We start from the raw sequence: 55,738 nt of genomic DNA, 5'->3' as shown, positions 1-55,738 counted from the left end.
TGGAATCAGTATGTTCTACAGATTCCTGATAACCGATTCCCGATTCCTAAGGTGTCGTAATATCTCTCTATTGTTTCATTCTAGAGTTGTTTGTCTATATAACACGAAAATAATTTAAATTAATTTAGCAACGCCCTGAGGTAATTTATCCGAAGAAGTACTCTTGGGGTGCGAATTAACACGAATCATACGAATTAAAGATTTAAAAGACCTTGACTTAAATTCGTGTTTATTCGGGAGATTCGTTGCAAAAAATTATTTTGACTTTTTTAAAATTAATCGTAATTGCTAGTATGAAATCTTTATCGGTTTCTATATATATTGTTAGATGAATTTCAATAGAGGTGAATAATAATTAATTGGTATATGGGAATACTTTTGTAAAATAGTTATCGCCAGTTAGTAATCTGTTAAATATACAGGTTACTGATTTCTGATTTCTGACAACTGGAATTTTGTAACATCTATCTCTAGTTATACCTAAGTTTAAGTTTATATTATTTACATCAGTAAAAATTACCTCTCATAAAGTAAGCTAGATTGTAAAAGCTATAAATAGTTAGTTAGAATAAGGGAGGGAAATAAATGCAAGCAACAATGACTTATTCAGAGGTAACTGTAACTCCTACACCAATTACTGCTGGGGAGAAAGTTACTGTTAGGTATGATGGATTACTAAATGAGAATGGTGCTAGTAAGGTATATTTACATGCTGGGGTTGGTTTTAAGGATAATTGGAGAGATGTAACAGACATTGAGATGCAGTCGCAAAGTGATGGCAGTTGGAGTGCCCAATTAAGAATTAATACGACTGATAGATTTAATTTCTGTTTCAAAGACTGCGCTAATAATTGGGACAATAATGGTGGTAGTAACTGGAGTTTTGAGGTTCATAATGGACAGATGTACAGTTAATAAAGTTATAAAGAAGAAGCCTTCGATTTTAATCGAAGGCTTTTTTTAATCTTTAAATAAGGTAGCAGAGGATTTATGGTCAATTTGGGGTTTATAATCTAATGGGTTTTTAGGATGATAATCTACATAGAACTTTTGACCATTAATTACTTTCATCCATAATCCATTGTCAGAATACTTATGAGGTTTTTGAGTAGGAATAAAGACAGAATTCGATTCTGCTAAAGGAATAAATAGCTTACCTTCTGTTAACAAACCAATTTCTCCATAATAGTGATGATTGTTATGAGGAGCTTTAATGTACCAGTTACCAGCTGTAGGTGAAATTTTCACATCAAAGAAGTCATCTTGATTGCTGGTTATATCATAGACCCTAATAATAGGCTCTGTTTTTTCAGTCTCTAGTCCAGTTACATTCCAATAAGTATAAATCCAATAAGGGTCTTTAGCTAATAGGATAAGCTTATTTCTGTTAAATAGTTCCCAAAGTTTTTTATCTGCATCTTCATAATTGCTAATATTGTTTATATTAATTCTATTATTATCACCAGGGATTCTAGCAAACTCTACATCATCTTTGGCAAGGTTTCTTCGCCAATAGTTACTAATTAAGAGGTTGCTATTAGGCTTATAGTTACTATTTTTTAATTTATTTTCATCTTTATTGTTCTTATCTATACTTGTGAGTTCTGAACTGCTTTCCATATTATAATTCATTTGTTTCAAATGAATATCTGTTAAATTTCTCTTGCTGTGATTATCTTTTATATTATCGTCTTTGGTAAGTCGAAAAAAGTAGACTACAATTGCTAATACTAAGAATGTTAGTAATAGAGCCATATTAGATATTCACCTCTTTATAATTTAGGTTATTTAAGCCTTGATAGATTCTATAATCTAGGTTAGGGAATAGATTGTTCTTACTTTCTAATTTTTGCAAGTAATTGATATCAAAAGAGTTATTTTGGAGTTGATTGATCAAATTATTAAAATTTTCTAGGTGCTCATTAGTGCGCCTAATAGCATAATCCTTCATGGTATTATTTTTGATGATAAAAGCCCAGTCACTACTTTGGGCAAGTAGTATCTCTCGTGCCAATTGATTTAAGAATCTTTTTTGTAGTTTATCGGGATTTGTGAAGTGCTTAGCCATGATAATCATCTGTTCAGTTACTGCATGTAACTTTGGATAAATCCAATCATTGCTTTGATCTAACCAAACTTGGCTATAACCTGAATCTCCCCAACTGGAAAGTGAAGGAGTAGCTACTTGGTTGATAGGGAAATAATCTAAATATTCACTTGGAGTAATTAATCTAATATTAGCTTCATCAGCATGATAGATTTTTGATATTAAAGCTTCTAGCCAAATTGGTCCTTCATACCACCAGTGACCAAATAGTTCAGTATCATAAGGGGAGGTGATAATTGGGGGTCTATCCATACAAGTTTTAAGGTTACGGATTTGTTCTTGCCGTTTTTCTAAGAAATTATTTGCATGGATGACTGCTTTTTGTTTGGCCCAAATTGGTTTATAAACCTCCTTGTTATTGTTAACTTTATTAGTGATTCTATAATATTTTATGCCAGTATTCTTTCTAAATCCTTTAGGATGAATATAGTCTTTGATATATTCATAATCTAAATCAAAGCCAATATCACGATAAAATTCTCTATAATCATAATCACCAGGGTATCCTTGAACAGAACTCCAAACTTGACGAGAAGTTTCGGTATCTCTACCAAATGCAGCTACTCCTGATGGACAATAGATTGGTGCAAAGTGAGCATAATGAGGTTTAGGCTGAGCATTTAGAATACCATGGGTGTCTACAAAAAAGTACCTAATTTCCTTCTTCCATAGGAATTCATCAAGACCAGGGTAATAACCACACTCAGGTAGCCAAATCCCTTTAGGGTTAGTATCAAAATGTTCTTGATAAACTTGTATACCTGCTTCAAGCTGTGCATTAACTGCTTCAGGATATATATTCATTAAAGGTAAATAGCCATGGGTAGCAGTACAAGTGATCACTTCAAGTATCCCAATGTCTTGAAATTGCTTAAAAGCCTTTATGAGATTGCCTTTATATTTATTGAATATCTCTTTACATTTAATAAAATTTTTATTATACATTTCAGCCACTTGATAAAAATCGGGTTGCTCTGCTGTTCTTGTTAATTCCTTTTCACTTAATTCAATTAATTTATCAAGATAATTTAAATATCTTTCTTGTAATAATTGATCTGTTAGCATAGAAATTAGAGTTGGTGATAAAGAGATGGTTAGTTTAAAGTTTACATTATTATTAACTAGCCTTGAGAAGACATCAATTAATGGAATATAAGTCTCAGTAATTGCTTCATAAAGCCAATCTTCTTCTAGAGCTGAACTATCTTCTGGATGCCGAACAAAGGGTAAATGAGAATGTAGAACCAAAGATAAAAATCCTTCTGTTTCCATAGAAGCCTCCTTTAAAAACCTCATTTTTTATTAATATGTTAAAATCAAAGGTAAGCTATTCATAATAAATTATTAATTAAAGCCACTATTTTCTCTCTTAAACTTAGTTTAAGCAGAATCTTATCTTTAATTCATCATTTCGTATAAAAAGAATTTAACAGGGATAATTTATAATATAGATATAGAATAACGTCCTGTACTAATGGAAAAATAATACAATATAGAGATAATGCGACACTTTTAAATATCAGTGTGAGTGGGTGTGTGAGTAAACCCCAATAGAGAAGGCACTTCACACACACACTCATAACTTACACTAACACGAAAGTGTCCCAATATATCCATAAAGATAAATTATTTATAGTATACTCTCCTTTGATAAATAAACTATGCTTTGCAGGATTTTAATTCTTATTAAAGAAATATAATTGGTATATAATGTAAAATAATTTTTTAAAGATTTATTTTAATAGAAGTAATTTTATAATCTATAAAGAGTAAAATTTAAAGGGGAGAGAGCTATGACAAAGATATTTTTAGCTTTAATTATTACTATTGTATTTTATATTAGAGATAGAGTTAATGTGAAGTTTAAGTCTTTATTTCACCCAATATTATTAACACCCTTATTGGGGTTATTTTTTGGACAAGAAGGTTTTATAACTGGTATTACTATAGGTGTAGTGGTTGAGTTGATTTGGGGTAGCAATCTAGTAGATTATGAATTAGGTTTAAAGTATAGTCTATTGGTGAGTTTATTAACAGTAGCTGTGGTTATTTTAACGGGAAATATTAGTCTGTTTTTTAACTTGGCTTTGATAGTAATTTTGGTCTTTAGTTTACAAGAGAGTTGTAGTTGGCTGGAAGAGAAGAATTATTTTATCCTGATAATATTTACTTTTAATCTACTTATGTTACTAAGTACTCCGTTAATAAAGGAGCTGCTGGGCTTAATACCTGCTCAATTTTTGAACGATTTAGCTATTAGTGGAGGTGCTTTAATTCCAATTGTAGGTCTATCTTTTTTATTAATTCAAGCTATACAGCCTTCTCTAAATAGAGATAATCTATGGTATTACACTTATGCTATTTCTACTATAGTTGTATCTTCATTATTATTTAATTTATTTTATTGGGCAATTATATTATTTCCAATACTTTGGAATTTTCTGTATTATCTCTGTGAATCAACTAGAATATCAAACAAATACTTAAGAGTGTTTCTCTTTTTATCAGTGATTATAGCAGCACCATTGATTGTGGAATGGAATATTCCGTTATTAACAGATCAGGTTCCTTATTTTCTCTGGATAGAAGTAGCTTTAGTACTTTTTTCAATTTTAAGATTATTTAAGTTGACAGCGATTGAAGGTTATTTTATTATGAGTTTAATAGGTATTATTAGTGCCAAATTAGGATTTTTCATTTAAAGGAGTTGATAACCATCAAGCTGATAGCGGATTTACATACTCACACTATAGCTAGTGGACATGCATATTCTACCATTAATGAGATGGTAGCAGGGGCGAAGGAGAATGGAATTAAAATTTTAGGCATGACAGATCATGGACCTTGCATGCCAAGAGGTCCTCATATCTACCATTTTGCTAACCTAAAGGTAATACCAGAGGAGATAGATGGAGTTAAAGTTCTTAGAGGTGTTGAGGCCAATATAACTGATGTTAATGGTACTTTAGATTTGCCAGTGGAGATTCTTAGTAGATTAGACATAGTATTGGTTGGTTTCCATACAGGAACTGGATATGAGCCTAGTACTAAGGAAGACAATACCAAAGCTATGATAAATGCAATTAAAAACCCTCTGGTAGATATTGTTGTTCATCCAGGTAATCCTGAGTATCAAGTTGATAGTCAGAGAGTGATTATGGCTGCTAAAGAAGAGGACGTAGTATTAGAGATAAATAATAGTTCACATTTAAGCCGTCCAGGAAGTAAAGAGAGTTGTATAGAGATTGGGCGATTGGCTAAGCAATTAGGAGTGAAGGTGGTTTTAGGTACTGATGCTCATTACTCTGCTAGCGTAGGAGTCTTTGATAAGGCGTTAGAAATAGCTAAAGAAGCTCAATTAGAAGAAGATGATATTCTAAATGCTAGTTTTGATAGAATTGAAGAATTTCTTGAAAGGAAGACTAGGATTAAAAAGTTAATTAAAGATAAATATAAAGTTTAAAGAATTGGTAATAGATTGGATTGATGTTTAGTACGTTGGATGTTGTTTGGCAAAGGCACTAATTATACCTATTAATTTCAAGGAGAGGATTTAATGCATCTATATGCAGATTATCATACCCATACTACCTATAGTCATGGAACCGGAAGTATTAAAGAGAATATAGAAGTAGCAATCAAAAAAGGTTTAAAGGAGATTGCTATCTCTGATCATGGTCCTGCTAGTCGGAGTATAGTTAAGTTAGGGGTAGAGGATTCAGCTACTTTATTAGAGATAAAGAGAGAAGTAGATAAATATAATCGGTTATATCCCGAGATTAAAGTATTAGCAGGAGTTGAAGCTAATATCATTGGTGTAGATGGGCGGTTAGACGTACCAGAGTTTATCTTAAAGGAGTTAGATAAAGTATTAGTAGGATTTCATCTATTTATTAAGCCAGTTAGCTTTAGAGATGGGATAGAGATAATACTAAATAATGTTATAGTTGATAAGCTCAGAATAAATCATGGGGAGATAAGGTTTAAAAATACTGAAATTTTAATCAATACATTAAATAATTATGATAATATAGATATAATTACTCATCCAGGCTATAAAGTAGATATTGATACTAAAACTTTAGCTAAAGTAGCAGTAGAAAAAGAAGTAGCCTTAGAGATTAACTCTAGCCATGGATATATGAGAGAAGAATATATTAAGGTAGCATTAGAGGAGGGCGCTAAATTTACTTTGGGAAGTGATGCCCATAGTCCAGATAAAGTTGGGGATGTAGAAACAGCTATGTTAGTAGCCCAACACTCAGGGTTAACAACTAAAGATATTATAAATGTGTACTAGCTTAATTTGATTTTAAATCAACCTATATAACTACAAGTTCTGTTTAATTGCTCTATTTGAATAATTTATGAGCATTATCTGATTTTAATAACATATACAAGTTATTAAATGAATGATAGATAAACTATAAAAGAATTATTCTTGTTTGCTCTTTTACTTTTAAAATTTCTAATATTAAATCTTTGGCGGTTTCTATATAGATAGATTATATTTGTGCTTCTAGAGATAAAGTGATAATATTAATAATAAGATAAATATATTTATAATTTAATAAAATATAGATATTGTTATTAAACTTTAGGATGAAATAATAGGATGATAATGTGATGGTTTAGTTATTTGTAATCAGGAGTCAGGAATCAGTTTAAAATACTGGTTCCTGATTCCCGATAACTGATTCCAAAAGTATCACAATATCTCCATTAAATTTTACTTTAGAATTGGAAATCTATAAGGGGAAATTTATAGTTTATTTATATAATTATTAGATAAATTAAAGAGGTGAGGAAATGAGTCAAGATAAAGAATTTATTATAATAACTGGAATGTCAGGAGCAGGTAAGTCTGAAACAATTAAAAGTTTAGAGGATTTAGGTTTTTTCTGTGTAGATAATTTACCACCTGCTTTAATTTCTAAATTTGCTGAAATGTATCTACACTCTAAGGGAAATATTGATCAGGTAGCCTTAGTGGTTGATGTAAGAGGAAGAGATTTCTTTGATAGTATCTTTGAAGAGTTAGAAATTTTAGAGGAATTAGGAGTAGATTATAAGATCCTATTTTTAGAAACTGATACTCAAGTTCTGATTAATCGTTTTAAAAATACAAGAAGAAGGCACCCATTAGCACCTAAAGGAAGAATCTCAGAAGCGATTGCTTTAGAAAGAGGTAAACTAGAAGAAATACGTGGTAAGGCTGATAAGATTATCGATACTAGTAATTTATCCTCTAAAGACTTAAAAAAGGAGTTAGAGAATATATTTATTAAAGAATCTAAAGAGAGTAAGTTGACCATATCTATTCTCTCCTTTGGTTTTAAATATGGAGTACCCCTTGATGCTGATTTAATGTTTGATGTTAGGTTCTTACCAAACCCTCATTATGTAGATTCATTACGACCATTGACTGGGGAGACTAAAGATGTACAGGAATATGTACTAAAATGGCCTATCACCAAGAAATTCAAAAAGAAATTATTTGATTTAATTGAATTTCTACTTCCAAATTATATTAAGGAAGGTAAGAGTCATTTAACGATAGCCTTTGGTTGTACCGGAGGGAAGCACCGTTCAGTTACTTTTGCAGAGAAATTATATGAAGAGTTAAAAGGGAGGTATAATATATTAATTGAGCATCGTGATTCTAAAAAATAAGGGGTTTTTATAATGAATAGACTAAAGTGGCTTTATCCTGGGCTTAAGTTTAAGCGCTGGATATTTTTAATGATTCTAGGAATAATTTTAATTAGTATTGGGGTTTCTATGGCCATTAGTATCAGGTCACTAGATCTGATAAAGTATAGAATACCTGGAATTGTAATTATCTTATTTGGAGTTTATCTTAATGTTTTAGGAATTAGAAGAATGTTATTATCTATATATGATGCTGTATCACCTGATAAAAATGAAAAGTTAATAGAAGTCTTATACCAAGAAAGATATAGAAGAAAAGGGCCCAAAATTGTTGTTGTTGGTGGAGGTACTGGGCTGTCTACTATGTTGAGAGGGATTAAGAAGTTCACCAATAATATTACTGCAATTGTTACAGTAGCTGATGATGGTGGGAGTTCTGGGGTCTTACGTGATGAACTTGGTATACTTCCTCCAGGTGATATTAGAAACTGTTTAGTTGCTTTAGCAGATACTGAACCATTGATGGAGAAACTATTTCAATATAGATTTAGTGAAGGTAGAGATTTAAAAGGTCATAGTTTTGGTAATATATTCATAGCAACATTAACTGAGATATTAGGTAATTTTGAAGAGGCTGTCAAAGAATCTAGTAAAATATTAGCAATTAAGGGTAGGGTTTTACCATCTACTTTAGAAGATGTAAGATTATCTGCAAGATTGGAAAATGGAGAGTTAATCAGAGGTGAATCCCAGATACCTAAAATAAAAGGTAAGATTGATAAGGTCTTTATTGATCCTAAGGATAGTAAGCCTTTACCTGAATCCCTAGAAGCTATCAAAGAAGCTGATGCAATTATTTTAGGTCCTGGAAGCTTGTATACAAGTGTATTACCAAATCTTCTTGTCAAGGATTTGGCAGAAGAGATAAAGAATTCTGATGCATTGAAACTATATATTTGTAATGTAATGACTCAGCCTGGTGAAACTGATCATTATAAAGCAAGTGATCACTTACAAGCACTTTATAATCATGTGGGAGATGATATTACAGATTATATTTTAGTCAACAATGAAAGAATATCTAATGACTTGATAGAAAAATATAGAAAAGAAGGTGCTCAACCTGTGGAAGTGGATTTATCCAAATTAAGAGAACTTGGTATACAGGTTGTACAAGAATCTGTGATTAGTCAATCAAATGTGGTTAGACATGATCCCGAAAAGTTATCTAAAGTTATTATTGATTTGATAATTCAAGAGATTTCATAGTTAGAGATTACTTAAATTTAAAGAGGAGATAGTTATGTCATTTTCAGATGAAGTCAAGAATGAAGTAGCGAGAAGAGAGGATTTAGGGAAGTGCTGTCAGTTAGCTGAATTGGCTGCATTAATTAAATTAAATGGTAGCTTAGGAATTATAAATCATAAATTAGGACTAAGTTTAACAAATCAGAATGCTTCAGTGGCTAGGAGAGTCTATAAGCTATTAAAGGAACAGTTTAATTTTTTTACTGAAATTATTGTTCGAAAGAAGATGTATTTAGATAAGAGAAATTATTATATAATTAAAGTACCACCTCAAAAAGGCGTTAAAGAGTTGTTAACTAAATGTGGCTTAATGGGTGAAGGATATCAGATAAACTATTCAATAAAAAATCAGTTTATAGCTAACCACTGTTGTTCTAAGGCCTATTTAAGAGGACTTTTTTTGGCAGCTGGCTCTGTAAGCCATCCAGAAAGTGATTATCATTTAGAGATTACTGTTAATTATAAAGATTATGCAGAAGAGATAATCGAATTATTTTCTAAATTTGATATAAAAATAAAATTTAGAAATAGACAAGATAATTATCTATTGTATTTGAAGAAGGCTGATGATATTGTTAAACTTCTAAATATAATAGGAGCTCATTCGGCTTTATTGCAGTTTGAGAACACAAGAGTATATAAAGAGGTCAGAAATAATGTTAACAGAATTGTGAACTGTGAGACAGCGAATTTGAATAAAACGATTAATGCTGCTCAACAACAGTTAAGTGATATAGAGCTATTAGAAGAGGTTAAAGGTCTAGATAACCTATCACCTAGTTTGAAGGAGGTAGCAGAATTGAGGAAGCAGAATCCTTATGCTAGTTTAAAGGAATTAGGTGAGCTGTTAAATCCACCTTTAAGTAAATCCGGTATAAATAATCGTTTTAGAAGAATAAAGAAGATGGTAGATAAAATCAGAAAGTAGCATAGAGAATCTATCTTAAGATTAATCCTAAGATAGATTCTTTAATTTTTTATTTCTATTGAAGGAATATAATTTATTATCTAGAACTAAATTATATACAAGAACTATTCTTATTATTTTTGACTATACGGGACATTTTGTACCATAGGGTTAGATTTGTTCTGTTAAGGATTTGGTACTATTTGATACTTATTTTTTATTGTCTAATATTTTTAGTATGAACTAATTCAGATTTTAAATTGATTGGAATATATTATAAAATCTGATCATTATCATATGAATAAATAAGGAGATTATTATAAATAATATTAATTATTAAATTGTTTATTTTTTTAATTAAGAGATAATTATATTATTAGAATAAGTATGTACCGCTAGAGAGTTGAGGGATATCTAATGACAGATTATTTAAAGTTACAGCAGAAGGTAGCTCCAGAATTAATTAAAGTTGTAGAGCAAAGGTATGCTATTTTAAGGTTGGTTCATCGTTCGCAGCCGATTGGAAGACGTTCTTTGGCCCAGGGATTGGATTTAAGTGAGAGAACTATTAGAAAACATTTAGATTTCTTGTCTGACCATAGTTTTATTATATTAACTAGTAGTGGTGCTAAAATCACCAAATCTGGTGAGAGGATATTAAGAGAATTAGATGTTTATATTAAAGAACTGCGAGGAACTAATCTACTTGAAGAGAGGTTAAGGGATTATCTTGGAGTGGAAGTACATGTAGTTCCCAGTGGATTGAATCAAAATTTAGGTGAAGAAGAGTTGGGGAGATTTGCAGCTGACTTTCTAAAAAGTTTAATTAGTGATGGAGACATTATTGCAGTTACAGGAGGAACAACTTTGTCTGAAGTAGCAGAGATGATGACACCAGCAAGTGAAGGATGTCAGGTTACTACTGTTCCTGCTCGAGGAGGCTTGGGAGAAGGTGTAGAGATACAGGCAAATACAATTGCTGCTAAGATTGCTAATAAGCTTGGTGGAGATTATCATCTATTACACACCCCAGATAATTTAAAACAAGAGACAATCTCTACTTTAATTAAAGAGCCTTCTATTAAGCAAGTATTGGACTTGGCTAAGAAGGCTGATATTTTAATTCATGGTATAGGAACTGCAGAAGTGATGGCGAGAAGAAGGGGAATGCCACTTGATAAGATTGAAGAGCTAAAAAGCCAAGGTGCAGTAGGTGAGACCTTTGGTTACTACTTCACCCAAGATGGTGAGATTGTATATTCTACAACTAGTGTTGGATTAAAACTTACTGATTTGACTAAAATATATCAGGTAGTTGCCATTGCTGGAGGGAGAAGTAAGGCAAAAGCTATTGTAGCTGCTGTCTCAGAGAAGTATCAAGATATTTTGATTATTGATGAAGAAGCAGCTAAGGGTATTTTAGAGCTTATATAATAGTTAGATTTTTAATTTTAATAATCAAGATTGAAAATTAATAAGAAGTAAGTTTAATTTTTAAAGATAATAGTCTTGAATAAATATGGTTTATGTGGTATAATAACCAATGTGAGTTAAGAAAATCAATCATTAAATTTAGATAACATATTTTTTTGTAATCAGTGGGACATATTTATACTAACGGGTCATTTTTGTCCCAATGGTATCTGGGATATTTCTAATAACTTATATTAAAAATAAGATTTATTATTAGAATATCCAGAATATACCGAGGATAAATTGTCAGTTTTAGCCCATATTAATAAATGAATTAATTTATTCGACATCACTTATCTATATACTTCTATCTTTATAGTAAGGGATATTCTTTTGAAATTCCTTAAGTTAATAATGAAGAAATGATTTTTACTAGATAAATACGAAAAGATTTGACAATAGGTAAAATGTGGGTTATATTAATGGTGTATTATGTTAAATACATATAAATAAGTAGATTAAACAAAAATAGGGGGAATGTTAAAATGGCAGTTAAGATTGCGATTAATGGATTTGGAAGAATTGGGAGATTGGCATTTAGACAAATTTTTGATTCAGCTGAGTTTGATGTTGTAGCATTAAATGACTTAACAGATGCTGAAACATTAGCTTACTTATTAAAATACGATACAGCACAAGGTAATTACAAAATTGATTCTATAGAAGCTACAGAAAATGGAATCAAAGTAGATGGAAAAGAAGTTAAAATCTATGCTGAAAAAGATGCTAACAACTTACCTTGGGGAGACCTTGATGTAGATGTTGTTCTTGAGTGTACTGGATTCTATACTTCTAAAGAAAAAGCAGAAGCTCATATTAATGCAGGAGCTAAAAAAGTAGTTATCTCTGCTCCAGCAAAAGGTGATTTAAAGACAGTTGTATATAATGTAAATGATGAAATCTTAGATGGAAGCGAGAAGATTATCTCAGGAGCTTCTTGTACGACTAACTGTTTAGCACCAGTTGCTAAAGTTTTAGATGATAACTTTGGTCTTGTAAAAGGATTCATGACTACAATCCATGCTTATACAAATGCTCAAAATACTTTAGATGCACCACATCCTAAAGGTATCAACTCTAGAAGAGGAAGAGCAGCGGCTGCAAATATCTTACCTACTACTACAGGAGCAGCAGTAGCAGTTGGAAAAGTGTTACCTGAATTAAATGGTAAACTTGACGGAATTGCTGTAAGAGTTCCTACACCTACTGGATCACTTGTTGATTTAGTTGTAGAGCTTGAAAAAGAGGTTACTGTAGAAGATATTAACAATGCTATGAAAGAAGCAGCTAATGAAACTTTAGGATATACTGAAGATCCAATCGTTTCTTCTGACATCATTGGAACTGAATATGGTTCATTATTTGATGGATTATCTACTAAAGTAATGACTGATGAGAATGGAAAACAAATCGTGAAATTATTAACTTGGTATGACAATGAAATGTCTTATACTGCACAGTTAATCAGAACTTGTAAAGCATTTGCAACAATGGGTTAATTAGCAACACATTGTTCTATAATTAAATATAAAAGAATAGCGGAACTTGACGGTTCCGCTTTTTTCAAGATTTGAAAACTTATATTTCTAAAACAGGGGGGATTTTTGATGGCGAAAAAAACTTTAAAAGATGTAAATGTTAAAGGTAAAAGAGTTTTAGTTCGTGTTGATTTCAATGTGCCAATGAATGATGGTCAAGTTGCTGACGACACAAGAATTGAGGCTGCTTTACCTACAATTAACTATTTAATTGATGAAGGTGCTAAAGTTATCTTAATGGCACACTTTGGTCGTCCAAAGGGTGAAGTTAAGGAAGAATATAGATTAGATCCTGTTGCTAAAGTATTAGCTGATAAATTAGGTAAAACAGTTATTAAGACAGATACTACTGTTGGTGAAGAGCCTAAAGAAGCAGTTGCTAAGATGGAAGCTGGAGATGTAGTATTATTAGAAAATACTCGTTTCAATCCAGGTGAAAAGAAAAATGATCCTGAATTTGCTAAGCAATTAGCTGAACTAGCTGATGTTTATGTAAATGATGCTTTTGGAGCTACTCATAGAGCTCATGCTTCTACAGCTGGTGTTACTGAATATGTAGAAGAATCAGTTATGGGATTCTTAATTCAAAACGAATTAGAAACTATGGGTAAAGCTGTTAAAAATCCAGATAGACCTTTTGTAGCTATTATTGGTGGAGCAAAAGTTTCTGATAAGATTGCAGTTATCGAATCTTTATTAGAAAAAGCTGACTCTTTAATTATCGGTGGTGGAATGGCAAATACTTTCATTGCAGCTCAAGGATTTGAGACTGGTGATTCTTTAGTTGAAACAGATAAGATTGAGTTGGCTAAAGAATTAATAGAAAAAGCAGGAGATAAGATTATTTTACCTACTGATGTAGTAGTTGCAGATGAGTTTGCTGCAGATGCTAATAATAAAGTAGTTGCTGTAGATGGAATTGAAGCTGGATGGCAAGCTCTTGATATCGGTCCAGATACTATTGCTAAATTTGAAGAGGTTCTTAAAGCTGCAAAGACTGTAGTATGGAATGGACCAATGGGAGTATTTGAGATGGATGCTTTTGCTCAAGGTACTAATAAAGTAGCTGAAGTATTAGCAGGTCTTGATGCTATGACTATTATCGGTGGTGGAGATAGTGCTGCTGCTGTTAATAAAGCTGGATTAGATGATAAGATGACTCATATTTCTACTGGTGGTGGAGCTTCATTGCAATTCTTTGAAGGTAAACCATTACCTGCAGTAGAAGCGTTAAGCGATAAGTAATAATGTACAGTTGACGGTTAACAGTTTACAGTTATCTTTTAACTGTAAACTGTTAACTTGATATAAAATATAAATACTGTTAATAAATTTATACATAAATTATTGAAATTTGAGATTATTTCTATGTTTATAATGTATGGTTTGTAACTGTCAACTGTACACTGTAAACTGTAAACTAAATAAAGCGGAGGGATGACAATGCGTACACCTTTAATGGCAGGAAATTGGAAGATGAATAAAACAGTTGACGAAGCTGTAGCGATGGTAACAGAGTTAAAGGATTTAGTTGCAGATACTAAAGATGTAAATGTAGCTATCTGTGCACCAGCGGTTGATTTATATGCAATGAATGAAGTAGTTGCTGATACTAATATCGATTTAGGTGCTCAAAATATGTATTATAAAGAGAGTGGAGCTTATACTGCTGAACTTTCTCCAGCAATGGTTAAGAGTGTAGGATGTAAATATGCAATTATCGGTCATTCAGAAAGAAGAGAAATCTTTGGTGAAACTGATGAGTTATTGAACTTAAAATTAAAAACAGCTTTTGCTAATGATATCACTCCTATTTTATGTATTGGTGAAAAATTAGCAGAAAGAGAAGCTGGAGTACATTTTGATAGAGTTAAATTCCAATTAGCTGCTGACCTTTCTGGTATTGAAGCAGCAGATGTTAAGAATATGGTTCTTGCTTATGAGCCTTTATGGGCTATTGGAACTGGTAAAACTGCTACACCAGAACAAGCTGAAGAGATTATTGCTTTCATTAGAGAAACAGTTAAAGAGATGTATGATGCTGAGACTGCTGAAGCTGTTATAATTCAATATGGTGGAAGTGTTAAGCCTCACAATGTAAAAGAGATTATGGCACAACCTAATATTGATGGAGCTTTAGTAGGTGGAGCTAGTTTAGAAGCTGAATCTTTCTCTAAAATAGTTAACTTCAAGTAAATAAAGGAGGGATTGCTATGTCAACACCTAAACCTTTAGCGTTAGTTATACTAGATGGTTTCGGAGTGAATGAAAAAGAAGAAGCAAATGCAATTCAAGCAGCAAATACACCAAACTTTGATAGATTATGGGCTGAATATCCTCATACTCTTGTCCAAGCTGCTGGTGAAGCTGTAGGATTACCTGATGGACAGATGGGGAATTCTGAAGTAGGTCATCTTAACTTAGGTGCTGGTCGAATTGTATATCAAGATTTGACTAGAATTACTAAATCAATTAAAGATGGCGACTTCTTTGAAAATGAAGTATTATTAGATGCTATTAATAAAGCAAAAGCAAATGATTCTGCTCTTCATCTGTTAGGTTTATTATCTGATGGAGGAGTTCATAGTCATAATCAACATTTATATGGGTTATTAGAGCTTGCTAAGAAAGAAGGTATGGAGAAGGTTTATGTTCATGCTATCTTAGATGGAAGAGACGTACCTCCATCAAGTGCTAAGACCTATGTAAAAGAGTTAGAAGACAAAATGGAAGAGATTGGTGTAGGAGAGATTGCAACGATTGGTGGACGTTATTATTATATGGATCGTGATAATCGTTGGGATAGAACTGCTAAAGCTTATAATGCAATGGTATTTGGTCAAGGTGAAAGTGCTAACAGTGCTTTAGAAGTAGTAGAGAACTCTTATGCTGATGAGAAGACTGATGAGTTTGTCTTACCAGCAGTAGTATTAAATGAAGATGGAACTCCAGTAGCTAAGGTACAAGAAAATGATTCGATTATCTTCTTTAACTTTAGACCAGACCGTGCACGTCAATTAACACGTGCTTTAAATGATACAGATTTCAATGGTTTTGAGCGTCAAGCAGGATACCCTAAAGTTCATCTGGTATGTTTGACAGAATATGATGAGACTATTGATGCTCCAATTGCTTTTCCTGCTACAGAGATTGTCAATACTTTAGGTCAAGTCTTAGCTGCTAATGGATTAAAGCAGCTTAGAACTGCTGAAACTGAGAAGTATGCTCATGTTACTTTCTTCTTCAATGGTGGTAAAGAGACTCCAAATGAAGGAGAAGATAGAGAGTTGATTCCATCTCCAGATGTTGCTACTTATGATATGAAGCCTGAAATGAGTGCTTATGAAGTAACGGAGAATTTACTTAGTGTAATGGATAAGACAGATTATGATGTTATTGTATTAAACTTTGCTAATCCAGATATGGTCGGTCATACTGGTGATTTTGATGCAGAGGTAAAGGCAGTAGAAGCAGTTGACGAATGCTTAGGTAAGGTAATAGATGCCATTGCAGCTAAAGGTGGGGCTGCTTTAGTTACTGCTGACCATGGAAATGGTGAACAGATGGTTGATTATGATACAGGAGAGCCTTTAACATCTCATACAACAAATCCTGTACCATTACTTTATATCAATGATAATGATAAAGATGCTAAGTTATTAGCAGAAGGTGAAGGTAAATTAGCTGATTTTGCACCAACAATGCTAAAAATATTAGGAATTGACATTCCTGCAGAGATGACAGGTAATCAGTTGATTAAATAGTTTTTAGGTATTAGCCAGGTTCCAAACTACTGATACTATATTATCAAATTCGACTAGTACAACTTATTATTATAAATTAGTTATGTAGGGGTCGACTCTATGTTGACCCTATATAAATATAAATTCTACATATAAATTCATATTATTTAGGAGGGAAAAGAATGATTGAGAATATTTTTGAGATTATTGATGTTGTAGGAAGAGAAGTTTTGGATTCAAGAGGTAATCCAACTGTAGAGGTAGATGTATACTTAGCAGGAGGAGAAATGGGTAGAGCTATAGTTCCATCTGGAGCTTCTACTGGAGAGCATGAAGCAGTAGAATTAAGAGATGGAGATAAGAGTAGATACAGAGGAAAAGGTGTTCTTAAAGCTGTAGCAAATGTAAATGATGCTATTGCTGATGAAGTTATTGGTATGGATGCTAGAGCACAAGTAGATATTGATAATTTAATGATTGAATTAGATGGTACTCCAAACAAAGGTAACTTAGGTGCTAATGCTATTTTAGGTGTATCTCTAGCGGTAGCTAAAGCAGCTGCTAAGCAATTAGGTCTTCCTTTATATCAATATATTGGTGGAGTTAATGCTAAAGAGCTTCCTGTACCAATGATGAATATCTTAAATGGTGGAGAGCATGCTGACTCTGCTGTAGATGTTCAAGAATTTATGGTTATGCCTGTTGGATTTGACAACTATAGTGAAGCTTTAAGAGCTGGAGCTGAAATCTTCCATGCTTTACATGCTATTTTAGCAGAAAGAGGAGATGTAACTGCAGTAGGTAACGAAGGTGGATTTGCTCCTCGTGACTTAAGTGGAACTGAAGCAGCTATCGATACTATCTTAGATGCTATTGAAAAAGCTGGATATACTCCAGGAGAGCAAATTAAATTAGCTCTAGACGTTGCATCTAGTGAATTAGTTGATGAAGATGGAAACTATAACTTCAAGCGTGAAGGTGTAGTTAGAACTTCTGATGAAATGGTAGACTTCTATGCTGACTTAGTTGAGAAATATCCAATCATCTCTATTGAAGATGGATTAGGTGAAAATGATTGGGACGGTTGGGTAAAACTAACTGAAAGATTAGGAGATAAAGTACAATTAGTTGGAGATGACTTATTTGTAACTAACACTGAATTCCTTGCTAAAGGTATCGAATTAGGTGCTGCTAACTCTATTCTAATCAAAGTAAATCAAATCGGTACATTAACTGAAACTCTTGATGCTATTGAATTAGCTAAGAGAAACAATATGACTGCTGTTGTATCTCATAGATCTGGAGAGACTGCTGATGATACAATCGCTGACTTAGTAGTTGCTACAAATGCTGGTCAAATTAAGACTGGTTCTGCTTCTAGATCTGATAGAATGGCAAAATATAACCAACTATTAAGAATCGAAGAAGAATTAGCTGAAACTGCTCAGTATAATGGTTTAAACAATTTCTATAACTTATAATATTAAAGTTAAAGTGCAGGGAGTTTCCCTGCACTTTTTATTTAGTTTAAGTTTAAGTATGGCTTTGTTAATAATTGGTCTATTTTGAACTCATACTTAAGCTTAGACTAAAATTTAATATAATTGCTTTTTAAGACAAGTTATGTTAAAATAATAATGTTATTTTGTAATTGGGAGGTGCCGTATAGGTGTTAGTCTTTCTGAAAGTAATGTTAATTGTAGTCTCAATTGCCCTAATAGCTGGTGTGTTATTACAATCAGGTAAAGGTGGCGGACTTGGTGGTATGGACGGAGGAGCTTCTGCTTTAATGGGAGCTCAAGGTAAAGCTTTAGATTCTATAATGAGTAAGATAACAACAGTTGCTGCTATCTTGTTTATGGTGTTGTCTTTGATAATAGCAGCGTAACTCTCTCCTACCTTAGGAGAGAGAACTAAAACACATTTTTGTTCCCCTCTCCTGGTATGAGGAGAGGGGTTAGGGGTGAGGTTGGTTTTATATTTCGTTCTAGAGTTGTTTATCTATATAGTCATTCAACTTTAGAATGAAACAATAGAAAGATAGTGTGACACTTTTTGGAATCTGGAATCAGTAGTCAGGAATCAGTTATAAATACTGGTTCCAGATTCCTGATTACCGACATGAAGGTGTCCCATTATCTATATATAACGACATAGTTGAATTTTATTCTAAGGTTACATATAATACAAGCTATATTTACATAGGTTAATTCTTGGTGAAAGTATACTTATTATAAGATTTAGACAGAATAGATTGTAGAGGATAAATCTTGATTTTATTTTTTATTTTGGAGGGATAACATGAGTGTTAAAAATAAGGTTTTAAATTTTATGAGAGAGCAGGCATATAAACCATTAACTGCTGAAGAACTATTGAAGGCTATGGAGATAAATCCACAGCAGAAAACTATATTATTAGATTTATTAGAAGATATGGAGAAGCAAGGAGTAATTATTAAAAATCGTAGGGGATGTTATGGTGTTCCTGAAAGAATGGGTATGATTAGTGGAAGGCTACAAGGACATGCCAAGGGTTTTGCATTTTTAATCCCAGACAATCCTAATCAAGAGGATATTTATATTCATGCCAATGACCTTAAAGGTGCTATGCACAATGATAAGGTTCTTGTTAGAAAGTTTAATAAGGCTGATGGTAGAAGTAGCTCAGGTGAAGTTGTTAGAGTCTTAGAGAGAAGTAATAAAAAAATTGTCGGTAGCTATGAGGACAGCAGAAATTTTGGTTTTGTAGTTCCTGATGACAATAGAATTTCTTATGATGTCTTCATTCCTCAATCTCAGACTAAAGGTGCGAAGGAAGGCCAGAAAGTAGTAGTTGAGATAAGTAAATGGCCTGAAAAGAGGAGAAATCCTGAGGGGCAAATTGTAGAGATCTTAGGATATAAAGGAGAACCTGGTGTTGATATAGAAGCAATTATTAAAAAGTTAGAGTTACCAGAATATTTCCCTGAAGATGTTAGAAAAGAGGTTGAAGCAATCCCTGATACAATTCCTCAAGAGGAGATTGAAGGTCGAAGGGATTTAAGAGATCTTAAAATGGTAACTATAGATGGAGAAGATGCTAAAGACTTTGATGATGCTGTTTCTATTGAAAGGCTAGATGATGGTAAGGTTAGATTGGGAGTACATATTGCCGATGTGACCCATTATGTTAGAAAAGGAAGCCCCTTAAATAAAGAAGCCTTTAATCGAGCTACTAGTATCTATTTAGTTGATAGAGTGATTCCAATGTTACCAGAGAAGTTATCTAATAATATGTGTAGTTTGCGTTCTGATGGAGATAGATTAGCAATGACTGTTTTGATGAATTTTGAAGAGAAGACAGGAAAGCTATTGAGTCATGAAATTATAGAGAGTGTTATTAGAGTTAATCATCGATTGACTTATACAAAAGTCAACAAGATGCTAATAGATGAAGATAATGATTTGATAGAAGAGTATAGTGATATGATTGATGAATTGAGATTGATGGGAGAATTCTCTAAAGTTTTAAGAAAGAATCGCTTTGAAAGTGGAAGTATTGATTTTGATTTTCCAGAAGCCAAGATAATTCTTGATGATGATGGCAAACCTATTGATATAATTAAGATCAATCGTGGAATTGCAGAAAAGATGATAGAGGACTTTATGATTAGAACAAATGAAGTGGTAGCTGAAGATATGTTTAATCGTGAGATACCATTTATCTATCGTGTTCATGAGCAGCCTAGCAAGGAGAAGTTAGAGTCATTAAATAGTTTTATTCATAATTTAGGTTATCATATCAAAGGGTTAAAAGGGGAAGAGGTACATCCTAAAGCTTTGCAAAATATATTAGAAAAGGTAAAGGGTCAACCAGAAGAAAGAGTTGTCAATACTGTCTTATTAAGAAGTATGCAACAAGCCCACTATAGTCCATATAATATTGGCCATTTTGGACTTGCCTCTAGGTATTATAGCCATTTCACATCACCAATTAGAAGATATCCAGATTTAATGATTCATAGGATAATTAAAGAGGTAATCAATAAAGGTGCCTTATCAGAAGAGAGAGTATCACAGTTGATGGATGAACTACCTAATATTGCTGACCATTGTTCTGTACAAGAGAGAAGGGCGATGGATGCTGAATACGAATCATTAGACTTAAAGAAAGTTGAATATATGGAAGATAAAGTAGGGGAACAATATGAAGGAATAATTAGTAGTGTTATGTCCTTTGGTTTCTTTGTAGAGTTGGATAATACTGTAGAAGGTTTAGTGCATGTCAGTGCTATGCGTGATGATTATTATCATTATTATGAAGATAAGCATGCTTTTATCGGTGAGAGAACAGGTAATTCTTATCAATTAGGGGATAAAGTAAAAGTTGAGTTAGTAAAAGTTAACTTGGAAGATAAGCAGATTGATTTTGATTTGGTTATAGATGAAAACGAGGATAGTGAATAATAATTAGTGCTAGCAGAAAAATTGATACAATAGAGAGATAGTGCGACACTTTGTGTCGAGTGTGAGCTATGAGTGTGAGTGTGTGTAAAACTTCTTTTTATTGGGGTTTACTCACACTCACATACCCACTCACGCTAATTTTAAAAGTGTCACAATATCTCCATAATCCGATATTAAATATTAAAATCTAACTAGCACAACAGGTAATAATAAATGATTAACTAATCCATGGTTATTATTGGCTGCCAATTAATAGCTATTAATTACTACTTAGCCCTTGACATTTTATTTAGAATTGTTATAATAGTAGATGCACGTTCGTTAAAGAGGTGAAACTAATGGGTAAAACAGTTGTTACAAACCGTAAAGCAAGGCATGAATATCATATTGAAGAGACCTATGAAGTTGGGATTGTCTTACAGGGAACAGAGGTCAAGTCAATTCGAGCAGGTAGAGTCAATCTTAAAGATAGTTTTGCCAGAATAGAGAACAATGAAGTCTTTTTATATAATCTTCATATATCTCCTTATGAACAGGGAAATCGTTATAACCATGATCCAGAACGAGTTAGAAAATTGCTGTTGCATAAGAATGAGATTAGAAAGTTAATTGGTAAAACTCAGCAACAGGGATATACTCTGGTGCCTTTAAAGATTTACTTTACACGCCAACTAGTTAAGGTACAATTAGCTCTAGCTAAAGGTAAGAATCTTTATGATAAGCGCCAAGACCTTAAGCGCAAAAGTGCTAAGCGTGAGATACAACGTGCTTTTAAAGATAGACAAGTAGGAAGATATTAAAATTTAGTGAAGAGTAATGAGTAAGTAGTTAAAAGATTTTAGGTCTTGCTACTCACTGTTCACTATCAACTGATCACTGTTGTTACTATGGGGGTGTAACTGGTACTCGACCTGCAAAGTACGGCAGAGACAGCGAGCCGAGATTGCTATTAACTCGTTAAATAGTAGCAACTTAAAATTATCTGCAAACGATAATAATTATACTTTAGCTGCTGCGTAAGCACCAGCTATATGTTTATAAATCTTTTGTCTGTGAAGGTTTATAAACACCATAATCAGCAGACTACTCACTTTCTAATGCTTGTAGGATAGTGGGGAACTTTACAAGCTAGTACCTTAATATCATGCTTGTATGAGATTAAGGTATGATTCTAAATTACAAGCTACGCTCGTAGAACCTCTAGTTAAGCTTTGTAGGGACGGCGGTTCGATCCCGCCCACCTCCACCAAATATATATTTTATTTGACAACCTATTATTTTTAATATATAATAATTTATGCTGTCAAGCAAACTTAAACTAAATATCTAGCGTACGGGAATAGCTCAATTTGGTAGAGCACTGGACTCCAAATCCAGGTGTTGCGGGTTCAAGTCCTGCTTCCCGTGCCAATTTTATTTTTTGCAAGTTAATCTTTTAATTTACATAAAAAGACTGTGGTCTTAGACCACAGTCTTTTACTTTTATATTAATCTTTCTAGATATAAGCCAATATAATAGATAAACATAGTCCGAAAGCTAAAATCCAGAAGAAGATATTTAAAGCATAAATTGTTTGGGTTTTAGTTTGGAATTTTTCGTTAGTTTTATCTCTATTATTATAGTTTCTATATTGTCCATGGTTAATAGCTGTTAATAATAGAGCGAAGAATAAACCTACTATCATAAAGGATAGCCATGGAACCCCCCATAATAAAGGTCCAATTGGAGTAATCCATCTCCCTCCAGACCAGGTTATTAATAAGATCAAGATAAAGAAAATAAATAAGTCATTTCTAGTCTCATATCTGCTAACTCCTCTAGCAAAGATTCCAGTGAACAAAATAGCAAAAAATAATACAAAGAGAAAATCAATAAAAAACATTATCTACACCTCCAAAGGGTACTAATATCTTTATTAACTTCCTTAATTGTATTATAGGATAATCTATAAGCTATGTCTAAAGCTATTATAACTATTTAAAGGCTATGAATCTTACCTACAGTTAATCAAATTAGATTTTGTTAATTAATTATAGAATAACTTTAATTTATTGGTTAATACTACCACATTGATAAGAATAGTTGCCATTATGAAGGATATCTTATCTTTTTATACAAAGTTTTAATATAAGATTATAAATTAATTATGATAGGAGGAGTTATAAAATGGAGTATAAGAAGCTAGGAGCTAGTGATTTAGAGGTATCTGTTGTTGGGTTAGGAACTTGGGCTATGGGTAGTGACTTTTATGGTAAAACTGAAGACCCTAAATCTATTCTGACAATTCAACAAGCGATAGATTCTGGTATTAATCTTATCGACACAGCGCCAGCATATGGTGACGGCCATTCAGAAGAGGTTGTAGGTAAAGCTATTGAAGGGCGTCGTGATGATGTTATTATTGCTACTAAATGTGGTGTCTATCGTAAAGGAGAAGAGTTTATTAAGAGTTTAAAGCCAGAACTTATTAGAAAGCAGCTTGAAGATTCTCTTACTAGGTTAGATGTAGATGTTATCGATTTATATCAAATTCATTGGCCTGATAAAGAAACACCTTTAGAGGATAGTGTCAATGAATTGTTAAAATTGAAAAAAGAAGGTAAATTCAAGTATCTAGGAGTCTCTAATTTTGATGCTAATTTAATATCTGAAATAATGGAGCTGACCGATATTGTCAGTTTACAACCACAATATTCATTGTTATCTAGAGATATTGAAGAGGAGACCTTACCCTGGTGTATAGAAAATAATATTGGTGTAATGTCTTATGGTTCTTTAGGTGGTGGTATATTAACTGGTAAATACAATCAAAAGCCTGTTTTAGGTCAAGATGATAAAAGAGATACCTTTTATCCTTTTTATGATAATCCTTATTGGGATAAGATTCAAAGTCTAATTAATCTGTTAAAAGAGATTGCTCATAAATATCAAAAACCTGTACCTAATGTAGCTATTAACTGGATTCGTCAACAACAAGGAGTTACTACAGCTTTGGTAGGTGCTAAGACTCCCAAACAGGCAGAACAAAATGCTACAGCTGGTAGATGGAAGCTTTCTGAAGATGAGCTAGAAGAGCTTTCTAAAGCTTCTGAGAATATATTATGGTAACTATTTGATAGATTTAAATTTAAACAAACCCCTAGTTGATTTTAAAATCAACTAGGGGTTTTTATAATCACTTATATTAGTCTTCTGCAGAGCCAGGAATACCAAAGTTTGGTGTGCCATCTTCATTCCATGAGAAAGCCTTTACTCTAGCATGTCGATTCGGGTCACTAAGAGGGTCCTTACCATCTAAGTAGCCTTTATATGGACGAGCATGATAAACAAGAAGATCAGTAGTACCATCTTCTGCTGTGGTAAAGGAATTATGACCTGGACCATATTCTCCAGTTTCTTCACTAGTTTCAAATACTGGATGAGGTGTTTTAGTCCAAGAGTTTGCATCTAATAGATCACTATCTGCATCAGCTGTTAGAAGCCCCATACAATAGTTTTCATCGGTAGCACTGGCAGAGAAAGCCACAAAGACCTTAGCATTTCTTTTAATGACAGCTGGACCTTCATTTACATTGAAACCAATCTTTTCCCAGTCATATTCTGGGGTAGCTATCATAACAGGTTCAGTACAAATTGTCCATGGATTACTCATCTTAGCAATATAAAGATCTGAGTTGATCTCTTTTATATCTTTTTGTGCCCAAATTAAATATCTATCTCCTTTATGTTCAAAAGTAGTTGCATCAAGACTAAAGCTTTCAAAGGACAAGTTAATCTTTCCTTTCTCTATCCATTCTCCTTCTAACGGGTTAGAATCAGCACATTCTAGGACATATGGGCGGTTTGTAGAAGGGGTTTTTCCCGCTTCTCCTGCAGCAAAGTGGATATACCATTTACCATTAACGAAATGTATTTCTGGTGCCCAAATAAAAGAACCCATGATACCCTCATCATGCTTCCACCAGATTACCTTCTCTTCAGCCTCAGCAAGTCCTGCAATAGTTTTAGCCCTTCTTAACACAATACGATCATAATCGGGATAAGATCCAGTAAAGTAATAATAGCCATCAGTGTGTTTGTGGATAAATGGATCTGCTCTTTGCTCGATTAATGGATTTGGGTAGTTTAATGTGTTTTCTTTCTTATTCATATTTTCCAACTCCTTTTTAATATAATATCATTTAAAGTTTATAAAAAAATCTAACCGGTTAGATATCACCTATCATAATTTTATCATATTTATCTATAGTAATACAACCTAATAATCTTTTAAATTTAATTTTAATTTGACTGAAGTTAATAGGAACTCTTTTTGAAATTAATTTAGATTCTAATTTCAAATAATTTATTGCAGGAATGATTAATTTTTAGTAGAATAATGTTAATGAGTCTACAAAATACTTAGTGGAAACGATTTAGAGAATTCTATTTAATCACATAATTTTACTTTAATTTAAATTTGGTTTATCCTATCTTAAGCTAATCTGTTGATTTTAGCTTTGGATAAAATACATAAAAGAAGAAGATAATAATATAAGGGGGATTTAAGAAATGACAAAAAGATATGAAGATGCTTCATGGCAAGAGTCTATGCGCATCAAGTTAGATGTAAACAATATGTTTGCTGAAACTGTTGGTGAAGAGCATGGTTATACTAAAGCTGATGTAGATGCAATGAAAGAAAAAGTAATAGCTGGTCATAAGGCTATTAGAGCAGCTAAAGAGGCTGGAGATTTAGGGTTTATGGAGTTGCCTGAAAGCCATAAGGCTATTGCCAAAGAAATCAAGGAGTATGCAGATGCCAATAAAGATAAGTATGATAACTTTGTAGTATTAGGAATTGGTGGTTCTGCATTAGGTAATATCGCCTTACAGACTGCTTTAAATCATCCATACTACAATCTAAACAAAGAAGCTAGAAATGGATATCCAAGATTATTTGTTCCTGATAATGTAGACCCAACTAGATTAAAAGGGTTATTAGAGACTTTAGATTTATCAAGAACAGTATTTAATGTAATCTCTAAATCTGGTGGTACTGCTGAGACAATGAGCCAATTTTTAACTGCTCGTGCTATGGTAGTAGAAGAGTTAGGTGAAGATGCAGTAGGTAATCACTTTATCGCTACTACAAGTCAGCATTCTGGTAATCTAATTAAGATTGCTAAAGAAGAGGGTATGAAGACTTATTATATCCCTGAAAATGTTGGAGGAAGATTCTCTGTAATGACACCAGTAGGATTAATCTCTGCTGCCTTTACTGGAATTGATATCGAAGAGTTATTAGCAGGAGCAGCTTATATGGATGAAATCTGCAATACAGATGATTTATGGAAGAACCCAGCTTATTTAAATGCTGTATTACAATATTTAGCAGACCAAGATGGTAAGCCAATGTCTGTTATGATGCCTTATGCTCATGACTTAAAGGATCTTGCTGACTGGTATCGTCAATTATGGGCTGAATCCTTAGGTAAAAAATATGATCGTCAAGGTAAAGTTGTAAATGTTGGACCTACTCCAGTTAAAGCCTTAGGTGCTACTGACCAGCATTCTCAAGCTCAATTATATATGGAAGGTCCTTTTGATAAGGTTGTTACTTTCTTAGAAGTAGATAACTATAAAGAAACCTTAGAGATTGCTCCTGGTTATAAAGATATCTCTGGAGTATCTTATTTAGGTGGACACACTTTCAATGAATTATTAACTGTTGAAAAGAAAGCTACTGAGTTAGCATTAGTTGATAATAATAGATTAAACTGCACAGTTACCTTCCCAGAGGTAAATGCATTTACTATCGGTCAGTTCTTCTATATGTATGAATTATCTACAGCACTTATGGGAGAATTTTATGATATCAATGCCTTTGACCAACCTGGTGTAGAGTTAGGTAAGCAATATGCCTATGGTGTGTTAGAAAGAGAAGGTTTTGCTGAGATGAAAGAGAAGTTTGATGCTCGTCCTAAAAAGGATGAAAATTTAATTTTGTAATATATTAAGATGAAAAAGATACGGTATCTCTACCGTATCTTTTTCTATTCTAGGTATCCATTATTTTTATAAGTTTATATTAATCCTTATAGATACATTAAAGTTGGATTCCTCTTCTTTTTTATCTTTTAGCCTTTGGTAGAAGTATTTAGGGTTGAGAGGATAACCTCTACCTTCCTTTTTGATATTTTCTCCCGTTCTAGTATTTTTATAATGATATTCGTATTTGTAAGAAGGGTATTTCACCTCTAACTTTTCCTCTATTCCTAAGCGTCTATTCTGATATTTATATTCATATTTATCACTTTTGATTTCAATCTTTTCTTTGATCTTTGCGGGTTTATTATCATATTCATACTTTTTATCATCTATATCAATTTTTTCCTTAATTGGTCCTTTGCGTTTATTTTGATAGACTCTTTGACCCAAAGGAGGGAGGGTTCTATCTAACTTTGGATGGTGCAAAGTGATGATTCCATCTTCAAAGATAATTGGTGGTAAGCCAAGATACCAAGTTAATCTAGCCATATTATCCTTATTTTTAACAATAAAGTCGATATCATTAGCGGTAATTTCTTTGTTTGAGAGAGAGTATAGATATAAGATTAAGCCTAATTCCTCTCTGCTTATATTAAGATTTTTGAAGTAGTTAATCTCTTTGTCTCCAATATTAAAGATCCTTTTCATTAAATTATTATCAACTGAATTATGGGTATAAGATTGTTTTTTTTGATGTTTAAATTTTTCTTTCTTTGGTTTGGCCATTGAGATAGAAGTAATTGAAGAAACTAGAAGTATAGCTGTTAAAAATATTGATATGCTTTTTTTCATAGAATTTATCACACCTTATTATAAATTTTTGTTATAGCTATGCTGATTTGTGAAAGTCTATTAGTATTAATTATTGTGTTATTTTAATTTATCACATAATGGGGATATTGCGACACTTTTAAAATTAGCGTGAATGGGTGTGTGAGTGTGAGTAAACCCCAATAAAAAGAAGTTTTACACACTCACACTCATAGCTCACACTCGACACAAAGTGTCGCACTATCTATCTATTATATCAATCCAATTAATACCACTATGTAATATTATCTAATCTAATTCTATCAGTTAAACTCAGAAAAAGTTATAGAATATTTATCCAATATCTTATGGAGTTTGATTTTTACTTTTGAAATGGTAGTTATATAGTAATAAAGTATAGATAAAATCAAAGAAGAAAGTAGCTATGGAGAAGAAGGTTATAAGTGGGGAATATTCGATTATATAAGCGGCAATAGAGACGAATAATGTTCCAAATAATTTAAATAAGGCGATAAAGATTGATTGTCCAGCGATATTACCACGCCTTACTAACATAGTTATAAACAAGATTGACATAATTAGATTCTGTCCAAAAGCAGTATATTTGCCAAGGTTATCATTAGATTCATAAGAGATTAGTAATATGCTTAAAAAGCTAATTGCTAATGTCAGTAAGGAAATAGAGTAAAAGTATCTCTGATAAAATTGCTCTTTTAAGTCTCCTCTACCAAAGTGAAGAAATTGGAATAAGATAATTAAATCAAGCAGAAACCAGATAATATTAATGTAAAGTTGTGGACTTGGGTGGGGGATAATAAAGGAGAAGATAAATTCCCATGAGATATTAGCACAAATAGCTAACATAGGCATACCATAAGTTTTATCATGGAAGCCTTTGATTATAATCAAAATATAGGTTAAAGACCAAAATAGTCCACTACTTAACTGTAAGAACAAGACTACATCAATATTCATAAGCGACTCCTCCTATCTATATAAGTTGAACTAATGTTTTTCTTTAAAGAATCAAAAAGTCTTTTTTGCAACGAATTAACACGAATAAAAGGCAAAAAGAATAAATTAATAGTTTAGAATTTTCTTTGTTTTAAATTCGCTATATTCGTTGTTAAATAAGTTGGATTATTGGTTTTTAATTAATGAAATTATTTAATTCAATCTATATATTAACCAATTTATTAATTGAATTTTGTTAGAAATTATATTATAAATTATCATATTCATAGAAAAGTAAAAGAAGTACTATTATATTGTAGCTAGTAGTTGTTATTGGCTATATTGCGATACTTTTCACTTTGGTAGTTAGGGGTTGGAGGGTTAGGTAGTTGGATTTTTCTCTCTTATATCAATTTTCTACTATAGAAAGATGATTACCAGATTAAGTTATCAATAATTAAATTTACATAAAGGATTTTAGTACATATTCTTGAAAATATATTAAAGAAGGAAAGGGTATTTTAAGGTAAGATAAAGAAAAAAATTCCTATTTACTAATTTAGTCATTTTATAGTCATAATTATTATAGATATAATAATATAATAAGTTTAGAATTAAGAGTAAAGTGGGAAAGCTTTTACCCACTTTTTTTATTGAGGAGTGATAAAATGATTAAATTTCCTTTAAAATCATTAATATCTAGTAGTGAAAATAATGGTAAGACCATTATTCCCTTTGAACATTTATTACCTAAAAGAGATGAAGATATTTGTGGGAGAGATGATTGTAGTTGTGAGATTGATTTTCAGGTTATCACAAGAAGAGACCATGTCTTTCAACTTCCTAAATACCACCAGAGATTATTGGACTTGAATATAAATTATAATAAATATTTTTTAATCTATGCTTCAATTGGTGGGGATAATGTTAGGGGCTGTGAAGTCAAGATAGATAAAATTAAACAGAAGGGAAATCAAATTATTGTCAAAACTAAAAGGCTAATTCCAAGTAGTAGTAGTACATTTACTTTGGAGATGGTTAATGTTCCTTATGATTTGGTCAAAGTAAAGAAGAGTAAATTACTAACAAAAGGACTTTTAAACTTTAAATTTATAGATTGTCACGATAAACTATTATATAAGACTACCTTCAAGGTTGATTGAAGAGATTATTAAATTATTACATCACACTATTACATTACAGTACTAATCATAGTTGGAAGGAGAAAAAATTATGAAAAATAAATATAGTATAATTGCACTCTTTGTTGCAGTAACTATTTTTTTATCTTTGGTGGTAGAGGCTAAAAGTCCTAAATTTATCTTAGATGGTGAGGAGTTGAGCTCTGAATTTATAAAGGTTGTCAATGGAAGAACGTTGATTTCTGCTCGCTTTATTTCAGATTATTTTGGCGATAGGGTGAGTTGGGATAATAATCAGAAGATTTTAGATATATATAATAATAGTGCTCATGTTATTCTTAAGGTAAATAACAGAATAGCTTTAATTAATAATAAACCAGTTCCTCTAGATGTACAGCCTGCTTTAGTTGATGGACAAGTTATGGTGCCTTTGAGATTTTTGACGAAGTTATATGGTGGAATTCTGGCTTGGGATGGGCAGAGCAAGTCGATAAATTATCATAAGAATATGATAAATGATGTTAGTTTCAAGAACTTTAATCAAATATCACAAGTAATTATAGATATGGACTCCTTAAGTAAGTATAACTTGAAGTTATACCATCAACCTACTAGATTGGTCTTAGATATAAAGGATGTAGGATTAGATCTGCTCAAGAATCTAATTCCAGTAAATAATAATATAATTGAGCAAGTGAGAGTTAGTCAATATGATTTTGATCCTGCAGTAGTAAGGATTGCAGTCGATATTAATGCAATGAGTAGCTACTATTTGGTTGAAGAAGATTCTCGATTGATCTTAAATATTCGTAACAACTTACAGGTGGCTACCTCTTCTATTATCAGTAAACCTAAAGTTAAAGAAGAGTTGAAGTTATCAAGAAATAAGATAGTAATAGATGCAGGACATGGGGGGCATGATCCGGGTGCTATTGGTCCTATGGGGGTTAGAGAAAAGGATGTAAACCTAAAGATAGCTCAAAAGGTAAATAGTCTGTTAAGAAGAAAGGGTTATAACACTGTGATGACTAGAGAGAATGACCGATTTATTCCATTGACTGGTCGGGCAGAGATAGCCAATACTTTGAATGCAGATATATTTGTAAGTATTCATGCCAATTCCCACCCTAGGATTTCAGTTAATGGAACTGAAACCTATGCCCATTGGGATGCAAGTAAAGAGAATTGGGCTCTAGCTTGGTATGTACAAAGTGAGATGATTAAAAGAATTGGATTAAGTGATAAAGGTTTGAAGGCTGCCAACTTCTCTGTATTAAGAAATACTGAAATGCCAGCTATTTTAGTGGAGTCAGGTTTTTTATCAAACCCTACTGAAGAACGATTATTAAAATCTGATAGCTTTCAGCAGAAAGTTGCTGAAGGGATTGTGGCAGGAATTTCAAGATATTATCAAGAAAAAAAGGCTAATTGAAAAAGGAATTTGTAAAATTAGTAAGAATACTAATGATAAACTGATAAATAATTATAGATAGTCTAAGTTTAGGAGGCAATCAATATGCCAAAACGCATATTAGTACTAGTATTAATGGTTTTACTAATAACATCTATATCTAGTAGAGCAGAAGCAGATGATGATATTAGGCTAATGATTAATGGTGATTTAATCACTGACCAATTGGATTACAGGATAGTAGATAATAGTATATTAATTCCTCTAGATATACTAACAGATAACCTATCTATCAAAATGAAGTGGTTTACATCTATCAATACTATTCAATTAGATAAAGAAGGTAGAGTTATTAAATTTAGAGTTGGTGATAAGCACTTACAAGTTGATAATAAAATCATTAAAATGGATACAAAAGTAATTTCAATTAATGAGAGAGTTATGGTTCCATTAAAGGATTTAGGTAGTGCTTTAGGGCTGACAATTAAATCTTATCCCAAGCAGAGAATCGTTAAAATTTCCGAGGTTAAAGGAGAGATAAAAGATATAGATTATCCTAAGACTGAAGATTATGAAGGCCTAGAGTTTTTAATAACTGAAGAAGTAGACTATGATGTTCAACTCTTCTCAAATCCAACTAGAATGGTTTTGGATATTAAAGGGGCTACAATTACTTCAAATTTAGACAAGCCTAAAGTAGATAGTAATTTGATTAAAGACTATCATATCTCTCAGTTAAATAATAATACTAAAGTAATAATAGATTTATATGATAATATAAATTATAATATTGAAAAGAGAAAAGATGGAGATGAATACAAGTATTTAGTAAAGCTTAGCCCAATAATTGATTCTGTCAAATATAATGGCTCAAAAATTATTATTGGGGCTACAAGGCCATTACATGCTACTAGGGTCAATTATTTGTCCAATCCTAATCGGGTAGTTATTGATATTAAAAATGCTGCTTTAGAGAAGGCAACAGAATTGAAGATTGGAGATAAGTCTATTAATAAAGTGAGACTGAGTCAATTTCAGACAGAACCATATAATATAGTTAGAGCTGTCTTGGATTTAGAGGGTGAAACTAGAGTGAAATTAGAGAATAATGAAGGAAATTTAGAAATTCTACCTCTAAGCACCCAGTTATTGGGAATAGATTATAGCTCTGAAGAAGATCTTTTATTTAAATTAAGTAATCAAGTAAAACCGGAGGTATTTCCGTTGACTAAAGGTGATAGATTGGTCTTTGATTTTCCTTTCACAGTCAACAATATTAAAGAACATTCTTTGAAGGTAGATAATAAACTGATTGAAGAGATTAGAGTATCTCAGTTTAACAAAGAGAAATCAAGAGTAGTGGTTGACTTGACTAAATTAGTACCATATGAGATGAAGTGGAAGGGAAATAATCTTCAAGTTAAATTGGTTAATAATTTGACTGGAGTAACTTTAGAAGAGAAAAAGTTAAAGCAAACTCTAAAATTATCTCTTTTAAAGGCACGGAATTATAAAGTATATAAGCTAGTCAACCCTAACCGGTTGGTAATAGATATCTTTGATACTATAGTTGACCTTAACCAAATTGAACTTCCTAAGGCTAATGGAATAATTAAGAATATTAGAGTTAGTCAATATTCTAGAGATCCTAAGCAGGTAAGGGTTGCTTTAGAGTTAGCTAAGAATTTAGATTTTGAAATCAAGTCTGAAGATACGACTGATAATATAGAAATAGATATAGTCGAAGAGCGTTTTAGAAGCTATTTGAAGGATAAGTTGATAGTAGTAGATGCAGGACATGGAGGGCGTGACCCTGGAGCTATAGGCTATTCTGGTTCTAGAGAGAAGGATTTGGTTTTGGATATAGCTATGAAATTAGAGAATCTATTGGAAAATGGTGGGGCTAAGGTAATTATGACTAGAAGAACTGATGAATATATTGAGTTGACAGATCGTTCCAAGATAGCCAATGATAATAATGCTGATATCTTTGTTAGTATTCACCTTAACTCCCATGTAGATAGTGAGCATAATGGTACTGAAACTTATATAAGGCCTAATTATGATCAAACTAATTTATTATTAGCCAATTTAACTCAGAGGGCTTTAATTAAGGGGTTAGGTACTTGTAATCGTGGAGTTAAATCTAACAATCTAAAGGTGCTAGATACTACAAATATGCCTGCTATTTTAAATGAAATAGCTTTTTTAAGTAATAAGGATGAAGAGTCATTATTAATGAATGAAGAGTTTAGAGAGAAGGCAGCTATAGCTCTATACAAAGGTATCAATAATTACTTTAGGCTATTAGCAGAGGAGGGGTCTTGATGTTAAAAGAGAAGAATCTCAACTTATATATTGTTGTAGGACTTTGTATCTTAGTAGTTTTCTTATTATCTAATTTTTTTACAACTAAAGAGGTCAAATTATATTTTAGTGATGAACAAGCTCAATACTTGACAGCTGAAATAAGAGAAGTAAAAACTAATGATTTATATGAGAATATAGTTAAAGAACTGATTGAGGGACCAAAAAATGAAGGCTTAGAGGTGACTATTCCTGCTCAGACGAAATTATTGGGAATAGAGGTGAAGGATAGGACAGCTATAGTCGACTTTAGTAAGGAGATACAAACCAAGCATTGGGGTGGTAGTACAGGAGAGACAATTACTGTTTATTCTATTGTCAATACATTAACTGCTCTTGATGGTATAGATAGGGTGCAGATATTGGTTGAAGGTACCAAGGTACAGACTTTGGTAGGTCATTTAGAGTTAGAAGAACCATTGACTTTTAATAGTAATTTAATAAATTAGGATTTAGTCAGGCGAGACTGTGGTCTCGCCTTTGCTTTGCAAGGATATATGTCTATGCAATTAATATATTATATCAGTTGAATTTCAATAGGGTTATTGACGTTTAATGGGAACATTGGGACACTTTCGTATTAGTGTGAGTTATGAGTGTGAGTGTGTGTGAAGTGCCTTTCTATTGGGGGTTACTCATACTCACACTGATATTTAAAAGTGTCGCACTATCTTTATATTGTATCAGTTTATCTATTGGCAGAGGAGATGATGTTAATAATTCCTTATTTAACATATAATAATAAATAATATCATTGGTTATAGTCATTAAAATTATGTTATAATTAACTTTATGAACAGAATATTATATCAATTAAATAAAATAGTACATAATATTCTTTAATTGAATATTATAATAATAAAATTAAGAGTTGAATAGGATGGTGACAATGGGTAAAAAGAATCCGATAGCTCTCTTTGATTCGGGAGTAGGAGGGCTGACAATTGCTAAAGAGGTAATAGCTGAATTTCCTAAGGAACAGATTATCTATTTTGGAGATACAGCTCATCTCCCTTATGGTATAAGAGCACAGAGTCAGGTCAGGGATTTTGTGCTTGAGATTATAGATTACTTTGTTAAGATGGATGCTAAAATGGTGATAATCGCTTGTAATACTGCTACAGCAGCGGGTTTAAAAGATGCTAAAAGGAGATTTGACATACCGATTATAGGTCCAATCGAACCAGGAGTAGAAGAGGCAGTATTAGCTACAAATAATAATAAGATAGGAGTAATAGCCACTGAAGGAACGATTGAAAGTGGAGCTTATCAGAAAGGGTTGCAGAATGCATCTTCTAGAGTGGAAGTCTTCTCCCAACCGTGCCCTGAGTTTATTCCTTTAGTAGAAAGGGGAGAACTTTATAGTAGTAGAGCTAAGGAAGTTGCTGAAGCTTATCTTAGGCCATTAAAGGAAGAAGGAATAGATACCTTATTATTAGGGTGTACCCATTTTCCTTATTTAGAAGGAATTATTAGAGAAGTCATTGGAACAGAAGTGAAATTGATTTATCCTGGCCGTGGGATTGCTTTAAAGGTGCGAGAAATTCTAAATAAACAAGATTTATTAAATGAAGGTAATAGTATAGAATCTAATCAATTTTATGTCAGTGATTTAGATAAATTATCTAGGGATTTTGTAAAATTAGGTAAAGAATTTTTGAAATTTAAAGAATTGGAATTTAAAAAGCTTAATTTATGGAAATAATAAAAAATATTGGTTCAACAACAAACTTTGTGATTAACAATAGTTATAGCTCAAAATATAATCTTAGGAATCAGGAGTCAGGGACCAGTTATCAGTAAAACAGACTGATTCCATATTCCCGATTCCTGATACGAAAGTGTACCATTATCTCTATATAGCGTTATGGCTAAATTTTATTCTAGATTTACGAACCTATATTTTATTATTAGTTATCAAGCTAATTTTTCACAAAAGTCATGGAATAGCCGAAATATTAAGTTAATCTCCTAGGTCTCAATTGATTTTTAATTGGGGCTTTTTATTATTTTTGTTTAGCTTAGTTGACTAGATTGGTATTAATATAATGAAATTAGCTATAAAATCAAGAAGAATTATAAGTTATTATAATAATTATTGAACTTTTATAATAAACTTGACATCTAATGTAAAAAAATATATAATTGAATAGGGCATATATATGCCTCTTGTTTAATCATTATATTGGATATTTTGTGTATTCTTTTGCAAATGTTTAGTATTGAATATGTAATTTTTACATTTAATAATTACTTACATAAGTGATTATGAGAGGGGAGAAATGAAGAAATGTTTTTAACTAAGAATAAGGTAATGTTTTTAAGTATGTTGTTAGTGTTGGGTCTGTTTGTTGTTGGGTGTGGGTCAAATCAAGGTGCAAAATCTGAAACTAAGTTCTTATCTATTGCAACTGGAGGTACTTCAGGTACTTACTATCCTATAGGTGGGGCTATTGCTAAGATAATTAATGAGGACGTAGATAATGCCAATGCATCGGCTCAGTCTACTGGTGCATCTGTAACTAATACAAGATTGATTGCTAAAAAAGAAGTAGAGTTAGCTATTTTACAAAATGATATTGCTAGCTATGCAGTTAATGGAAAGAACCAATTTGCAGATAATCCTGTGAAAAATATGAAGGGGATTGCCACTTTATATCCAGAGGTTATCCAAATTGTAGTTAGAGAGGATGCTGGAATTAAGAGTATTCAAGATTTAAAAGGTAAGAAAGTAGCAGTAGGTGCTCCAGGTAGTGGAGTAGAAGCAAATGCTAAACAGATCTTGAACTTCTTTGGATTGACTTATGATGATGTTGAAGAAGATTATCTATCCTTTGGTGAAGCAGCAAGTAGATTAAAGGATAGACAAATAGATGCAGCTTTCTTAACTGCTGGTGTACCAACAGCAGCGGTAATGGATGTAGCTGCTACTCAAGATATAAACTTATTAAGCTTTAGTAAAGATGAAATTAGCAAATTAAATGCAGAATATCCATTTTTAACTGGAGTTAAAGTCCCAGCAGGAACATATAACGGATTAGATAATGATGTTACCACTATTGCGTTGAAAGCTACTTTAGTGGTAGAAGCGAGTTTATCTGAAGATTTAGTATATAATATTACTAAGGCTATCTTTGAAAATAGAGATGAGTTAATTGAAGCTCATGATAGAGCTAAAGATATTAAAGTAGAGAATGCACAAGAAGGAATGACTGTAGAGCTTCATCCAGGGGCTGCTAAGTATTTTGATGAAGTAAAATAATTATAATTTCTTAGTGATAATCAATGACTAATATTTAATAGTCAAAAGAGAATTATTGAGAGGGGGATTCCGGACATTAGCATCTAATGTCCGGTTATCATTTTATGAATAGATTTTATAGAAGATTAATATTTCTATTAATAATAATTGGATTATTTACTCTGTCTTTTCTTCAAACATCGGTACTTACAGTTAAAGAAGCCAATACTGATAAGATACTTTGGCAAAAAAGAGTTGAAGAAGGAGTAACCTTTGCAATTGAATATATCCATTCGGTAGAGAGAACACCAGTTTGGGATTACTTTGAGCTAAGAGGTGGAGAAATATTCTTGACAGGTACTTTATATGAGTCCTATGGAGCTGGGCTACCTTTTTTAAATAAGAATAATTATATTGTTGCTAATGGTAAGTTTGAAATTAAGGATATTAATCAGAAATTAGATAATATTCCTTTGCGGGTAAGTGACTATGCTAAACATAAGTTTATTTATGGAGATAAAGAATATAAATTATATGAGATTACTCAACCTCAGAACTTAGTAGTGATAAGTGTAAAGAAAAAAAGTAGAATAAGATTATTAGTCGAGGAGGGAAAACGATGGTTGAGAATAAAGAAATAAATGAGAAAGAATTATTAGAAGAGTTTGATACAGTGAGTGACTTTAGAAATTATACTGGTATTATGGCTATCTTTATTACAGTATTAGCTGTAGGGATGTCATTGTTTCACCTATATACAGCAGGATTTGGAGTGTTATTGGCTCTAAAACAGAGAGCAGTTCACTTAGGATTTGTATTTACCCTGATTTTCTTACTATATCCCTTTAAAAAGAGGGTTAAAGAAAATAAAATTTTGGTGGTGATAGACTATATTTTAGCAGGATTAAGTGTAGTTATTGCAGCTTATATATTTATTAATTATAAGGATTTAGTTGCTAGAGCTGGTATCTATACTACCTTAGACCAAGTTATAGCGGTTATAGCTATCCTGTTGGTATTAGAAGGTACTCGGAGAGTTATTGGTTGGGAGTTACCATTGATTTCATTAGTATTTTTATTATATGCTTATTTTGGACCAGAGATGCCAGGGATTTTAGCTCATAGAGGATATTCCTTATCACGAATTGCTAGTCACATGTACTTTACCACAGAGGGGATATTTGGTATTCCGTTAGGGGTATCAGCAACTTATATCTTCTTATTTTTATTGTTAGGGGCTTTTGCTAAACGGACTGGATTGGGTGATTTATTCATCGATTTAGCAATGGCTTTAACAGGTAGAACTACTGGTGGACCAGCAAAGGCAGCGGTAGTCTCTAGTGGTTTTATGGGTTCTATCTCAGGAAGCTCAGTAGCAAATACAGTAACCACTGGTTCTTTTACTATTCCACTGATGAAGAGTGTAGGTTATACACCACGCTTTGCAGCAGCAGTAGAGGCAGCAGCTTCTACTGGAGGGCAGATTATGCCACCGATTATGGGAGCGGCAGCCTTTATTATGGCTGAATTTATTGGAGTACCTTATGCAAGTATAGCTAAAGCAGCTATCTTACCAGCTATCTTGTATTATTTAGCTGTTGGCTTAATGGTACACTTTGAAGCTAAGAAGCTAGGTTTGAGTGGAATGGATGAAGGAAGAATTCCTAAGTTGATGGATGTTTTGAAGAATAGAGGACATATGGTGCTTCCTTTAGCAGCTATCTTCTATTATTTATTTAGAGGATATACACCACTTAAGGCTGCTTTTGTAGGGATTATCCTATCTTTTGTGCTAAGTTTTATCAAGAAGGATACAAGGATGAGTTTAAAAGATGTCATAGAGACTTTAGAAGAAGGTGCTAAAAGTGCAGTAGGTGTTGCTGCAGCTTGTGCTTGTGTTGGATTTATCGTTGGGGTGACAACTTTAACAGGATTAGGATTGAAGTTTACTACTATTACTGTTGCTTTAGCCAATGGTAACTTATTTTTAGCATTATTCTTTACTATGGTAGCATGTACTATTTTAGGTACAGGCTTACCCACTACAGCAACTTATATTGTATTGGCTACAATGGCTGCACCTGCTTTGGTGAAGCTAGGGGTACCAATTTTAGCAGCTCACTTATTTGTATTATACTTTGGAGTAGTAGCAGATTTGACTCCTCCGGCAGCCTTAGCAGCTTATGCAGGAGCAGGAATTGCAGGAGCTAATCCATTGAAGACTGGATTGACAGCAGTTAAACTTGCTATTGCTGGTTTTGTGGTTCCTTTTATCTTTGCTTATTCTCCATCGTTATTGTTATTACATTCTAGTGTAGGAGAACTGATTATTATAACTCTTAGTTCTTTCATAGGAGTTTATGCATTAGCCGGTGGAGTCTTGGGGTATTTAAAGAGAAAGACAAATATCTTAGAAGAGGTCTTGCTAATTATAAGTGCGATTACATTGCTATTACCAGGTTGGAAGACTGACTTGATTGGATTGGTACTTTTAGGTGTAGTTCTCTTCTTACAAAGCAGAGAGCTTGGGTTTATAGTTAAAGAAAGAGCTTAATTAGATAAGAGGGTGGTCACAGGATAGTGGCTTCTCTTTTTTTATTATGTAGCATTATGTGGATATATTACGACACTTTTAAAATTAGCGAATAATTAATAAAGTATAAATAATAATTAAGTTCAAAAGCTCACACCTCACCCCCCTACCCCCCTCTCCTTAACTAATGAGAGGGGGAATACGAACTTATTTTTCTTTTTTATTCCCTCTCCTAAGAATAGGAGAGGGTTAGGGTGAGGTGTGAAAAGTGTCCCATTATCTCTATATTATATTAATTTCAAAGTTATAATAAAGTCAAAGAATGATAAATATAAGATTAATTTGAATATAGTATGATGATATTGTAAAATTATAATAATCAGATAATATGACAATGTAATAGAAATTAGGTGTTAAAATGATTTTAATGATAGATAATTATGACTCTTTTACTTATAATCTGGTACAGTTTTTGGGTCAATTAAAGGAAGAGGTTCTAGTCAAGAGAAATGATGAGATTAGCCTTGCTGAGATTGAAGAGTTGCAACCAGAGTTAATAATCATCTCACCTGGTCCCTGTACTCCCCAAAAAGCAGGGATCTCTTTAGAGGTAATCGATAGATTTAAGGGCAGGATTCCTATATTGGGAATCTGTTTAGGGCATCAGAGTATTGGACATGCTTTTGGAGCAGAGATTACTGAAGCAAAAGAGCCTGTTCATGGCAAGGTACATCATATCAGGCACAATAGTAAAGGGGTCTTTAAGGATTTAAATAATCCCTTAAGGGTAACTAGGTATCATTCTTTGCTAATAGATAAAAGCACTCTTTCAGAGGAGTTAGAGATAACTGCTGAAAGTGAAGTAGGAGAGATAATGGGGATTAAGCATAAAGAGTACTTGATAGAAGGAGTACAGTTTCATCCTGAGGCAATTCTGACAGAGCAAGGGCATGAACTACTCAATAATTTTATTCTACAAGCTAGGGGAGCGTTAGAGGATGATTAAAGAGTTAGAGAGTGAATTATCAGCTTTTGAACTATATACTATCTTTAAGGATGAAGAGCATAGCTTTATTTTGGATAGTGCTATGGGGGAGAAGAGACTAGGGAGATATTCCTTTATCAGTGCTAACCCGTTTAAAGTAATGAGATTTAAAGATAGCCCTAAAAATCCATTAGAAGAGTTGAGAGAAGAGCTAAATAAATATAAGGTTGAAAACAATAGCGAGCTTCCTTTTATTGGAGGAGCTGTAGGCTATCTATCCTATGATCTGGTTCATCATATAGAGAAGTTACCTAGAAAGGCAATTGATGATATAGGAATACCTGAATTGTATATGGGTTTTTATGATTGGGTGATAGTGGTAGATCATTTGAAGGCAGAGACTTATCTGGCAACTCCAGAGTTAAATATAGCTAAAGAGGCTGAGAAAATTGAGGAGATTACAGAGATAATTAGAGATAATGAGAGAGAATACAATTATACTATAGCTTCAGAGGTAGGGGAATATCAGTCTATCAGTTTAAAATCCAACTTCACAAAGGATGATTATTTAGAGACGATTGAGCAGGTAAGAAGATATATCAAGTCTGGTGATATCTATCAAGCTAATTTAACCCAACGCTTTACAGGGGAAGTTTCTGTTTCAAGTTATGAGTTATATCGGGATTTAAGAAGAAATAGCCCTGCTCCCTTTGGAGCATTTTTAAATTTTGGTGATGTTGATATCCTTTCCAATTCTCCAGAGCGGTTTATTCAGGTTAGAGATAGGATTGTAGAGACCAGACCTATTAAGGGGACTAGACCAAGGGGAAAGACTATTCAAGAGGATGAGGCATTAAAATCAGAGTTATTAAATAGTAAGAAGGATAGAGCAGAGTTGTTGATGATAGTGGATTTAGAGCGGAATGATTTGGGTAAGGTTTCTAGGACAGGGACAGTCAAGGTTCCTGAGTTATTTGAGCTAGAGGAGTACACTAATGTCCATCATTTGGTAGCAACAGTCCAAGGAGAGTTGAGAGAGGATAAGGATTTGGTTGACTTGATTGAAGCTACTTTCCCTGGAGGGTCGATTACTGGGGCACCAAAGATAAGAGCCATGGAGATAATCGATGAATTGGAGCCTACACAGAGGAGTGTCTATACTGGGGCTATAGGTTATCTTGGCTTTGATGGTTCTTTGGATTTGAATATAGCTATTAGAACAATTATTAAGAAGAAGAATCAGATTTACTTCCAAGTTGGTGGTGGGATAACTTGGGATTCAAATCCTAAAGAAGAGTATCAAGAGACTTTAGATAAAGCAGAATCTATTATAAGAACAGTTAGGGGATATTATGAAGAATAATATAGCTTTTGATAGTGAATTAGCTAAGTTTGGGGTAGGATTATTTGAGACGATAAAAATTTACAATAGTCACCCTATCTTCTTAAAAGAGCATCTGGAGAGATTGTATAGTTCGATTGAAGAGCTTAAAGTACCCTTTGAAATGAGTAAGGAAGAACTGATCTATGAGATACTAGACTATAGTGGAGGAGTAAAGTATCAAGCCTTACGGGTAACTATCTGTGCAGAGGGGTATAATTTCTCTTTAAGAGATATCGACTACTCTGCTACTGATTATGAAGAGGGTTATAGAGTTAAGGTAGCTTCCTTTAAACGAGGGAGTAGCCCTTTATATCGCCATAAGACAGCTAATTATTGGGAGAATATCTGTGCTAGGCGGGAAGCTTTAGGTAGTGGCTATAATGAAGCTCTCTTATTAAACACAGATGACAAGATACTTGAAGGAAGTATTACTAATATCTTTTTTATCAAAGATGAAGTATTATATACACCTGCACAAGAATTAGGATTGCTTCCTGGGATAATCAGGTCTAAGGTTATTGAGATTGCTAAGAAGCTGGATATTGAAGTTAAGCAGGAGAAGATTAATATAAATGAGATTGCTGATTTTGATTTTGCTTTCTTAACTAATAGTTTAATGGATTTAATGAAGGTTAGAAGCATTGAAGAGATAGAGTATGACAAGCAGAATAGATTGTTTGATAGCTTAGTCAGTGAATTTAATCATCAAGCATATGGGATAGAGGAGATGGAGTAGATGGATAAGAAGAAGATAGAAAGAGCGGTGCGAGATATATTAGAGGCTATCGGTGAAGACCCCACTAGAGATGGGTTGCGGAGAACTCCTAAGCGAGTGGCTGAGATGTATGAAGACATTTTATCAGGTACCAATCAGCAGCCAGAAGAGCATCTAGAGTTCTTTTCTGAGGATGAAGAGTATCAGGACATGATAATGGTCAAGGATATCAGCTTTTATTCTATCTGCGAACACCATTTAATCCCCTTTTTTGGGAAGGTACATATAGCTTATATTCCTAAGGAAGGCAGAATAACTGGGTTCTCTCGTTTAGCTAGGTTGGTAGAGACGGTAGCTAGGAGGCTACAATTACAAGAGCGGATGAACAAGATGATAGCTGATGCTATCGTTAACGTCTTAGAACCGCTTGGAGTTTTAGTGATAGTAGAGGCAGAGCAGATGTGTATGACGATGAGAGGGATTAGAAAGACTGAAAGTAGAACGATAACCTCGGCAGCAAGGGGTATCTTTAAAGAGGATAGTGCTGCTAGAGCTGAGCTAATGAATTTGATAAAGGGTGGTAATTAGTGATTAGTAACTTAACTAGTAATTAAGACCCTAACTTGTTACTCATTACCTGTCACTCCACTTAAGAAAGGGGTTGCTAAGATGTTTGAATTTGGGAAGAGAACTTATATTATGGGAATTTTAAATGTTACACCTGATAGCTTTTCTGATGGAGGAGACTATTTTAATATTGAGGATGCTGTTTCTCGTGCCCAAGAGATGGTTGAGCAAGGAGCAGATATTATCGATATTGGAGCTGAATCCACTAGACCAGGGGCAGAGAAGGTATCAGCAGAAGAGGAGATAAGAAGATTAGAACCGGTAATTAAAGCTATTAAAGATAAAGTAGATGTCCCAATCTCTATTGATACCTATAAGCCAGAGGTAGCCAAGGCAGTTTTGGAGCTGGGTGTAGATATAATCAATGATATCTGGGGCTTACAGTGGGATGGGAAGATGGCTACGGTAGTAGCTGATTATGATGCTCCAGTAATAATCATGTATAATAGCCGTAGTGATGAAGAGCGGACTGATATTATGGAAGCAATGATTGACTTTTTAAATAAGAGTATTAAGCTAGCCAAGGAGGCTGGCATAAAAGATTGCAATATAATCCTAGACCCAGGGGTTGGTTTTGGGACTACTCAAGAAGAAAATTTAGAGATTATGAGGAATCTAGTAAAATTAAAGGAATTAGGCTATCCAGTTTTACTTGGTGCTTCTAGAAAGAGAATGATAGGTCGTATCTTGGACTTGCCACCAAAAGAGAGGGTAGCAGGTACAGTGGCTACCACTGTAATGGCGATTATGCAAGGGGTAGATATAGTTAGAGTCCATGATGTGAAAGAGAATTTAAGGGCAGCAAAGGTAACAGATGCGATAGTGAGATAGCAGTTAACAGTGTATAGTTGATAGTGTATAGTTAAAAAAATAAAGTTAGATTTAGTGGAGAGCAAAGGATAGTCTGAGTTTGAGTTTAAGTCAACTATTGAAGATAATTGTTTTTAGAACGTACTTAGACTCAAATTTAAACTTAGGCTTAATTGAGGGAGTGAGATGATGGATAAGATTATTCTAAATGATTTATCTTTTTATGGCTATCATGGGGCGTTGGTAGAGGAGAATAGATTGGGGCAGAAGTTCTTTATAGATTTGGAGTTATATTTAGATTTAGAATCTGCTGGTAAGAGTGATGATCTGAATCAATCGGTCAGTTATGCTCTTGTTTATGAAGTAGTTAAAGGGATATGTGAAGAGGAGCGATATCAACTGATCGAGGCTCTAGCTGAGAAGATAGCCGATAGGATTTTGAAGGAATTTACTAAAATTGAAGAGATAATGGTGAGAGTCAAGAAGCCAGAAGCTCCAATTCCAGGAATCTTTGACCATGTAGGAGTTGAAATTTTCAGAGGAAGAGATTAATAAGTTATAGATGAGTGAATTTAAAGTGGAAGTTAATGGGTATAGTGCGACACTTTCGTGTTAGTGTGAGTTATGAGTGTGAGTGTGTGTGAAGTGCCTTTCTATTGAGGTTTACTCACACTCACACACCCACTAACACTGATATTTAAAACTGTCGCACTATCATTATATAACAAGATTTTTAAATTTAACTTTAAAGTTAGATAACTATATTTAAACTGCATTATAGAAATTAAAAGGGGAGTTTGAGATGGAAATTGTATATTTAGGCTTAGGTACTAATCTAGGTGATAGAGAAGAGAATTTAAAGCAGGCAATCGATTTGATTAAAGATTTTTCTAAAACTAATTTGCTAGAGATATCGAAGGTTTATGAAACTGAGCCTTGGGGGTATAATAAACAAGATAGCTTCTTAAATTTATGTTTAAAGCTAGAAACTGGATTATCTCCTCAAGAATTATTAGAGAATTGTCAGTTGGTTGAAGCTAAGCTTAAACGTAAAAGGCTAGTAAAGTGGGGACCAAGGACGATAGATGTCGATATTTTATTATATGGTGATTTAGATATGCAGACCGATGATTTGATTATTCCCCATCCTCGAATTGTAGAAAGGGCTTTTGTACTAATTCCTCTGGCTGATTTAGATGAGGATTTAATTATTGGAGGAAAGAGTATTAATAATTTGATAGTAGAACAAAGTACAGATGGAGTTGAATTATATAAGGAAGTTTTGTAATTTGAAATTGATGTTTTGATAATTTACTAATAATTAGGTTTTGTTTGGTCATTTATCACTTGTTACTATAATTTAGCAGCTTATAATTGGAGGAGTAATAATGGAGATAACACCTATTGGTAGTAGAGGGGTACTCTTTACCTTCTTTTACTTACAGGATACAGGATTTGGAGTAACTACGAATGTTTATGTGATTAATGCCGAAAATTATGTCTTTGTCTGTGATACTTTCTTAGGCCCAGAGTCAATGAAAGAGGTTAAACGATATATTGAGATGAATTTTAGGAATAAGCCAATTATAGTCTTTAATTCTCATTATGACTGGGATCATATCTGGGGTAATTGTACCTTCGGTAGCAGTCTAATTTTATCCCATGAAACCTGTCGAGATAATATAATTGAGAAGGCAGAGCAAGAATTAAAGTTCTATTCAGAGTATAGAATGGGTGAAGTCAAGATAATCTCTCCAACAAATACTTTTACAGATGAGTTAACCTTTTATAAAGAAGGGGTTAAATTCTTCTATAGCCCTGGTCATACTAGTGGTTCTGCTAGCTGTGTAGATTTGATAGATAGGATATTGTTTGCTGGTGATAATTTAGAGGAACCAATACCTTATTTGCAGGATAAGGACATTAAGAGCTACCAAAGGACTTTAAAGAAATATCTAAGGTTAAAAGTTACTACTGTAATTCCAGGTCATGGAGAAATAAGTGACAAATCTCTGATTAAAGATAATTTAAACTATCTTAGTAGTTTAATTAATAATCAAGCTGAAGAGTATCTAGCTTCTAAGTATAAGAAGACTCATTTAGAGAATTTAAGGTTATTAGGCAAGCTATAATTTATATATTTTAGAGTTGAATATCTGTTTTTAAAAATATTTTTATACGATATACTATTATTAGAGGCAAACTCAGGTTTGTCTTTTTTATTATTAATCATTAGACAATTTTACTCTAGATGGATATAATGTAAATGATTGATATTATCTTTTTGATTTAATTTCAATTTATAAAGTTGAAATTTAAAGATGGGTATATTGCGACAGTTTTTACTTTGGTGGTTAGAGTTTAGATGGTTAGGTAATTGGCTTTTTCTAACCTCTAACCACCTGTCTTCTAAAGGTTGCTTTTTTATATAAAGCATAAGTTGACATATCTATAGCAATCTCTATACTTTATTTTTATTAGAGGAGGTGTAAGAGTGGGAATACTATTAAAATTCACATTGAAGAATATCAGAGAGAAGAAGTTTAGAACCTTTCTGATTCTCTTTTCAATCGCACTATCTTCAGCATTATTCTTTGCTTCTTTGGCTATTTCTAGTACAGTAGAGAAGATGCAGATAGAACGTTTAAAGAAGTATTTTGGTACAGCAGAGATTATGATCTATGCTAACCATAGATCACCTTCAGATTTCTTCTATACTTACCAAGCAGAGCAATTGAAAGATAAATTTGAATACGTTGTAGGTACTATGGATATGAGTTCCTCATATAATTACTCTGAACATCAGAAGGTCAATATTGATTTGCAGGGCTATGAATTAGGGGATTTACAGAAGATGAATCCGATTATTATAGAAGAGCAGGCTGAGTTAGAGCCTTTTGTAGGGAATAAGTTGATTATTGGCAGGTCTGATGCCACTAAGTATGGTCTAGCCTTAGGTGATAAAATAGATTTAGAGGTAGATGATTACAAATATCGTTTTATAGTATCGGCGATTGCAGTCTCTCAAGGACTATTTAGACCAGGAAGTCAGAATATTAGAGCTGTTGTTCCTAGAAAGAAGTTGGCTAAACTCTATGATGCTAGAGGTAGAGTTTCGCAAATCTATCTAAAAACTAGAGAAGGTATTGGTGTAGATGAGGCAATCAAGAGCCTCTCTGAGAAGTATCATAGATATACTGTTAGAAAGACTGTAACTAGAGCTCAAATCAAGGAGTACAGCAAGAGTACTACAGCTCCGTTTATGATGATGTTACCCTTAGTTATCTTCATCAGTATCTTTATTATTTATACTTCTTTTAAGGTAATTACTATGGAGAGGTTGCCGATGATAGGAACCTTTAGGAGTATAGGTGCTACCAAAAAGATGACCAATCTGTTATTATTGCTAGAGAGCTTTATGTATGGGGTTATTGGAGGGATACTTGGTTGTGGAATAGGCTTTATAATACTTTATGGTATGACCAATGTTTTGGCTAAGAACCCGTGGTCATCAACTAAGTTAAATGCTGAGATGGCCTTTACTTCAACCCAGTTGCTATCAGCTTTTTTAACGGCAGTAATTATATCTGTAATCAGTTCTTTGATTCCAATTATTAAGGTCTCTAAGATTCCAGTGAAGGATATAGTTCTTAATAATATCGATAATAAGTCTAAGAAGAGAAGCTGGAAGCCGATTGTGGGAGTAGGCTTAGTAATAATTTCATTAATAATTCCTCGTTTTATAACTGGCAAACAGGCTATGTTGATAGATATTAGTTGTATGTTACTTGTAGGGGTGGGGATTATTATCTCTATTCCAAGGATTACTAATCTATTTGTAATGGTTTTTGAACGAATATATACTTATATTTTTGGTAACGAAGGTATTCTAGCAGCCAAAAATCTCCGTGACAATAAGAATATTATGAATAATATCTCGTTATTGACCATTGGGATTGCTAGTCTATTGATGATCAATACTTTAAGTCAGAGTGTTGCCCTAGAGGTAAGTAGTGTATATGGTGATGCCCAATTTGATATCTTTATGTGGCACCCGAGAGGAGATCGGCAATTAGAGCAGAGGTTAAGAGTTGTTGATGGTGTAGAAGCAACTTATGGAAGTTATAAGAAATGGAATGTTCCACTTATTGGAAGAGACTATAGAATCAAAACAATTTATGGGGTAGATTTTAAAGAGTACTTTGATTATTGGGACTTTGATGTTAGTGGTGATAAAGAAGAGATAATCAAGGCAATGGAAAAAGGAAGAAAAATTTTAGTTACTAATATACTTAAGGAGAAGTTAGGGATTAAAGTAGGAGAATTTCTTACTTTAAAGACCAAACGGGGTAGGAAGAGATATCAAGTTGTTGGCTTCATTGATACTGCAATGCGCGATGGTGATGTAGCATTGGTTCCCCAAAATTATCTAAAGGTGGATATGGGCTTACAATATTATGGAGATATCTATTTAAAGACTTCTAAAGACCCAGAGAAGGTTAAGCAAGCAATTAAAGATAAATTTGCTCGAGATTATATCTGGATTGATACTGTAAAAAGTATTAAAACTAGAAATATGGAATCAAATAATCAGCTCTTTATTATTCTTAAAGGGTTTTCTTTAATAGCAATGATTATAGGAGTATTTGGAGTCTTTAATAATTTTATTGTTAGTTTTATCAGTAGAAAGAGAAGTTTAGCAGTACTTCGTTCTATAGGAATGAGTAAAGAGCAGATCATTAAGATGATATTGATAGAGACGATGACTAGTGGTTTGATCGGTGGCTTAGTTGGAATCTTTGGTGGGTGGATGTTTATAGAGATAGTAAAGTTTGTTCTTAAAGCTAATAACACTAGTCTAAAGATGCACTATTCTCCTACTATGTTTATTACAGCAGTAATCTTAGGGGTGGTTATATCGGTAGTAGCTTCTATTAGTCCTGCTCTAAGATCTTCAAAATTAAATATTATTGAAGCTATTAAATACGAGTGATGAGTGACGAGTAATGAGTTATAAGTTTTTTATACTCACACTGACACACCCACTCCTACTCCTACTAAACACTAAATAATGAAAGGAGGACTATATTCATGATTGAAACTACTAACTTATATAAGAATTTCAAACTGGGAGAGTTAGAGGTAGAGGTATTAAAGAATATTAACTTGATTATTGAAGAAGGAGAGTTTGTCTCTATTATGGGACCCTCAGGTTCAGGGAAGAGTACTCTTCTGTATTTATTAGGTGGATTGGATAAACCTAGTTCTGGGAGTATCAAGGTTAATGGTAAAGAGTTAGCAGTGATGAAGGATAAAGAGGAGAGTATCATGAGAAGAAGGGAGCTAGGTTTTGTATTTCAATTTTATAACTTAATTCCTAACCTCAATGTAGAAGAGAATATTCTCTTGCCTATCTTGCTTGATGGCAAGGCGATGAAAGAACATCAAGGTGATTTAGATGAGATATTGGAGATTGTAGGTTTAAGTGATCGCAGAGAGCATACCCCAAGAGAGCTTTCAGGGGGGCAACAGCAGAGGGTGGCTATTGCTCGAGCTTTGATTAATAAGCCTGAAGTTATCTTAGCTGATGAACCTATTGGAAACCTTGATAGTAAGACAGGAATGGAGATTATGGAGCTATTTAAAAGGATTAATCAGGAGCAGAACAAGACAATTGTGCAGGTAACTCACTCTGAAAGATCTGCTGAATATGGAACGAGAATTATAAGGTTAAAAGATGGAAGGGTGTGTGAATGATGAAGGTAGTTACTAAGAATATTTTAATTTTAGCAATGATAATGCTATTGACAGTAACTATAGTGGGTTGTGGTGATAAAAAAGCCAAAGAAGTAACGAAACCAGTAACTAAGCCAGCTAAAGAGAATGTCATAGATACAATAGAAGCCTTTGGTAAAGTAAAAATCAAGGAAGAAAGGACTATTGGGTTAGATTTCTCTGCTAGAGTTGATCACGTGAATGTAGTAGAAGGGCAGAAGGTTAATAAAGGGGATGTACTTCTTACTTTAAGTTTAACGGAAATGATGGAGAAGTTAGAGAATAAGAGGGAAGCACTGGAGCTTGCTAAAAAGGAGCTAGAATCTATCAAAGAGCAGTCTGAGATAAATATTAGAGACTTGCAAGCTCAATTAAAGACTCAAGAGTCTTTATATCAACAGGACAAAGAGAAGCTGACTAGAAAAAGAAATGAGCTGAGGAACGAAAGTAGCGCAGATATCCAGAAGTTATTGAGTGAAATTAAATTTGCTAAAAAATTATATCAGCAGGTAAAGAAAGAATTAGCCGATAAAGAGCATTTATTAGCAGTAGGTGCTATCCCTCAATATGAGTTTGACCAATTTGAGAAGAAGTATGATCAAGAGGATGAAAATCTAGTTAATTTAGAGATTTCATTGAAGAAATTAAAAGAGGATAAGAGAGATGAGATTGAAAATTTGCAGAAAGAACTTGAACTAAAGGAGAATAAGATAGTTTCTTTGAAGTTATCTTTGAAAGAGAATCGTTCTATGTTGGAGAAGGACTCTTTGGCTAAGAAGATTGAGATTAAGAATTTAGAGAGTGATATTAAGGTTTTAGAGGATAAATTATTTGCGAAGAGTTATTTAGCAGGAGAGAAGGTAGTAGTAGATATAGACCATGGGGTTGTTCATAACCTTGAGGTAGTAGATGGTGATATAATCGGTAGTGATTATAAGGATAAGCTATTGGATATTATGGATTTATCTACAGTGATGGTAGAAGCAGAGGTTCCAGAAGAGTTCATTAAAGATATCAAGGTAGGGGCTGAAGCTACTATTGTACCTTTAGCAGACTCTAAGAGGAAGTATCACGGCAAGGTGATGAGAGTATCAAATATGGCTATCAAGGATGGGGGAGAGACTATAGTACTTATTGAAGTTTCTATAGATGATTATGATGACTTTTTATTGCCAAACTTCAATGTGGATGTAGAGATAGTTAAATAGAGAGTTTAGAATTTATAGTGGATATTTAAGTAATTTAGCTCAATATACTGGTAATTGAATGTAGTATTAGGAAGGGGGAAGCCATATCAGATGTTTTAGCTGAGATGGCGAAGAATTGTGAAGAAGATATTTCTGTTAATAATAGTAATCCTCTTGATGTCCAGTTCAGTATTTGCTAATGATTCTTTAGGGGTTTTAACTTTAGAGCATGCCATAGACTTGGCTTTAGATAAGGACACAGAGTTAGAGGCTCTTCAAAAGTTATATCAAGAGAAGAGAGTAGATTTAGAGTTATATCAGAAGCATTTTGGCAAAGAAGTGGAGATTAATGTAGCAAGTGATTATAGTCTCTGGGAGGAAGATGGTGATAAGTGGGATGGCTTAGAAGGAGGAAGTAATGATTTAACTAAGCTTTCTTTGACTAAGAACTTTTCAGCTGATGATAACTTGACTCTAAGACAAAAATTATTGGAGAAGGATAGTGATGATAATTTTGAGTTAGAGGGGAGTGGAGGTAGCTTAACTTATAACCATTATCTATTAAAGGATTATGACCTTGAAGATGATTATAAGCAGGGGCTGATGGAAAAGAGACTGGCACTTTTAGAAGCAGAGGAGAAGGTCAAGGAGTCAAGAGATGAGTTAAAGAAAGAGGTTATCGATAAATATTATAAAGTAATTGAGTTGGGAGAAGAGATTAAGGTTAAAGAAGAGTCTTTAAAGAAGAGTCAAGCTACATTGAAGATTGTTAAGGCAAGAGTTGAGACAGGTCGAGTTCTTGAACTTGACAAGCAGGAAGCCAAACTTCAAGTAGAAGAGAACGAATTAGATTTGAAGCAACTGAATTCTGAATATAGAGTGGCTTGGAAAGATTTAGCGAGAGAATTGAAGGTGGACTTATCAGAGCAGGTTCGCTTTGCTGATAGTGAATTGATTTTAAAATTTAATACATTAGCAGAAGAAGCTAAGAAGATAGCTTGTAGTAATGAGTTAGAGATAGATATCTTAAGTATAAAGCAGAAGAAGGAAGAAGATTTGATTGATAAGCTAGAGAAGGATAGAGATTTTGATTTGAGAGTACTTGGAGGAGCAGCTTGGGAGAAGGATAATGATGACTATGAGAGTGATTATCGAGTAGCGATGAAGTTAGATTATAACTTTAATAATTATGATAAGAAGCAGCAGAAGCAGGATATTAAGAAGTCTAAAATTGAGTTGACTAGATTGAGCAAGGAATTAGAAGAGATTAGAGAGGATATAAGCTTTGATGTTGATTATGCTTTTGTCAAGTTAGAAGACTATCAAGTTAAGCTGTCTATTTATAAGAAGGCTATAGCCAATTTAGAGGAGAAGTTAAGGATTGCAGATTATAAGTATAAATCTGGTCTGATTTCTATCGATGAATTACTTAGTCAACAGGTTGATTTAGAAGAGGAGAGAATTGATTATATTAATAGCTTAGTTAACTATAATAAGCAGGTCTATCAGATTAAGCTATTAATGGGAGTTGAGTAGAAAGTAATACAAAGATTTATCCAATGGTTTTAATGGATAAACTTGCTGGAAGGAAGAAGGTGTTTAAGCTAGAAATCTATTAATGGAGTTTGATAGAGATAAACACTTTGAAATTAGACTTAATGGGGAGATTGGGACTGTTTTAGGAATCAGCAGTCAGGAACCAGTTATCAGTAAAACAGACTGATTCCAGATTCCCGATTCCTGACACGAAAGTGTCGCAATATCATTATATAGCGTTAAAATTGGATAATCATATATAGAGGTGACTTTGATGAAGAGGTTATTAATGATAATATTTGCTGTAATCCTGCTCTCTGTACCTGCTTTTGCTGACAGTTATGAAGAGTTGGAGGAGTCTGGTCAGATAGTAGAGGTGGATATGAACAATGAACTGCCCCTCTATATTAGGGCAGGAGTTGGATTGAAAGTAGAGAGATTGGAGTTGAATTTAGATCAGATAAATGACCTATTAGCTGCTGCTGATGTGGACTTTCCTGCTTTAGATGAGCCGATGATGCTTTATGGAATTGAGGGGGTAGGAGGAGTCAGAAACGGGAATATTTATGGTGCCTATCTCCTCCATGGCAGAAATCGGAGTAGAGGTACTAATGGTGAAAGGGTTGAGTTATCCTTGACTTATGGTGGTCTTATCTATCAACGGGGTATTTATATGAAGAAGAATACAGATATCTCTATCGGCACAGGGATAGGATATGGACGTAGTAGATTAGAATTGGTCCATCATAATGGTGATTTTTTAAATGGTAGGATTTTAGAGAAGGATTTTCTCTTATTGGAGCCTACTATCAATCTTCATCATCAGTTAACACCAGTTATAGGAATAGATTGTTCCTTAGGATATTTCATGAGTTATGATTTAGATGATGGTTGGGGCTTGAGTGAATATGATTTGGATGAGTTTGAGGGGGGAAGTGTGAGTTTACGGATTAATTTCGGAATGTGAGTTGTTTGAAATATCATTTCAAATTTTAATATGATTTGGTTTTGATTTTGTAGGAGTAATTATATTACTATAGTTAATTATATTTTCTGTGCTTAGGTTTCGCCTAAGGGCGAGTTACGTTTTTTCTTGATAAAAAAGTAACCAAAAAATCAAGAAAACTTTTAAACTCGCTTACAGCTCAAACATAAAAAGTTTTCAGTATATGGCTGTCTAGTAAGGAAAAACGCTATATCTGTTTTTATTAGTTTCTATATAGGTATTTGATTTTAGTTGTTTATAGTGAGACTTGATTAATATTAAATTCCGCTTACTTTTCCTAAGTTAGTATTTGCTATAGTTGTAAATCAAAATATAATATTGAGATTTTATGGTCGATTCTCTATTTGGGAATTGGCTTTTTTCTTTTTGATTATCTATATAATGTAAGAGTTTGTAAGTATGATTGTTATTTAGTGGAAGGTAAAGGTTTAACATGGTATAATATTGGTATATTTTGTTTGATAAGATAAATAACTTGTATATTTATTCGATTTAAAATTTAAAAGTTGATAAATATTATTTAGGGGGCTAAGATAAATGTCAGATTTTATAGTTCCACCGAATCATTTTAAATTTAAAGCTAAAAAATTATTTGGAGAGGTTGAAGGAAGAGTTTTAGATTCTTCGGTAGCACATATTGAAAGTGATGGTGGGGGACCCAAGCCTAGTCATACCCATTCCCATGATCATTTCTTTATTGTAGTGGAAGGCTCTGCTAGCATTGAGATTGAAGGGGAAAAGATAAGAGTAGGAAGTGATGAATCAATTCTAGTACCTGGCCAAAAACTTCATTCTGTCTGGAATGAAGCTAATCAACTATTAAAGATGATTGGAATGACAATTGAGTCTTAATAGATTATAAAAAATAGCTAGGAGGTGGGAAGGTGAAATTAACTGTTCTGATTGATAATAATACTTTAACTGATAGATATTTTATTGGTGAACCTGGAATCTCTTTTTATATTGAAAGTGAAGGGGTCAAGCTCTTATTTGATGCGGGATACTCCGATGTTTTTATTCAAAATGCAACTAAGATGAATTTGGATTTATTGGATGTTGATTATATAGTTTTGTCCCATGGGCACCTTGACCATACCTGGGGATTAGAGCCCCTTGTTCGTAAGTATATAGAGAGTGAGATTGAAGGTGAAGTGATAAAGAGTCCTCAATTAATAGCACACCCCTTGGTCTTTCAGCCTAAATATGTAGACAATACTCCGATAGGGGCTAATCTATCAGAGGAGTTTATTGAAAGTGTATTCTCATTAAAGCTAAGTAAAGAGCCGATTTGGCTGACAGATAAGCTGTTCTTCTTAGGAGAGATTCCACTGGAATTTAAATTTGAAGAAAATAATCCTATAGGGACTAGGAAGTCAGCAGATTTAGAGGTTGATGATTACCTATTAGATGATTCGTCACTGGTATTTATCTCAACAGAGGGTTTAGTTATTATTACTGGATGTTCTCATGCTGGTATCTGTAATATAGTTGAGCAGGCTAAGAAGCTGACTGGAGTTGAGGAAGTAAGTGAGATTATTGGAGGCTTTCATCTGTTAAATCCTAGTTTTGAGCGGTTGGAGAAGACTAAGGAGTACATAGCTAAGTTGAATTTAAGAGGGTTATATCCCTGCCATTGTACTGATTTGCAAAGTAAGATTGAGCTAGCACAGGTAGCAAAAGTTAGAGAAGTAGGCGTGGGATTGGAGTTAGTGTTTGATTAAATTTTATATATTAAATTTAATTAGAAATATAAGGTCAAAAGCTATTTCGGAAAGACTTAACGCCTTTTTCTGATTTGCAAAGATTTTTTTACCTTTTATCTTATCTATTTCTTTTTTAGCATTTAATATAATCCAACAGAAAACAATATATTTCCCAGATTTATCCTTGGGACATTTTGTTTTTTAATTGTTATATATATACGGCGAAAAAGAATCATTAGCCACAGTGTTTTAACCTGTGGCGATATTATGAGTCCTACAGAAGCTATGGGTTAAAACCCATAGCTAATTGAAATGTTAAATCTTTAATGCCATATATATGATTAAACTGCGAAAAAATAAAATAAACACTCCAAATTTTATTTTAT

General features: G+C 33.1%; 47 protein-coding genes, 1 tRNA gene and 1 other RNA gene. 43 read left to right on the top strand and 6 right to left on the bottom strand.

Annotated features, from left to right (window positions below; translation table 11 throughout):
* Window positions 1-585 precede the first annotated feature (585 nt).
* Window positions 586-915, top strand: coding sequence for a carbohydrate-binding protein (locus tag ACTCDL_RS01850; RefSeq protein WP_463173578.1), 330 nt, complete (start codon window positions 586-588; stop codon window positions 913-915).
* A 45-nt stretch (window positions 916-960) separates the two neighbouring features.
* Here the strand turns inward: ACTCDL_RS01850 and ACTCDL_RS01845 are convergent, their stop codons facing one another.
* Together ACTCDL_RS01845 and ACTCDL_RS01840 are read right to left on the bottom strand one after the other, a co-directional pair.
* Complete coding sequence (locus ACTCDL_RS01845) at window positions 961-1,632, bottom strand: DUF4912 domain-containing protein (RefSeq protein WP_463173576.1); 672 nt, start codon at window positions 1,630-1,632, stop codon at window positions 961-963.
* A gap of 124 nt (window positions 1,633-1,756) precedes the next feature.
* Entirely contained in the window at window positions 1,757-3,379 is a 1,623-nt protein-coding gene (locus ACTCDL_RS01840) for a glycoside hydrolase family 57 protein (RefSeq protein ID WP_463173575.1), read from the bottom strand.
* Between the two features lie 521 nt (window positions 3,380-3,900).
* Between ACTCDL_RS01840 and ACTCDL_RS01835 the strand changes: the two genes are divergently transcribed.
* From ACTCDL_RS01835 to ACTCDL_RS01755, 17 genes are all read left to right on the top strand, one after another.
* Window positions 3,901-4,809 (top strand): hypothetical protein, encoded by a 909-nt coding sequence (locus ACTCDL_RS01835; protein ID WP_463173573.1) that lies wholly within the window; start codon window positions 3,901-3,903, stop codon window positions 4,807-4,809.
* 14 nt (window positions 4,810-4,823) lie between these two features.
* A complete protein-coding gene (locus ACTCDL_RS01830; RefSeq protein ID WP_463173580.1) occupies window positions 4,824-5,570 on the top strand; it encodes a phosphatase in 747 nt (248 codons plus the stop codon).
* 93 nt (window positions 5,571-5,663) lie between these two features.
* Window positions 5,664-6,407: a PHP domain-containing protein gene (locus ACTCDL_RS01825; protein ID WP_463173571.1), complete on the top strand. Its 744-nt coding sequence runs from the start codon at window positions 5,664-5,666 to the stop codon at window positions 6,405-6,407.
* A 509-nt stretch (window positions 6,408-6,916) separates the two neighbouring features.
* Window positions 6,917-7,780 (top strand): RNase adapter RapZ, encoded by an 864-nt coding sequence (gene rapZ, locus ACTCDL_RS01820; RefSeq protein ID WP_463173569.1) that lies wholly within the window; start codon window positions 6,917-6,919, stop codon window positions 7,778-7,780.
* A gap of 12 nt (window positions 7,781-7,792) precedes the next feature.
* On the top strand, window positions 7,793-9,028 hold the full coding sequence (locus ACTCDL_RS01815; RefSeq protein ID WP_463173567.1) for a gluconeogenesis factor YvcK family protein: 1,236 nt from the start codon (window positions 7,793-7,795) through the stop codon (window positions 9,026-9,028).
* Between the two features lie 34 nt (window positions 9,029-9,062).
* Window positions 9,063-9,995: a DNA-binding protein WhiA gene (gene whiA / locus ACTCDL_RS01810; RefSeq protein ID WP_463173565.1), complete on the top strand. Its 933-nt coding sequence runs from the start codon at window positions 9,063-9,065 to the stop codon at window positions 9,993-9,995.
* Between the two features lie 396 nt (window positions 9,996-10,391).
* Window positions 10,392-11,408, top strand: a complete 1,017-nt coding sequence (locus tag ACTCDL_RS01805; RefSeq protein WP_463173563.1) for a sugar-binding transcriptional regulator — start codon at window positions 10,392-10,394, stop codon at window positions 11,406-11,408.
* 524 nt (window positions 11,409-11,932) lie between these two features.
* Complete coding sequence (gap, locus tag ACTCDL_RS01800) at window positions 11,933-12,946, top strand: type I glyceraldehyde-3-phosphate dehydrogenase (RefSeq protein ID WP_463173562.1); 1,014 nt, start codon at window positions 11,933-11,935, stop codon at window positions 12,944-12,946.
* Window positions 12,947-13,054: 108 nt separating this feature from the next.
* Window positions 13,055-14,230 (top strand): phosphoglycerate kinase, encoded by a 1,176-nt coding sequence (locus tag ACTCDL_RS01795; RefSeq protein ID WP_463173561.1) that lies wholly within the window; start codon window positions 13,055-13,057, stop codon window positions 14,228-14,230.
* 198 nt (window positions 14,231-14,428) lie between these two features.
* A complete protein-coding gene (gene tpiA, locus ACTCDL_RS01790; protein ID WP_463173559.1) occupies window positions 14,429-15,181 on the top strand; it encodes a triose-phosphate isomerase in 753 nt (250 codons plus the stop codon).
* Window positions 15,182-15,198: 17 nt separating this feature from the next.
* Window positions 15,199-16,749, top strand: coding sequence for a 2,3-bisphosphoglycerate-independent phosphoglycerate mutase (gene gpmI, locus ACTCDL_RS01785; protein WP_463173557.1), 1,551 nt, complete (start codon window positions 15,199-15,201; stop codon window positions 16,747-16,749).
* Window positions 16,750-16,910: 161 nt separating this feature from the next.
* The gene (gene eno / locus ACTCDL_RS01780) at window positions 16,911-18,209 is read left to right on the top strand and encodes a phosphopyruvate hydratase (protein WP_463173556.1); all 1,299 of its coding nucleotides are present in this window, start codon (window positions 16,911-16,913) and stop codon (window positions 18,207-18,209) included.
* 188 nt (window positions 18,210-18,397) lie between these two features.
* Window positions 18,398-18,616 (top strand): preprotein translocase subunit SecG, encoded by a 219-nt coding sequence (gene secG / locus ACTCDL_RS01775; RefSeq protein ID WP_463173554.1) that lies wholly within the window; start codon window positions 18,398-18,400, stop codon window positions 18,614-18,616.
* A gap of 413 nt (window positions 18,617-19,029) precedes the next feature.
* Complete coding sequence (rnr, locus tag ACTCDL_RS01770) at window positions 19,030-21,174, top strand: ribonuclease R (protein ID WP_463173552.1); 2,145 nt, start codon at window positions 19,030-19,032, stop codon at window positions 21,172-21,174.
* 338 nt (window positions 21,175-21,512) lie between these two features.
* Window positions 21,513-21,974, top strand: a complete 462-nt coding sequence (gene smpB / locus ACTCDL_RS01765) for an SsrA-binding protein SmpB (protein WP_463173551.1) — start codon at window positions 21,513-21,515, stop codon at window positions 21,972-21,974.
* Window positions 21,975-22,063: 89 nt separating this feature from the next.
* Window positions 22,064-22,423: a transfer-messenger RNA gene (ssrA, locus tag ACTCDL_RS01760) on the top strand.
* Window positions 22,424-22,507: 84 nt separating this feature from the next.
* A tRNA-Trp gene (locus ACTCDL_RS01755) sits at window positions 22,508-22,584 on the top strand.
* A gap of 86 nt (window positions 22,585-22,670) precedes the next feature.
* On the opposite strand, the gene ACTCDL_RS01750 is transcribed toward ACTCDL_RS01755, so the two are convergent.
* Window positions 22,671-23,057, bottom strand: coding sequence for a hypothetical protein (locus ACTCDL_RS01750; protein WP_463173549.1), 387 nt, complete (start codon window positions 23,055-23,057; stop codon window positions 22,671-22,673).
* Window positions 23,058-23,341: 284 nt separating this feature from the next.
* Here ACTCDL_RS01750 and ACTCDL_RS01745 point away from each other — a divergent pair, with 284 nt between their 5' ends.
* Window positions 23,342-24,283, top strand: coding sequence for an aldo/keto reductase (locus tag ACTCDL_RS01745; RefSeq protein WP_463173548.1), 942 nt, complete (start codon window positions 23,342-23,344; stop codon window positions 24,281-24,283).
* Window positions 24,284-24,359: 76 nt separating this feature from the next.
* Here ACTCDL_RS01745 and ACTCDL_RS01740 read toward each other — a convergent pair whose 3' ends face one another.
* Window positions 24,360-25,325, bottom strand: coding sequence for a glycoside hydrolase family 43 protein (locus tag ACTCDL_RS01740; protein ID WP_463173547.1), 966 nt, complete (start codon window positions 25,323-25,325; stop codon window positions 24,360-24,362).
* Window positions 25,326-25,726: 401 nt separating this feature from the next.
* Here ACTCDL_RS01740 and ACTCDL_RS01735 point away from each other — a divergent pair, with 401 nt between their 5' ends.
* Window positions 25,727-27,166 carry a glucose-6-phosphate isomerase gene (locus tag ACTCDL_RS01735; protein ID WP_463173546.1) on the top strand — a complete coding sequence of 480 codons (1,440 nt, stop codon included), beginning with the start codon at window positions 25,727-25,729 and terminating at the stop codon, window positions 27,164-27,166.
* A gap of 66 nt (window positions 27,167-27,232) precedes the next feature.
* Here the strand turns inward: ACTCDL_RS01735 and ACTCDL_RS01730 are convergent, their stop codons facing one another.
* Together ACTCDL_RS01730 and ACTCDL_RS01725 are read right to left on the bottom strand one after the other, a co-directional pair.
* Window positions 27,233-27,997, bottom strand: coding sequence for a hypothetical protein (locus tag ACTCDL_RS01730; RefSeq protein WP_463173545.1), 765 nt, complete (start codon window positions 27,995-27,997; stop codon window positions 27,233-27,235).
* Window positions 27,998-28,321: 324 nt separating this feature from the next.
* On the bottom strand, window positions 28,322-28,951 hold the full coding sequence (locus ACTCDL_RS01725) for a transmembrane-type terpene cyclase (protein WP_463173543.1): 630 nt from the start codon (window positions 28,949-28,951) through the stop codon (window positions 28,322-28,324).
* Between the two features lie 647 nt (window positions 28,952-29,598).
* Here ACTCDL_RS01725 and ACTCDL_RS01720 point away from each other — a divergent pair.
* The 23 genes from ACTCDL_RS01720 to ACTCDL_RS01610 all read left to right on the top strand — a co-directional run bounded on the left by ACTCDL_RS01720 (window position 29,599) and on the right by ACTCDL_RS01610 (window position 55,370).
* Window positions 29,599-30,093: a hypothetical protein gene (locus ACTCDL_RS01720; protein WP_463173540.1), complete on the top strand. Its 495-nt coding sequence runs from the start codon at window positions 29,599-29,601 to the stop codon at window positions 30,091-30,093.
* Window positions 30,094-30,163: 70 nt separating this feature from the next.
* Entirely contained in the window at window positions 30,164-31,504 is a 1,341-nt protein-coding gene (locus ACTCDL_RS01715; RefSeq protein WP_463173538.1) for an N-acetylmuramoyl-L-alanine amidase, read from the top strand.
* 84 nt (window positions 31,505-31,588) lie between these two features.
* Entirely contained in the window at window positions 31,589-33,811 is a 2,223-nt protein-coding gene (locus ACTCDL_RS01710; protein ID WP_463173537.1) for an N-acetylmuramoyl-L-alanine amidase, read from the top strand.
* Window positions 33,811-34,299, top strand: a complete 489-nt coding sequence (locus ACTCDL_RS01705; protein ID WP_463173536.1) for a GerMN domain-containing protein — start codon at window positions 33,811-33,813, stop codon at window positions 34,297-34,299. The genes ACTCDL_RS01710 and ACTCDL_RS01705 overlap by 1 nt, the downstream gene beginning before the upstream one ends.
* 440 nt (window positions 34,300-34,739) lie before the next feature.
* Window positions 34,740-35,555, top strand: a complete 816-nt coding sequence (gene murI, locus ACTCDL_RS01700) for a glutamate racemase (RefSeq protein ID WP_463173535.1) — start codon at window positions 34,740-34,742, stop codon at window positions 35,553-35,555.
* Window positions 35,556-36,140: 585 nt separating this feature from the next.
* Window positions 36,141-37,112, top strand: a complete 972-nt coding sequence (locus tag ACTCDL_RS01695; RefSeq protein ID WP_463173534.1) for a TAXI family TRAP transporter solute-binding subunit — start codon at window positions 36,141-36,143, stop codon at window positions 37,110-37,112.
* An 86-nt stretch (window positions 37,113-37,198) separates the two neighbouring features.
* Entirely contained in the window at window positions 37,199-37,732 is a 534-nt protein-coding gene (locus ACTCDL_RS01690; RefSeq protein ID WP_463173533.1) for a DUF1850 domain-containing protein, read from the top strand.
* Window positions 37,711-39,645 (top strand): TRAP transporter permease, encoded by a 1,935-nt coding sequence (locus ACTCDL_RS01685; protein ID WP_463173531.1) that lies wholly within the window; start codon window positions 37,711-37,713, stop codon window positions 39,643-39,645. The genes ACTCDL_RS01690 and ACTCDL_RS01685 overlap by 22 nt, the downstream gene beginning before the upstream one ends.
* Before the next feature lie 397 nt (window positions 39,646-40,042).
* Window positions 40,043-40,630 (top strand): anthranilate synthase component II, encoded by a 588-nt coding sequence (locus ACTCDL_RS01680; RefSeq protein ID WP_463173530.1) that lies wholly within the window; start codon window positions 40,043-40,045, stop codon window positions 40,628-40,630.
* Complete coding sequence (pabB, locus tag ACTCDL_RS01675) at window positions 40,623-41,972, top strand: aminodeoxychorismate synthase component I (RefSeq protein WP_463173529.1); 1,350 nt, start codon at window positions 40,623-40,625, stop codon at window positions 41,970-41,972. The genes ACTCDL_RS01680 and pabB overlap by 8 nt, the downstream gene beginning before the upstream one ends.
* On the top strand, window positions 41,962-42,729 hold the full coding sequence (locus ACTCDL_RS01670; protein WP_463173528.1) for an aminotransferase class IV: 768 nt from the start codon (window positions 41,962-41,964) through the stop codon (window positions 42,727-42,729). Before pabB ends, ACTCDL_RS01670 begins: the two co-directional genes overlap by 11 nt.
* The gene (gene folE / locus ACTCDL_RS01665) at window positions 42,730-43,296 is read left to right on the top strand and encodes a GTP cyclohydrolase I FolE (protein ID WP_463173526.1); all 567 of its coding nucleotides are present in this window, start codon (window positions 42,730-42,732) and stop codon (window positions 43,294-43,296) included.
* An 81-nt stretch (window positions 43,297-43,377) separates the two neighbouring features.
* A complete protein-coding gene (gene folP / locus ACTCDL_RS01660) occupies window positions 43,378-44,166 on the top strand; it encodes a dihydropteroate synthase (RefSeq protein WP_463173525.1) in 789 nt (262 codons plus the stop codon).
* 168 nt (window positions 44,167-44,334) lie between these two features.
* A complete protein-coding gene (gene folB / locus ACTCDL_RS01655; protein WP_463173524.1) occupies window positions 44,335-44,697 on the top strand; it encodes a dihydroneopterin aldolase in 363 nt (120 codons plus the stop codon).
* A 250-nt stretch (window positions 44,698-44,947) separates the two neighbouring features.
* Window positions 44,948-45,433: a 2-amino-4-hydroxy-6-hydroxymethyldihydropteridine diphosphokinase gene (gene folK / locus ACTCDL_RS01650; RefSeq protein ID WP_463173523.1), complete on the top strand. Its 486-nt coding sequence runs from the start codon at window positions 44,948-44,950 to the stop codon at window positions 45,431-45,433.
* Window positions 45,434-45,533: 100 nt separating this feature from the next.
* Window positions 45,534-46,277, top strand: a complete 744-nt coding sequence (locus ACTCDL_RS01645; RefSeq protein ID WP_463173522.1) for an MBL fold metallo-hydrolase — start codon at window positions 45,534-45,536, stop codon at window positions 46,275-46,277.
* 362 nt (window positions 46,278-46,639) lie between these two features.
* Window positions 46,640-49,138, top strand: coding sequence for an ABC transporter permease (locus ACTCDL_RS01640; protein ID WP_463173521.1), 2,499 nt, complete (start codon window positions 46,640-46,642; stop codon window positions 49,136-49,138).
* A 98-nt stretch (window positions 49,139-49,236) separates the two neighbouring features.
* Window positions 49,237-49,902, top strand: a complete 666-nt coding sequence (locus ACTCDL_RS01635; protein WP_463173520.1) for an ABC transporter ATP-binding protein — start codon at window positions 49,237-49,239, stop codon at window positions 49,900-49,902.
* Complete coding sequence (locus ACTCDL_RS01630) at window positions 49,902-51,128, top strand: HlyD family secretion protein (protein WP_463173519.1); 1,227 nt, start codon at window positions 49,902-49,904, stop codon at window positions 51,126-51,128. The genes ACTCDL_RS01635 and ACTCDL_RS01630 overlap by 1 nt, the downstream gene beginning before the upstream one ends.
* A gap of 156 nt (window positions 51,129-51,284) precedes the next feature.
* Window positions 51,285-52,643 carry a TolC family protein gene (locus tag ACTCDL_RS01625; protein WP_463173517.1) on the top strand — a complete coding sequence of 453 codons (1,359 nt, stop codon included), beginning with the start codon at window positions 51,285-51,287 and terminating at the stop codon, window positions 52,641-52,643.
* Between the two features lie 274 nt (window positions 52,644-52,917).
* A complete protein-coding gene (locus ACTCDL_RS01620) occupies window positions 52,918-53,610 on the top strand; it encodes a hypothetical protein (protein WP_463173516.1) in 693 nt (230 codons plus the stop codon).
* Between the two features lie 576 nt (window positions 53,611-54,186).
* On the top strand, window positions 54,187-54,501 hold the full coding sequence (locus ACTCDL_RS01615; protein ID WP_463173515.1) for a cupin domain-containing protein: 315 nt from the start codon (window positions 54,187-54,189) through the stop codon (window positions 54,499-54,501).
* A gap of 32 nt (window positions 54,502-54,533) precedes the next feature.
* Entirely contained in the window at window positions 54,534-55,370 is an 837-nt protein-coding gene (locus ACTCDL_RS01610) for an MBL fold metallo-hydrolase (RefSeq protein ID WP_463173513.1), read from the top strand.
* Window positions 55,371-55,738: the final 368 nt, after the last annotated feature.

It is taken from the genome of Orenia sp. (assembly GCF_055140805.1).
This window is presented reverse-complemented; position numbering and strand designations above follow the sequence as displayed.

Coding starts and splice junctions, on each gene's coding strand:
- ACTCDL_RS01850 (WP_463173578.1), top strand. CDS start 586: ATGCAAGCAACAATGACTTATTCAGAGGTAACTGTAACTCCTACACCA.
- ACTCDL_RS01845 (WP_463173576.1), bottom strand. CDS start 1,632: ATGAATTATAATATGGAAAGCAGTTCAGAACTCACAAGTATAGATAAG.
- ACTCDL_RS01840 (WP_463173575.1), bottom strand. CDS start 3,379: ATGGAAACAGAAGGATTTTTATCTTTGGTTCTACATTCTCATTTACCC.
- ACTCDL_RS01835 (WP_463173573.1), top strand. CDS start 3,901: ATGACAAAGATATTTTTAGCTTTAATTATTACTATTGTATTTTATATT.
- ACTCDL_RS01825 (WP_463173571.1), top strand. CDS start 5,664: ATGCATCTATATGCAGATTATCATACCCATACTACCTATAGTCATGGA.
- rapZ (WP_463173569.1), top strand. CDS start 6,917: ATGAGTCAAGATAAAGAATTTATTATAATAACTGGAATGTCAGGAGCA.
- ACTCDL_RS01815 (WP_463173567.1), top strand. CDS start 7,793: ATGAATAGACTAAAGTGGCTTTATCCTGGGCTTAAGTTTAAGCGCTGG.
- whiA (WP_463173565.1), top strand. CDS start 9,063: ATGTCATTTTCAGATGAAGTCAAGAATGAAGTAGCGAGAAGAGAGGAT.
- ACTCDL_RS01805 (WP_463173563.1), top strand. CDS start 10,392: ATGACAGATTATTTAAAGTTACAGCAGAAGGTAGCTCCAGAATTAATT.
- gap (WP_463173562.1), top strand. CDS start 11,933: ATGGCAGTTAAGATTGCGATTAATGGATTTGGAAGAATTGGGAGATTG.
- ACTCDL_RS01795 (WP_463173561.1), top strand. CDS start 13,055: ATGGCGAAAAAAACTTTAAAAGATGTAAATGTTAAAGGTAAAAGAGTT.
- tpiA (WP_463173559.1), top strand. CDS start 14,429: ATGCGTACACCTTTAATGGCAGGAAATTGGAAGATGAATAAAACAGTT.
- gpmI (WP_463173557.1), top strand. CDS start 15,199: ATGTCAACACCTAAACCTTTAGCGTTAGTTATACTAGATGGTTTCGGA.
- eno (WP_463173556.1), top strand. CDS start 16,911: ATGATTGAGAATATTTTTGAGATTATTGATGTTGTAGGAAGAGAAGTT.
- rnr (WP_463173552.1), top strand. CDS start 19,030: ATGAGTGTTAAAAATAAGGTTTTAAATTTTATGAGAGAGCAGGCATAT.
- smpB (WP_463173551.1), top strand. CDS start 21,513: ATGGGTAAAACAGTTGTTACAAACCGTAAAGCAAGGCATGAATATCAT.
- ACTCDL_RS01750 (WP_463173549.1), bottom strand. CDS start 23,057: ATGTTTTTTATTGATTTTCTCTTTGTATTATTTTTTGCTATTTTGTTC.
- ACTCDL_RS01745 (WP_463173548.1), top strand. CDS start 23,342: ATGGAGTATAAGAAGCTAGGAGCTAGTGATTTAGAGGTATCTGTTGTT.
- ACTCDL_RS01740 (WP_463173547.1), bottom strand. CDS start 25,325: ATGAATAAGAAAGAAAACACATTAAACTACCCAAATCCATTAATCGAG.
- ACTCDL_RS01735 (WP_463173546.1), top strand. CDS start 25,727: ATGACAAAAAGATATGAAGATGCTTCATGGCAAGAGTCTATGCGCATC.
- ACTCDL_RS01730 (WP_463173545.1), bottom strand. CDS start 27,997: ATGAAAAAAAGCATATCAATATTTTTAACAGCTATACTTCTAGTTTCT.
- ACTCDL_RS01725 (WP_463173543.1), bottom strand. CDS start 28,951: ATGAATATTGATGTAGTCTTGTTCTTACAGTTAAGTAGTGGACTATTT.
- ACTCDL_RS01720 (WP_463173540.1), top strand. CDS start 29,599: ATGATTAAATTTCCTTTAAAATCATTAATATCTAGTAGTGAAAATAAT.
- ACTCDL_RS01715 (WP_463173538.1), top strand. CDS start 30,164: ATGAAAAATAAATATAGTATAATTGCACTCTTTGTTGCAGTAACTATT.
- ACTCDL_RS01710 (WP_463173537.1), top strand. CDS start 31,589: ATGCCAAAACGCATATTAGTACTAGTATTAATGGTTTTACTAATAACA.
- ACTCDL_RS01705 (WP_463173536.1), top strand. CDS start 33,811: ATGTTAAAAGAGAAGAATCTCAACTTATATATTGTTGTAGGACTTTGT.
- murI (WP_463173535.1), top strand. CDS start 34,740: ATGGGTAAAAAGAATCCGATAGCTCTCTTTGATTCGGGAGTAGGAGGG.
- ACTCDL_RS01695 (WP_463173534.1), top strand. CDS start 36,141: ATGTTTTTAACTAAGAATAAGGTAATGTTTTTAAGTATGTTGTTAGTG.
- ACTCDL_RS01690 (WP_463173533.1), top strand. CDS start 37,199: ATGTCCGGTTATCATTTTATGAATAGATTTTATAGAAGATTAATATTT.
- ACTCDL_RS01685 (WP_463173531.1), top strand. CDS start 37,711: ATGGTTGAGAATAAAGAAATAAATGAGAAAGAATTATTAGAAGAGTTT.
- ACTCDL_RS01680 (WP_463173530.1), top strand. CDS start 40,043: ATGATTTTAATGATAGATAATTATGACTCTTTTACTTATAATCTGGTA.
- pabB (WP_463173529.1), top strand. CDS start 40,623: ATGATTAAAGAGTTAGAGAGTGAATTATCAGCTTTTGAACTATATACT.
- ACTCDL_RS01670 (WP_463173528.1), top strand. CDS start 41,962: ATGAAGAATAATATAGCTTTTGATAGTGAATTAGCTAAGTTTGGGGTA.
- folE (WP_463173526.1), top strand. CDS start 42,730: ATGGATAAGAAGAAGATAGAAAGAGCGGTGCGAGATATATTAGAGGCT.
- folP (WP_463173525.1), top strand. CDS start 43,378: ATGTTTGAATTTGGGAAGAGAACTTATATTATGGGAATTTTAAATGTT.
- folB (WP_463173524.1), top strand. CDS start 44,335: ATGGATAAGATTATTCTAAATGATTTATCTTTTTATGGCTATCATGGG.
- folK (WP_463173523.1), top strand. CDS start 44,948: ATGGAAATTGTATATTTAGGCTTAGGTACTAATCTAGGTGATAGAGAA.
- ACTCDL_RS01645 (WP_463173522.1), top strand. CDS start 45,534: ATGGAGATAACACCTATTGGTAGTAGAGGGGTACTCTTTACCTTCTTT.
- ACTCDL_RS01635 (WP_463173520.1), top strand. CDS start 49,237: ATGATTGAAACTACTAACTTATATAAGAATTTCAAACTGGGAGAGTTA.
- ACTCDL_RS01630 (WP_463173519.1), top strand. CDS start 49,902: ATGAAGGTAGTTACTAAGAATATTTTAATTTTAGCAATGATAATGCTA.
- ACTCDL_RS01625 (WP_463173517.1), top strand. CDS start 51,285: ATGTCCAGTTCAGTATTTGCTAATGATTCTTTAGGGGTTTTAACTTTA.
- ACTCDL_RS01620 (WP_463173516.1), top strand. CDS start 52,918: ATGAAGAGGTTATTAATGATAATATTTGCTGTAATCCTGCTCTCTGTA.
- ACTCDL_RS01615 (WP_463173515.1), top strand. CDS start 54,187: ATGTCAGATTTTATAGTTCCACCGAATCATTTTAAATTTAAAGCTAAA.